44 protein-coding genes, 3 rRNA genes and 1 pseudogene (2 of these 48 running past the window's edge) are annotated in these 57,671 nt (G+C 44.6%); 18 read left to right on the top strand and 30 right to left on the bottom strand.

Features of this window, described 5'->3' with window-relative positions; translation table 11 throughout:
* The 3 genes from PNC201_RS05020 to rrf (PNC201_RS05030) form a co-directional block, all read left to right on the top strand.
* Window positions 1-2,657, top strand: a 23S ribosomal RNA gene (locus PNC201_RS05020) (it extends 228 nt beyond the left edge of the window).
* Window positions 2,658-2,897: 240 nt separating this feature from the next.
* Window positions 2,898-3,011 (top strand): 5S ribosomal RNA (rrf, locus tag PNC201_RS05025).
* Window positions 3,012-3,052: 41 nt separating this feature from the next.
* Window positions 3,053-3,166 (top strand): 5S ribosomal RNA (gene rrf, locus PNC201_RS05030).
* 332 nt (window positions 3,167-3,498) lie between these two features.
* On the opposite strand, the gene PNC201_RS05035 is transcribed toward rrf (PNC201_RS05030), so the two are convergent.
* The 8 genes and pseudogenes from PNC201_RS05035 to ettA form a co-directional block, all read right to left on the bottom strand.
* Window positions 3,499-4,956, bottom strand: a complete 1,458-nt coding sequence (locus PNC201_RS05035) for a sensor histidine kinase (protein WP_102056366.1) — start codon at window positions 4,954-4,956, stop codon at window positions 3,499-3,501.
* Window positions 4,953-5,684: a response regulator transcription factor gene (locus tag PNC201_RS05040; RefSeq protein WP_102056367.1), complete on the bottom strand. Its 732-nt coding sequence runs from the start codon at window positions 5,682-5,684 to the stop codon at window positions 4,953-4,955. The genes PNC201_RS05035 and PNC201_RS05040 overlap by 4 nt, the downstream gene beginning before the upstream one ends.
* Window positions 5,685-5,736: 52 nt before the next feature.
* A complete protein-coding gene (locus tag PNC201_RS05045; RefSeq protein ID WP_102056368.1) occupies window positions 5,737-6,444 on the bottom strand; it encodes a spondin domain-containing protein in 708 nt (235 codons plus the stop codon).
* Window positions 6,445-6,454: 10 nt separating this feature from the next.
* A complete protein-coding gene (locus tag PNC201_RS05050) occupies window positions 6,455-7,153 on the bottom strand; it encodes a spondin domain-containing protein (protein WP_102056369.1) in 699 nt (232 codons plus the stop codon).
* A 239-nt stretch (window positions 7,154-7,392) separates the two neighbouring features.
* Window positions 7,393-9,360 carry an FAD-dependent L-amino acid oxidase gene (locus tag PNC201_RS05055; protein WP_102056370.1) on the bottom strand — a complete coding sequence of 656 codons (1,968 nt, stop codon included), beginning with the start codon at window positions 9,358-9,360 and terminating at the stop codon, window positions 7,393-7,395.
* Window positions 9,361-9,724: 364 nt separating this feature from the next.
* A pseudogene (locus tag PNC201_RS05060) lies at window positions 9,725-10,769 on the bottom strand (glutathionylspermidine synthase family protein).
* 185 nt (window positions 10,770-10,954) lie between these two features.
* Complete coding sequence (locus PNC201_RS05065) at window positions 10,955-11,320, bottom strand: PilZ domain-containing protein (RefSeq protein WP_010378318.1); 366 nt, start codon at window positions 11,318-11,320, stop codon at window positions 10,955-10,957.
* A 492-nt stretch (window positions 11,321-11,812) separates the two neighbouring features.
* Window positions 11,813-13,477, bottom strand: a complete 1,665-nt coding sequence (gene ettA, locus PNC201_RS05070) for an energy-dependent translational throttle protein EttA (protein ID WP_010604458.1) — start codon at window positions 13,475-13,477, stop codon at window positions 11,813-11,815.
* A 462-nt stretch (window positions 13,478-13,939) separates the two neighbouring features.
* Between ettA and PNC201_RS05075 the strand changes: the two genes are divergently transcribed.
* Together PNC201_RS05075 and PNC201_RS05080 are read left to right on the top strand one after the other, a co-directional pair.
* On the top strand, window positions 13,940-15,880 hold the full coding sequence (locus PNC201_RS05075; protein WP_102056371.1) for a LodA/GoxA family CTQ-dependent oxidase: 1,941 nt from the start codon (window positions 13,940-13,942) through the stop codon (window positions 15,878-15,880).
* An 11-nt stretch (window positions 15,881-15,891) separates the two neighbouring features.
* Complete coding sequence (locus PNC201_RS05080; protein WP_102056372.1) at window positions 15,892-16,971, top strand: NAD(P)/FAD-dependent oxidoreductase; 1,080 nt, start codon at window positions 15,892-15,894, stop codon at window positions 16,969-16,971.
* A gap of 156 nt (window positions 16,972-17,127) precedes the next feature.
* Here the strand turns inward: PNC201_RS05080 and PNC201_RS05085 are convergent, their stop codons facing one another.
* The 5 genes from PNC201_RS05085 to PNC201_RS05105 all read right to left on the bottom strand — a co-directional run bounded on the left by PNC201_RS05085 (window position 17,128) and on the right by PNC201_RS05105 (window position 24,225).
* On the bottom strand, window positions 17,128-18,423 hold the full coding sequence (locus tag PNC201_RS05085) for a sensor histidine kinase (protein WP_233525213.1): 1,296 nt from the start codon (window positions 18,421-18,423) through the stop codon (window positions 17,128-17,130).
* 8 nt (window positions 18,424-18,431) lie between these two features.
* Window positions 18,432-19,802, bottom strand: coding sequence for a sigma-54-dependent transcriptional regulator (locus tag PNC201_RS05090; protein WP_102056374.1), 1,371 nt, complete (start codon window positions 19,800-19,802; stop codon window positions 18,432-18,434).
* A 65-nt stretch (window positions 19,803-19,867) separates the two neighbouring features.
* Entirely contained in the window at window positions 19,868-22,255 is a 2,388-nt protein-coding gene (locus PNC201_RS05095) for an FtsX-like permease family protein (RefSeq protein WP_102056375.1), read from the bottom strand.
* Window positions 22,252-22,959 (bottom strand): ABC transporter ATP-binding protein, encoded by a 708-nt coding sequence (locus PNC201_RS05100; RefSeq protein ID WP_102056376.1) that lies wholly within the window; start codon window positions 22,957-22,959, stop codon window positions 22,252-22,254. Before PNC201_RS05100 ends, PNC201_RS05095 begins: the two co-directional genes overlap by 4 nt.
* Window positions 22,960-22,977: 18 nt before the next feature.
* Window positions 22,978-24,225, bottom strand: coding sequence for an efflux RND transporter periplasmic adaptor subunit (locus PNC201_RS05105; RefSeq protein ID WP_102056377.1), 1,248 nt, complete (start codon window positions 24,223-24,225; stop codon window positions 22,978-22,980).
* A gap of 265 nt (window positions 24,226-24,490) precedes the next feature.
* Between PNC201_RS05105 and PNC201_RS05110 the strand changes: the two genes are divergently transcribed.
* Window positions 24,491-26,143: an EamA family transporter gene (locus tag PNC201_RS05110; RefSeq protein ID WP_102056378.1), complete on the top strand. Its 1,653-nt coding sequence runs from the start codon at window positions 24,491-24,493 to the stop codon at window positions 26,141-26,143.
* Window positions 26,144-26,151: 8 nt separating this feature from the next.
* Here PNC201_RS05110 and PNC201_RS05115 read toward each other — a convergent pair whose 3' ends face one another.
* The 7 genes from PNC201_RS05115 to PNC201_RS05145 all read right to left on the bottom strand — a co-directional run bounded on the left by PNC201_RS05115 (window position 26,152) and on the right by PNC201_RS05145 (window position 31,594).
* A complete protein-coding gene (locus PNC201_RS05115) occupies window positions 26,152-26,883 on the bottom strand; it encodes a hypothetical protein (protein WP_102056379.1) in 732 nt (243 codons plus the stop codon).
* Between the two features lie 22 nt (window positions 26,884-26,905).
* A complete protein-coding gene (locus PNC201_RS05120) occupies window positions 26,906-27,859 on the bottom strand; it encodes a tyrosine-type recombinase/integrase (protein ID WP_102056380.1) in 954 nt (317 codons plus the stop codon).
* Window positions 27,860-28,019: 160 nt separating this feature from the next.
* Window positions 28,020-28,538: an ester cyclase gene (locus PNC201_RS05125; protein ID WP_102056381.1), complete on the bottom strand. Its 519-nt coding sequence runs from the start codon at window positions 28,536-28,538 to the stop codon at window positions 28,020-28,022.
* A gap of 12 nt (window positions 28,539-28,550) precedes the next feature.
* On the bottom strand, window positions 28,551-29,489 hold the full coding sequence (locus PNC201_RS05130; protein ID WP_102056382.1) for a polysaccharide deacetylase family protein: 939 nt from the start codon (window positions 29,487-29,489) through the stop codon (window positions 28,551-28,553).
* Window positions 29,490-29,491: 2 nt separating this feature from the next.
* Window positions 29,492-30,043, bottom strand: coding sequence for a YbhB/YbcL family Raf kinase inhibitor-like protein (locus PNC201_RS05135; RefSeq protein WP_102056383.1), 552 nt, complete (start codon window positions 30,041-30,043; stop codon window positions 29,492-29,494).
* Window positions 30,040-31,161: an alkene reductase gene (locus tag PNC201_RS05140; protein WP_102056384.1), complete on the bottom strand. Its 1,122-nt coding sequence runs from the start codon at window positions 31,159-31,161 to the stop codon at window positions 30,040-30,042. Before PNC201_RS05140 ends, PNC201_RS05135 begins: the two co-directional genes overlap by 4 nt.
* A gap of 13 nt (window positions 31,162-31,174) precedes the next feature.
* Window positions 31,175-31,594 (bottom strand): lactoylglutathione lyase, encoded by a 420-nt coding sequence (locus PNC201_RS05145; RefSeq protein ID WP_102056385.1) that lies wholly within the window; start codon window positions 31,592-31,594, stop codon window positions 31,175-31,177.
* A 112-nt stretch (window positions 31,595-31,706) separates the two neighbouring features.
* Here PNC201_RS05145 and PNC201_RS05150 point away from each other — a divergent pair, with 112 nt between their 5' ends.
* Together PNC201_RS05150 and PNC201_RS05155 are read left to right on the top strand one after the other, a co-directional pair.
* Window positions 31,707-32,633 carry a LysR family transcriptional regulator gene (locus PNC201_RS05150; protein WP_102056386.1) on the top strand — a complete coding sequence of 309 codons (927 nt, stop codon included), beginning with the start codon at window positions 31,707-31,709 and terminating at the stop codon, window positions 32,631-32,633.
* A gap of 96 nt (window positions 32,634-32,729) precedes the next feature.
* Window positions 32,730-33,347 carry an HAD family hydrolase gene (locus PNC201_RS05155; RefSeq protein WP_102056387.1) on the top strand — a complete coding sequence of 206 codons (618 nt, stop codon included), beginning with the start codon at window positions 32,730-32,732 and terminating at the stop codon, window positions 33,345-33,347.
* A 46-nt stretch (window positions 33,348-33,393) separates the two neighbouring features.
* On the opposite strand, the gene PNC201_RS05160 is transcribed toward PNC201_RS05155, so the two are convergent.
* Window positions 33,394-33,606: a hypothetical protein gene (locus PNC201_RS05160; protein ID WP_010604115.1), complete on the bottom strand. Its 213-nt coding sequence runs from the start codon at window positions 33,604-33,606 to the stop codon at window positions 33,394-33,396.
* A 32-nt stretch (window positions 33,607-33,638) separates the two neighbouring features.
* On the bottom strand, window positions 33,639-33,821 hold the full coding sequence (locus PNC201_RS05165) for a hypothetical protein (RefSeq protein ID WP_010604114.1): 183 nt from the start codon (window positions 33,819-33,821) through the stop codon (window positions 33,639-33,641).
* A 303-nt stretch (window positions 33,822-34,124) separates the two neighbouring features.
* On the opposite strand from PNC201_RS05165, the gene ggt reads away from it, so the two are divergent.
* Window positions 34,125-35,867, top strand: a complete 1,743-nt coding sequence (gene ggt / locus PNC201_RS05170) for a gamma-glutamyltransferase (protein ID WP_102056388.1) — start codon at window positions 34,125-34,127, stop codon at window positions 35,865-35,867.
* A 226-nt stretch (window positions 35,868-36,093) separates the two neighbouring features.
* On the opposite strand, the gene PNC201_RS05175 is transcribed toward ggt, so the two are convergent.
* A complete protein-coding gene (locus tag PNC201_RS05175; protein WP_102056389.1) occupies window positions 36,094-36,567 on the bottom strand; it encodes a hypothetical protein in 474 nt (157 codons plus the stop codon).
* A gap of 6 nt (window positions 36,568-36,573) precedes the next feature.
* Window positions 36,574-37,728: a PepSY-associated TM helix domain-containing protein gene (locus tag PNC201_RS05180; protein ID WP_102056390.1), complete on the bottom strand. Its 1,155-nt coding sequence runs from the start codon at window positions 37,726-37,728 to the stop codon at window positions 36,574-36,576.
* 318 nt (window positions 37,729-38,046) lie between these two features.
* Between PNC201_RS05180 and PNC201_RS05185 the strand changes: the two genes are divergently transcribed.
* The 3 genes from PNC201_RS05185 to PNC201_RS05195 all read left to right on the top strand — a co-directional run bounded on the left by PNC201_RS05185 (window position 38,047) and on the right by PNC201_RS05195 (window position 41,424).
* Entirely contained in the window at window positions 38,047-40,182 is a 2,136-nt protein-coding gene (locus PNC201_RS05185; protein ID WP_267135091.1) for a TonB-dependent siderophore receptor, read from the top strand.
* 109 nt (window positions 40,183-40,291) lie between these two features.
* Window positions 40,292-40,873, top strand: a complete 582-nt coding sequence (locus tag PNC201_RS05190) for a hypothetical protein (protein WP_102056392.1) — start codon at window positions 40,292-40,294, stop codon at window positions 40,871-40,873.
* 14 nt (window positions 40,874-40,887) lie between these two features.
* On the top strand, window positions 40,888-41,424 hold the full coding sequence (locus tag PNC201_RS05195) for a hypothetical protein (RefSeq protein WP_102056393.1): 537 nt from the start codon (window positions 40,888-40,890) through the stop codon (window positions 41,422-41,424).
* 29 nt (window positions 41,425-41,453) lie between these two features.
* Here the strand turns inward: PNC201_RS05195 and PNC201_RS05200 are convergent, their stop codons facing one another.
* Complete coding sequence (locus PNC201_RS05200) at window positions 41,454-42,032, bottom strand: TetR/AcrR family transcriptional regulator (protein ID WP_102056394.1); 579 nt, start codon at window positions 42,030-42,032, stop codon at window positions 41,454-41,456.
* Between the two features lie 108 nt (window positions 42,033-42,140).
* Here PNC201_RS05200 and PNC201_RS05205 point away from each other — a divergent pair, with 108 nt between their 5' ends.
* Window positions 42,141-43,340, top strand: a complete 1,200-nt coding sequence (locus PNC201_RS05205) for an MFS transporter (RefSeq protein WP_102056395.1) — start codon at window positions 42,141-42,143, stop codon at window positions 43,338-43,340.
* Between the two features lie 17 nt (window positions 43,341-43,357).
* Here PNC201_RS05205 and PNC201_RS05210 read toward each other — a convergent pair whose 3' ends face one another.
* The 3 genes from PNC201_RS05210 to PNC201_RS05220 form a co-directional block, all read right to left on the bottom strand.
* A complete protein-coding gene (locus tag PNC201_RS05210) occupies window positions 43,358-44,803 on the bottom strand; it encodes a metallophosphoesterase (RefSeq protein WP_102056396.1) in 1,446 nt (481 codons plus the stop codon).
* A gap of 89 nt (window positions 44,804-44,892) precedes the next feature.
* Entirely contained in the window at window positions 44,893-46,881 is a 1,989-nt protein-coding gene (locus PNC201_RS05215) for a hypothetical protein (RefSeq protein WP_102056397.1), read from the bottom strand.
* 49 nt (window positions 46,882-46,930) lie between these two features.
* Window positions 46,931-48,532 carry a hypothetical protein gene (locus tag PNC201_RS05220; RefSeq protein WP_010604103.1) on the bottom strand — a complete coding sequence of 534 codons (1,602 nt, stop codon included), beginning with the start codon at window positions 48,530-48,532 and terminating at the stop codon, window positions 46,931-46,933.
* A 368-nt stretch (window positions 48,533-48,900) separates the two neighbouring features.
* On the opposite strand from PNC201_RS05220, the gene PNC201_RS05225 reads away from it, so the two are divergent.
* The gene (locus tag PNC201_RS05225) at window positions 48,901-49,374 is read left to right on the top strand and encodes a hypothetical protein (RefSeq protein WP_102056398.1); all 474 of its coding nucleotides are present in this window, start codon (window positions 48,901-48,903) and stop codon (window positions 49,372-49,374) included.
* A 31-nt stretch (window positions 49,375-49,405) separates the two neighbouring features.
* Here the strand turns inward: PNC201_RS05225 and PNC201_RS05230 are convergent, their stop codons facing one another.
* Complete coding sequence (locus PNC201_RS05230; protein WP_102056399.1) at window positions 49,406-51,022, bottom strand: tetratricopeptide repeat protein; 1,617 nt, start codon at window positions 51,020-51,022, stop codon at window positions 49,406-49,408.
* 227 nt (window positions 51,023-51,249) lie between these two features.
* Window positions 51,250-52,140, bottom strand: coding sequence for a DMT family transporter (locus PNC201_RS05235; RefSeq protein WP_102056400.1), 891 nt, complete (start codon window positions 52,138-52,140; stop codon window positions 51,250-51,252).
* A 177-nt stretch (window positions 52,141-52,317) separates the two neighbouring features.
* Here PNC201_RS05235 and PNC201_RS05240 point away from each other — a divergent pair, with 177 nt between their 5' ends.
* The 4 genes from PNC201_RS05240 to PNC201_RS05260 all read left to right on the top strand — a co-directional run.
* Window positions 52,318-53,265 (top strand): homoserine O-succinyltransferase, encoded by a 948-nt coding sequence (locus PNC201_RS05240; RefSeq protein WP_102056401.1) that lies wholly within the window; start codon window positions 52,318-52,320, stop codon window positions 53,263-53,265.
* Entirely contained in the window at window positions 53,255-54,334 is a 1,080-nt protein-coding gene (locus PNC201_RS05245) for a homocysteine S-methyltransferase family protein (protein WP_102056402.1), read from the top strand. The genes PNC201_RS05240 and PNC201_RS05245 overlap by 11 nt, the downstream gene beginning before the upstream one ends.
* Before the next feature lie 9 nt (window positions 54,335-54,343).
* Window positions 54,344-56,971 carry a methionine synthase gene (gene metH / locus PNC201_RS05250; RefSeq protein WP_102056403.1) on the top strand — a complete coding sequence of 876 codons (2,628 nt, stop codon included), beginning with the start codon at window positions 54,344-54,346 and terminating at the stop codon, window positions 56,969-56,971.
* A 475-nt stretch (window positions 56,972-57,446) separates the two neighbouring features.
* Window positions 57,447-57,671 carry the start of a hypothetical protein gene (locus PNC201_RS05260; RefSeq protein ID WP_102056404.1) on the top strand. It continues 660 nt past the right edge of the window, so the window shows 225 of its 885 coding nt (coding positions 1-225); its start codon is at window positions 57,447-57,449; its stop codon lies off the right edge, out of view.

Here is a 57,671-nt window from a genome sequence, read left to right on the forward strand (position 1 = left end):
ATTCCGAAAGTAGCGGCGAGCGAAATCGGAGCAGCCCTTAAGCTTTAGTGTAGTTAGTGGAACATGCTGGAAAGCATGACGAAACAGGGTGATAGTCCCGTACACAAAAACTTATCTAAAGTGAAATCGAGTAGGTCGGAGCACGTGAAACTTTGACTGAATATGGGGGGACCATCCTCCAAGGCTAAATACTCCCAACTGACCGATAGTGAACCAGTACCGTGAGGGAAAGGCGAAAAGAACCCCTGTGAGGGGAGTGAAATAGAACCTGAAACCGTGTACGTACAAGCAGTAGGAGCCTACTTGTTGGGTGACTGCGTACCTTTTGTATAATGGGTCAGCGACTTATATTCTGTAGCGAGGTTAACCATTTAGGGGAGCCGTAGCGAAAGCGAGTCTTAACTGGGCGCTTAAGTTGCAGGGTATAGACCCGAAACCCGGTGATCTAGCCATGGGCAGGTTGAAGGTTGAGTAACATCAACTGGAGGACCGAACCCACTAACGTTGAAAAGTTAGGGGATGACCTGTGGCTAGGAGTGAAAGGCTAATCAAACCGGGAGATAGCTGGTTCTCCCCGAAATCTATTTAGGTAGAGCCTCGGACGAATACTTACGGGGGTAGAGCACTGTTAAGGCTAGGGGGTCATCCCGACTTACCAACCCTTTGCAAACTCCGAATACCGTAAAGTAATATCCGGGAGACACACGGCGGGTGCTAACGTCCGTCGTGGAGAGGGAAACAACCCAGACCGTCAGCTAAGGTCCCAAAGTGTATGTTAAGTGGGAAACGATGTGGGAAGGCTAAAACAGCTAGGAGGTTGGCTTAGAAGCAGCCACCCTTTAAAGAAAGCGTAATAGCTCACTAGTCGAGTCGGCCTGCGCGGAAGATGTAACGGGGCTAAACATACCACCGAAGCTACGGCTGCGTACGTAAGTATGCGGGGTAGGGGAGCGTTCTGTAAGTGGCTGAAGGTGTGCCGGGAGGCATGCTGGACATATCAGAAGTGCGAATGCTGACATGAGTAACGACAAGAGGAGTGAAAAACTCCTCCGCCGGAAGACCAAGGGTTCCTATCCCATGTTAATCAGGGTAGGGTGAGTCGACCCCTAAGGCGAGGCTGAAGAGCGTAGTCGATGGGAAACGGGTTAATATTCCCGTACTCGGTATGAATGCGATGGGGGGACGGAGCAGGCTAGGCAAGCATGGCGTTGGTTGTCCATGTGAAAGGCTGTAGGCTGGTGACTTAGGAAAATCCGGGTTGCCAAGGCTGAGAGTCGAGACGAGCCACTAAGGTGGTGAAGTTGTTGATGCCCTACTTCCAGGAAAAGCCTCTAAGCTTCAGTTCATACTGAATCGTACCCTAAACCGACACAGGTGGTCAGGTAGAGAATACTAAGGCGCTTGAGAGAACTCGGGTGAAGGAACTAGGCAAAATTGTACCGTAACTTCGGGAGAAGGTACGCTCTTGTTTGTGAAGGACTTGCTCTGTAAGCAAACGAGAGCCGCAGTGACCAGGTGGCTGGGACTGTTTATTAAAAACACAGCACTGTGCAAAATCGTAAGATGACGTATACGGTGTGACACCTGCCCGGTGCCGGAAGGTTAATTGATGGGGTTAGCTTAGGCGAAGCTCTTGATCGAAGCCCCGGTAAACGGCGGCCGTAACTATAACGGTCCTAAGGTAGCGAAATTCCTTGTCGGGTAAGTTCCGACCTGCACGAATGGTGTAACCATGGCCACGCTGTCTCCACCCGAGACTCAGTGAAATTGAAATCGCAGTGAAGATGCTGTGTACCCGCGGCTAGACGGAAAGACCCCGTGAACCTTTACTACAGCTTGGCACTGAACATTGACCCTACATGTGTAGGATAGGTGGGAGGCTTTGAAGCAGAGACGCTAGTTTCTGTGGAGCCGACCTTGAAATACCACCCTTGTAGTGTTGATGTTCTAACTTAGGCCCCTGAATCGGGGTTGAGGACAGTGCCTGGTGGGTAGTTTGACTGGGGCGGTCTCCTCCCAAAGAGTAACGGAGGAGCACGAAGGTTTGCTAAGTACGGTCGGACATCGTACGGTTAGTGTAATGGTAGAAGCAAGCTTAACTGCGAGACAGACACGTCGAGCAGGTACGAAAGTAGGTCATAGTGATCCGGTGGTTCTGAATGGAAGGGCCATCGCTCAACGGATAAAAGGTACTCCGGGGATAACAGGCTGATACCGCCCAAGAGTTCATATCGACGGCGGTGTTTGGCACCTCGATGTCGGCTCATCACATCCTGGGGCTGAAGTCGGTCCCAAGGGTATGGCTGTTCGCCATTTAAAGTGGTACGCGAGCTGGGTTTAGAACGTCGTGAGACAGTTCGGTCCCTATCTGCCGTGGGCGTTTGAGAATTGAGAGGGGCTGCTCCTAGTACGAGAGGACCGGAGTGGACGAACCGCTGGTGTTCGGGTTGTGATGCCAATTGCATTGCCCGGTAGCTACGTTCGGAACTGATAACCGCTGAAAGCATCTAAGCGGGAAGCAGGCCTTGAGATGAGTTCTCACTTTGACTTAGAGTCAACTGAAGGGCCGTTGAAGACTACAACGTTGATAGGCGAGATGTGGAAGTGCTGTGAGGCATTAAGCTAACTCGTACTAATTACCCGTGAGGCTTAACCATACAACGCCAAAGTGGTTTACTAGAATTGTTCCAGACAATTCCTAGCATGACCTCCATCCATGGAGGCCTTAGCTAACAGAAGTTAATAGACTAAAGTAGACAAAAGAATTTAATAGCTTTTTCCAGATTTAAGAATTAAACAAGGTGACCAACCTCAGCGGTATCGCGAAATCGGTTCACCTTGCGCAAATGGAATGCTCGTGCGAGGCACGATGTCATTAAACATTTGCACCCAGTTTTCCTGGTGACTATAGCGTTTTGGACCCACCTGACCCCATGCCGAACTCAGAAGTGAAACAAAACAGCGTCGATGATAGTGTGGATTACCCATGTGAAAGTAGAACATCGCCAGGGCCAAATTTAATATAAAAATAAAAACTAAAAAACAGTATTTTCCTGATGACCATAGCGTTTTGGAACCACCTGACCCCATGCCGAACTCAGAAGTGAAACAAAACAGCGTCGATGATAGTGTGGATTACCCATGTGAAAGTAGAACATCGTCAGGGCCCAATTAAAGAAACCCATTACATTAATGTAATGGGTTTTTTGCATTTTTAGTTCAATACATCACGAGATAAACTCGCTCCCACCTCTGCATAAGCACAGTGCGACGTGGTAGGCGGTTTACCCGCCGATTTGTATGCATACACATCCAAGTCGAAAACGCTGAAGGCTTTCCCAATCTACAAAGTGATCACCTTCTCGAGATAAACTCGCTCTCACTACAGCATAAGCAAAGTGTAATATGGTAGGAGGTGGTTTATCCACCGATTTGTATATCTATACGTCTAGAATATGCTACTTTCCTTTAGGTACCTAAAGAAGGAGAATTAGCAAATCAAAGTGGCAGTGAAATTGTAAATTTACAACCTCGGTTTAGCTTGCTTGATACGCTAATATTTCCTTTTAATAATTTAACGAGCTCGTTTGTGATCGCAAGGCCTAGCCCTGCATTGTGTTTGCGGTTACTTAGGCTATTTTTGGCCTGAAAGCTAGCGTCGAATATATAGGGAAGATCAGCGGCGCTTATCCCAATGCCAGTATCATTAACACTCACTAAAGCAATATCTTGTTGCTGCTGTAATGTGAGCTGTATTTCGCCACCAGCATCAGTATGTCTGATAGCGTTATCGATGAGGTTTGATAAAATCCTGTCTAATTTCCCGATATCACTGTATACACTAACTTCGCTTGCTTTCGGGCTTATTGAGATGGTTATTCCGCGCCGTTTAGCTTGCAATGTAAATTTAGCCGCAACGTCATACATAAGTTCAAGTAGATTAAAGGGCTCAATATGAAGTTTGGTATGTCCAGCTTCTAGATGGGCGAGTTCAAAAATTTGCGCGATAAGATGATTGAGCTGATTTATATTTTTGCTGGCAATTTCGATGTGCGAAACGATATTTTTGTCACTCGTTTGTTTTTCTATCAGTTCAATGTAACCTTTAAGCGAGGCAAGTGGTGTGCGGAGATCGTGGCTTAGCTGTGAAAGTAGTTCTTTACGTTGTTCATCTTTGAGGTTAAGTGTGGTTAATTGCTGCTGAATTTTATCCAGCATAGCATTGACGCTGCGACCCAGCTGATGGATCTCATCATGTTCTTCGGGCCAATTTATTTGAGCATCACGACTAATATTAAACTGGTTTTGGCTGACATGATCTATATATTGAGTCAGTCTGGACACGGGCTTAGTGATTTTATTAAGTAGTAGCAGGACAACAACCAGCAAAAAGAACAAAGTGCCTAATAACCAACTTACACCAAGCATCACCTTGTCTGAATTTTTTAGTTGCTCAATAATGCTATCGTATTTTGATGAGCCGATGATGATATATAGATAACCCTGCAAAATATCTTGATTAAATACAGGGGCTACAGAGAAAATTTTACTGCCGTTAACGCTTCTCGGATCATCTCCAAATACAGGTAGTTGGCTATTGCTCTTTAGGAGTTTTTTTAAAGGGGTAACATCAATTTGCTGACGTTTAACCTCTCCAGGGGCGGCAGAGTAAGTTAATAACTTACCTTCAGGGGAGACGAAGTAAAACTCGAATGAGGGGCCTAAGATCATCAAGGTGTGAAATAGATTACTCAAACCGTCATAGTCGTACACTCCCTCTTTTATTAGGGGATTATCGTCAACAAGATGGGTCGCAAGTGCGAGGTGTAATTGTTGTTCTGCTTGAGACTTAGAGACTTGAGATAGCGCTTGGGTCCACCAAACGAAAATCGCTGCAATGACAACGAAAGTGACAAATAAGATCAGTGCGAGTTTTTTGTAGAGTGAGAGCTTCATACGCTTTGCCCGCAAAGAGAGGCTGAATTTAATTTGTAACCAACACCCCATACTGTTTCTATCACCGTATTATTTGAAATAGCTTCAAGCTTTGCCCTCAGACGATTAATATGGGAGTTAACGGTATGCTCGTATCCTGAGTGTTGGTAGCCCCATACTGATTCTAATAACTGGGTTCGAGAAAACACGTGATTTGGGTGTTTAGCAAAAAACTGCAGCAGCTCAAATTCGGTTGCAGTAAGGTCTAATCTAACATTAGCCAACGAAATTTCATGACAACAGGCATCGATAACTAAGTTTCCAACTGCAATTTTATCGCGTGGGAAGTCCGCATTTTCAGTCTGCATTGATTGCTTAAGTTGCCTGACATGACGTAGCTGCGCTTTCACCCTTGCTTGCAACTCTCTCGTATTAAAAGGCTTGCATATATAGTCGTCCGCACCAACTTCAAGTCCAATGATCCTATCGATATCGCTACTTTTTGAGGTGACGATGATGACACTACTCATAGGGTAAAGCGCCTTAAGCTCTCGACAAAGGGTTAGTCCATCCATATTAGGTAGCATTAAATCCAGTAAAATCACGGCAAAATCGTTCGCTTTAGCAGCCGATAATACTTGGCTGCCGTCGGCAACATGCGTTACCTCTAAAGCTAACTCCTCTAAATGCACTTGGAGCAATCTCGCTATGTCTAAGTCATCTTCAACTAGCAACACGGTTTCTAACATAAATAGCCCTTTATGAAAGCGCAAACGCCTATGGCAGACGTTTGCGCATAGGCTATTTAATTCTCTCGATAGTGACTGCAAGCAGCGGGTTATCAAATTTATGGATACTAGTGAGCGTTGAACTTTGGAGTCCATCATCACTACCAACTACACCACTGTGCATCGTCACCATGTTGTGATTATCGTTGCGCTCTGCGTTAAAGCCCTCACCGCTGTCTGCTGGGCCTGGTATGGTTCCCGCGGCTTCACTATTCAGCTCAGTGCCAGCATCGTAGGCAAGTGTTCGATACATTTGCACCTCACCTACGGGCAACGCAGAGACGTCTATAGCATTTAGACCGGAGAATCCATCATTGGTATTCACCATCATGGTTAATAGCGATAACTTAAGCTCAGAAAGGTCTGTAGTTTTGATGGAAAGGTTGGTTGTCGCACCGGGGCCTAAAGGTCCATCTGTTGAGACGGATGCTTGTGTCATCTCATCGGCTATAATATCGCTGTTATTTCCGCCCTCTGCAAGTTGCTCTAATGCTTCACTTGCTGGCATGCCGACAGTAAAGTAATGACCAGACTGATGAAGCAGCGCTGCAATTGGTGACATAGGCTGTGCGTGTGTAAGGTTCGTGATAGTGATGGCAAACTCATACTCAACTGGCTCCGGCTCAACCGGAGGCTCTGGCATCACCATATTATTGTCATTGTCTCCACATGCACTGAGTAGGAGCGCAGACATGGCAATTAATGCTAATTTCGCTTTCATAGCTCCCCCCTTATTTTACGGTTATTGTTACTTTTGCCACAGGATTTAACCAACGGTGCACGGTGTTATGCAGATCGCTATTACCGCCGACTTGCTCGTTGTCACCTACGTTGCCTCTGTGAATATGGACCATGGTGTTTTCTTCACTTGCTGTGACGCCAGCTCCTTGAGTGCCAGGAGCCGCACCTGGCGATGCTGGGATCCCTAAAATACCGGGTGCACCAGAGCCTTCGACAACTAATTCATTATTCGCTTCAGTACCTGCATCATAGGCATTAAGGTAAACTTCATAGGTGCCGGCAGCGCTTGGAATAGGCCACGCATTTAATCCTACAAATCCATCATTGGTAGGAAGTAGCATCGCCACAATTGAAAGATGCGTATTTCCTTCACTCGTTGATATCATCGCCATTGTAGAGCCTGCGGGTGCAAGTAGCCCCTCAGCTGGGTTGGCGACCATATTGGCGTTTGAGCTTTCGAGGATTTGTCCTAAAGCTGAAATGTCACCGCCTTCGGCCATGGCTTGCAATGCTTCAGAAGCTTGCTCGCCGAGTTTAAAAAGAGCGGTATCTTGATTATGAGCAGCCACCAGTAAAGGCGTATAGTAAATACCGTGAGTGAGGTTAGTGATTTTTACTTCAAGGTCTTGTGCCAGCGCAGCGCTTGATAAACACGTTGCGACTAATGTTGCCAGGATTTTTGCTTTCATGATGTACTCTTCTTATTAGGATTAACAGTCTCCTTATCATGGCCGCAAGATATTGAGATAGGCTCACGGAGTTATCACGTTTTTATCACAAAAGCGTAGAATACTTATCACAGGGCTCAGAGCAGCTTGGATTAACTTGAAATACGCCTGAACGGTTCTTGTTGATCGAAAACTATCAATTAGTTCTGCAAGGTGGGGATAATGAGGAGTAAAAAACTCCTCGTTACTAGAGAAGCGGGTTAGGGCTTATCGAAATAACTGAGGTTGACGCCAAGCACACTATTGGCATCAGCAAGCGTTACTTTGTCTTTAGTGTTTGGCGAAAAGTTAGGATCGATATATTCCATAATCATTTCATTAGCAATTTTTCGATAGGCGATTTGTATTGCTTCTGAAGAGCTACAGCCTTGGTCTGTTTCAAAGACTTTGCTTAGTGGCGCTAAGCCAAACCCTTTTTGTAGCACTAAATCTGTCGAACGTAATGCACCTTCTACCCAGCCCTGATAATCAGAGTAAGCTTCACCGCAGGTAAATAGATTTGGCAACGGCTCTACTAAACCTTCGATGACGTCTTTATCATTCGCTCCAATCGCCCATTGATGTACACCAAAACCAAATTGAAGATTTTCAGGGACATTGAAATTCACATTCCCTTCCCAAATTCGAGCGCTTGTGAGGGTGGGCTGTGGAACATAATGTGTATTAAAAATGTCTTTAAAGAATTGTGTCGCTTGTCGTACAACCGCTTCCGAGGCTGGAAATATATCACTGGGAATAGATTCAACGAGTTCCGACTCACGAGGGTGATGATAAAGCTCACCTTTATTTTGCAGTGCACTCCAAAAATTAATATTTAAATAATCACAGTAAATAGTCAATGCGGCTGGGCGACTGTATTTAGCTGCTTCTATCCCTTCGAGTTTGTGTTGGGTTTCAGAGTTAGGCTCGGCATGACGCTCGTTATACATAAGCGCGGCTGCGAGTTCATCATCTAAAGCATAAAAGGGATAAACAGAACCTGTTGGTAAATCGGCAAAGTTAGGTCCAAAACTGACAGCTGGGCGGCCTGTCATGCCGGTTCCCCACCATGCAGTGTCGTAATATAAATTAATCTTCAGGAGCGGTTGGTTGCTTGTGCTTAGCAATGTATCCCATAACGCATCGCGCCGCTGCTTTGGTAGCTGTTTGAATACATCTGACGCTATGAACAACTTTTCAAGCGCGAGCCTTGGCAGCCCTAAAATAAGCTTTTCGGCTTTAAATGTTCCTTCGCTTATCTGTCCGTCTTGCTCGGTTTTGGTGTACTTAAGTACATAAAGATTGTCTGCTTTATCAAAGGCGATGCTATCGATGCTCGTTTGCAGGTAAATCTTCTCTTTACCTATTTTATCCACCAGCGCGTTTGGCAGGGTGCTAAAGCCGTCTTTAAAGGTTCTAAATTCGACATCTGCAGGAAAGTCTTCCAAAAGCTGATAGGCAACCCCCGCATTCATTTTCGATAAGAAGGTGCCATTAAAGCCCAAAACACGATACAGCATGGTGATACATTCTTGGCTATAACCCATATCAGTGAGTAAATCCCACAAAGACCAATTATATAGCGGTTCACCTTGCCATTGACATTGCAGACGGAAATCCTGCCAAAACTCTGGACCGCGAACCTCTGGCCTTGAATCGAACTGTGGATTCACTTGCAAGATACGATTAAAAACAACATTAATAATGTCTTTGGGATTAACACCTTGTTCGTTTGGGTCGAGGTTATAAAGTGCCGACCAAATATGATAGTCGTCTTGTTCAGCATCGTTTACCGAAAAGCTGGTACCGCGAAAGTAGAGCCGGTTATTGCCGCCGCTATTCATGGGGAACGGGACTATCTGATCTTCTAGGCCTAACTTTAGAAAGAGGGCCATTAGGTCATCCATACCCTCAAATAGAAACCGCATACCACCTTGTTCTTCTTTGACTGTAATGGTGCTGTCAGGCTTTGCTCCTGCGCGGTTATCTCTGAAATGGATAAGATCTGAGTCCAATCTTCCACCTGTGCGGTTGCTGCGCTCAAAAATGGCGAAGTCATCAACGTCTGTTTCGCACTGTAATCGCCAAGCGCTATACAAACCAGACATGCCAGCCCCTATCACTGCGACTTTGACCGCTTCTGGAATGGGTTTTTGACTAATGTCTGTACCTATTTTGTAGTGAGTCATGTGAGTTCCTTAGTCGACGATGTCTCACACTTTTGAGGCTGACTGCTTTTATACCAATTGGTATTACTTCCTAGCTCGCTAAGTGATCTATAACGTATCTATGCACTCCAACCTGTTGAGTGCACTTCCCAAAAATTTGTTGCAACAAGCCAAGTATTGTTTTCTCAACTTGATGCAAAACCCAGTTACTACTTTAGTACACTGGTTAAGTTTGTGTTAATTTTTGCGGCGGGTTTTGCCAAGTGTTTGTCTAAAAAGCACGAATGGCATGAATTTAATAAGCTTTTATTCTCGGCTGAACACTAATTTGAGAGATGGAACACATTTGTTCCATACCGACTAAGTTATTTAATGTTCAATGAGTTTAGCCAACAATGATATGGGGTAAGAAACGGCTAAGATATTGGATGATCAGGCTTTTATCTTCACGAACACTAATTCCAATCGCTTTATCGCCGACAATCCATGAGCCGATGAGCGTACTGAAGCCTGCAAATTTGGGTAAAGGTGAGTAAGCTTGATAAATATAACCTTCTTCGCGATATCTATCAGCAGATTGTGCAAACAGCTGTTGATCTTTTCGGATTTCAATATTCGCGCCTTCGCGAGAAAATAACGGCTTCTTCACATAGCCGGACTCACTACTTGCAATTTTATGCTTGTCCTGTTCAAAGTATGCCGGTAACAGATTTGAGTGATTTGGAAAGGTTTGCCATAGCAAAGGTAAGATTACTTTATTAGATAAAATCGCTTTCCTTGGAGGCTCTAGCCATTGCACTTTTGCTTCCGATAATTGTTCGCTATATTCATCTTGAAACATAAATTCCCATGGGTATAGCTTAAACATCCATTGGATTTTTGAATCATCAAGGTCGACAAAGTGTTGGTTATCAAATCCGATATCTTCGATAAAAACTTGCTTCGTTTTGAGTCCAGCTTCCATCGCGCAACTGCGCATATATTGAATGGTGCCCAAGTCGTCAAAGCTTTCTTTGCAGCAAGAAAAGTGTAGGGGAGCACCACGGTAGCATTTATGCAGTTGATAACAGTGCCCATCAGCGCTTCTTGAAGGTCATTTAATTGATCCGCATTACGTGGTAACTTACCGGCTTTTACCTGTTCTTCAAGCCACTACCAGTAATCCGTTTCGAATAAGCTGGTGGGCGTGTCGAAATTGGCCTCCAGCAATTGGCCTCCAGCAGCTTGGCTGGTGACTTTCCATCGTAACTAAAATCAAAGCGACCATAGAGCGCTTGGTCTCGATGACGCCATGAGCGAGTCACTAATTCCCATTGAGACTCAGGATTAGCAAACGGTTGCAGAAGAGACTCGTCATTACACACTAAATCGACAAGGTGTAAGCGCATTTGGTGGAGTTCGTCACTTGGATCTTCCAAGTCTTGCTCAATTTGCTTTAACGTAAATTGATAATATGCACTTTCGTCTCAATACTTTTCACCATACATAGTATGAAGCTCAAAGCCGTGGGCTTTTGCTTGTTCACGCCAGTGTGGGTGTTCATCAACAGAAATTCTTAACATAAGTGTAAAATCGATCCGTCTAATATCAATTAGCTTAATTAAGCGAATTGGTATTAATCATCATCGTAGGTGAGCTGCTCTAGCTCGCGATGAAGTATATCATCATCTCCCAGGTTAAGTTCAATAAGGCGCTTTAAATGCGTCACACTATCGAGATCGATTTGGCGGCAATGTACACCTAGATGACCTTCTTCAACGTGACGAACCTCTACCTCCATTGTAATTTGAATATCACTACCAGGTAGATAAAAGTTTAAACTTGCAGGGTCGTTTTTAAGTGGCACATAGCCATCGGGCAGGGTGAGTAACGCGCCATTGAGCGACAAATCCAAGATTTCGCAGCTAAAATCACCGCTTGAGGCCATAAACTGTGCCTCGTTTGAAAAAATAACTCTGGAAAAACGTCGACGTTCTTTCATTACTGATCCTAATAGTCCGTATAGGTAAAGAATAGCTTATATCATTGTGCTCGCTACTAACAATGACAATAAATTACGCCGCTTGGATGGGATTGCTACTGCAATTTGATTTGCGACTTGCCTCCACAGTGCGGCATGAATAAAGCTAAGCAAGTATTAAAAAATAAAAAAGGCTCCTAACGAAGAGCCTTAGATTATCTATCGTCGATAGACTAGGGCCTGTTGACCTTTGCTGTTTGATTTTTGTTCTTCTGAGTGTGTTTTGGTCGCGACGCTCGACTTGCCGCCTAGTAATCTAGGCAAAAGTTGAGCAACAATGAACAAAGCGCACTCAGGTCAACCCAAAGGGCAGCGCTTGATTGGCATTTCTACTGCGTTATCGCCAGACTTACGTAGAATGACTACGCTACGCTGGCTCTGCCTTGTATAAATACCAATCAAACTGCTGCAAAAACAAACTTGAAAGATCAACAGGCCCTAATGTTTTAATTATTAGCCAATCTTCTTATATTTGATACGTTTAGGCTCTGCCGCCTCAGCACCAAAGGTCTTCTTCAACCATTCTTCGTATTCAGTGTAGTTGCCATCAAAGAAGTTGATTTGGCCTTCATCACGGTAGTCTAGAATGTGGGTCGCGATACGGTCTAGGAACCAACGGTCGTGCGAGATACACATAACGCAGCCCGGGAATTCTAAAATCGCATTTTCTAGGGCTCGTAACGTTTCAACGTCTAGATCGTTGGTTGGTTCATCCAGCAACAGTACGTTACCGCCTGCTTTTAGTAGTTTTGCTAAGTGCAGACGATTGCGCTCACCACCAGACAGCTCTTTTACAAACTTTTGTTGGTCATTGCCCTTAAAGTTAAAGCGGCCAACATAGGCGCGGCTTGGTACTTCAAAGTTACCAATTTTAAGAATGTCTTGGCCGTTAGAGATCTCTTGGAATACGGTGTTATTACCGTCCATGTCATCACGGAACTGTTCAACAGTGGCGATTTCAACCGTTTCACCAATAGTGATGTTACCACTATCTGGCTGCTCTTGACCGCTTAGCATTCTAAACAGCGTTGACTTACCCGCGCCGTTTGCACCGATGATCCCAACAATTGCACCTTTAGGTACGTTGAAGTTCAAATCGTCAATCAACAATCTGTCACCGAAGCTCTTACGTAAGTTGCTCACTTCAATCACTTGGTCGCCTAAGCGAGGACCAGGTGGAATGAATAGCTCGTTGGTTTCGTTACGCTTTTGATAGTCGTTTTGCTGAAGCTCGGTAAACTGCGCCATACGTGCTTTAGACTTAGCTTGACGACCTTTTGGATTTGAGCGTACCCATTCAAGTTCTTTTTCAATCGACTTCTGGCGTGCTTTCTCTGATTTTTCTTCTTGCTTCAAACGTGCATCTTTTTGCTCAAGCCATGAAGAATAGTTACCTTCCCACGGAATACCATGGCCACGGTCAAGCTCTAAAATCCAGCCTGCTACATTATCTAGGAAGTAGCGGTCGTGGGTGATCGCTACCACTGTGCCCTCGTAGTCATGAAGGAAGCGCTCCAACCACGCAACCGACTCGGCATCTAAGTGGTTAGTCGGTTCGTCAAGAAGCAGCATATCTGGCTTTTCAAGTAACAGGCGGCAGATAGCAACACGGCGTCTTTCACCACCTGATAGGTGCTCAATTTTCGCATCCCATTCTGGTAAACGAAGCGCATCGGCAGCGCGCTCAAGCGCATTATCTAGGTTGTGACCGTCATGTGCTTGGATGATAGCTTCTAATTCGCCTTGCTCTTTAGCTAGCGCATCAAAGTCAGCGTCTTCCATCGCGTACTCTGCGTACACTTCGTCTAATCGATTCAGGGCGCGTTTTACTTCGCCAACTGCTTCTTCAATCGTTTCACGAACGGTTTTGCTTTCGTCTAGTACAGGTTCCTGCGGTAGGTAACCGATCTTAGTACCAGGTTGCGGACGTGCCTCGCCCTCGAATTCGTTATCCACACCCGCCATAATGCGAAGTAAGGTCGATTTACCTGCACCATTAAGGCCTAAAACACCAATTTTAGCGCCCGGGAAAAAGCATAAAGAAATATCTTTCAGAATAGTGCGCTTAGGTGGCACAACTTTGCTCACCCGCGACATGGTATAAATATATTGAGCCATGAGTTTCCAATCTCTTTTTTAAGTTAGATGTATTTTAGAGAAAGCCTTCCTGTGCTGCAATGTTGTGGACTACATGATATAAAAAATATAAGTTCCTTCGCTAATTAACTTGAGTTGTGGATAGTTAATACCTTTCTAGCAGTCAGCTCCAGTGCAAATGGTGTTTAATTACTAACCAATAGCTATATTGGTTAGCAAATTCGCCTTGCTTATAGGAAGTTGGCACCATAGCGAGAGCAGGATGCGGAAGCGGTGTTTTCCCTAAAATTCTCTGGTTAGACAAGGAGGTAAATTAAGTTGTACTTTAACAACAATGAGTTAGAACATTCCCTGTCCAAATCTTAGATTAAGCAAAATATTTTCGTGTTTAAGTTGTAATTCGATGTAATGGTTTAAGTCAGAAATAGCTTCTACACTGCAGTAATGCTTCATGAATTGAACCACTGTAAAAAGGATTACAACATGTCACATCACTGCAATCAAAACCCCATTGTTTCAGCTGCCATATACCCACCCATAGGTGTAATGCGGGTTGGTAACAGCCCTGAAGAATTTTTTATTGGCCCTGAGGTCGATACCGCCATTCCAAGAGATATGAATTACTATCGCGATAGCACGGGAGCGTTGAAGCGCCAAGCCGCGCGTTTTCGTATTTATGGATTGGACGCCGAGGGCAACATCGTTAAAGAACTCACTTGCGACGATGGCGCTTCTATCATTTGGCATGCTCGCTTGGCTAATCAAAAAGCATCTTGGTATGAGTTTCAATTAGCGTTGGATATTCCAGAGGCGATGGAGGCCGAGCCGAGTTTACTGCGCAACCTCAATGTAAACGACCGTAACAGCTTGCTCATTGATGGTGGTGCGCAGCAGATCAGTGGTATTGCTTCTGGGTGTGGTTGTAGTCGCTTTGAAGGATGCTTTGCTGGTAAAAAAGTGTACTTAGGCGAAATGCGTACCGATGACAAGGGCCGCTTACTTATGCTTGGTGGACACGGGGTGTCAGAAAATCCTCAAGGCCACGAGGCGATCACGTTCGGTAATAATGAAGGCTGGTACGACGATACTTCGGACGGCCCTGTAACTGCTGAGGTGAAATATCAAGGCAAAGCACTTGATGTGAAACCTGCATGGGTTATTTGTGCGCCACCAGATTACGCACCAATGCAAAAATCTCCGCGAACCATGTGGGATTTAATGCGCCAGGTTGCAGTTGATGCCAAGATACTACCAGCACCTGAAGGTAACCCCTCCTTTAGTAAAGACATTCTGCCAATTTTCCAAAGGTTAACCGATTTACAATGGGTTAATGCGGGATTTGCCGCAGGGTTTGGCTGGAATAGCCCCTTTGATTTTACTTCAGAGACTTGGATCTGCCGTTTAAATGACAACTCACGCACATGGCAAGAAGCAAGACGTAATCTCTTTAATAACTTTAGACAGATAGAAAAAGTCACCACAGCGGATGAAAAACATAGTTGGGATCCTAAATTTGCTGCTACCGCACCGCAGCTGTGGCCTTGGTTGTACGGCGATGCGATGAGTGTAGATGCCGATGACTCGCCAAGGCAGTTTGTCACGCTGACAGAAATTCAGTTGAATATGTTACAGCAGTGGTCGAATGGCGAATTTGATTCTGATTACGACCCTTGTTATCGCCCCCCAACCAGCATTGATGAAATTCCGGTTGCTGAGCAACCAGAGATGTTAACTAAAGCGGCGATGGAGTTCTGTTTAGCGGATGCTTTCCATCCTGGATGTGAAATGACTTGGCCAATGCGTACAGCGGGCATGTATAGCGAGGCTTTCCGTCTTAAGCATTCAGAAGATACTGCACCGACCCACGGCACCAATTATGGCGTGGAAATGACATCAGAAATCGCGCTGCATTCGAGTGGCCCGTTAAAAACGGGGCAGGTTGCTGGTGGCATTACGCGTTGGATGGCCATTCCTTGGCAAACAGACACCGCGAGTTGTCGCGATGGCTACAATGAAGCTTACGACCCTTATTTACCGACCTTTTGGCCTGCACGAGTGCCAAATAATATGCTTAGCGAGCAAAATTATCACAGGGTAGTTGATGAAACTAGGCCATTTGCAGAGCGACAAGCAGCATTTAATGACCGGGAGCTGTGGCTAAACGATTTGCCGATAGGCCCTTCAACTAACTATATTGAGCAGATCAACAGTATGATCACTGGGTTTGGTCAATTGGCGGTGGTATTACCGAAGACAGAAAAAGGCGTAACAGGTTTTCCAACCACCATGCAAGTAGGGTTAACACCAGTCAAAGCTGATCACAAAGCAGAAAAACTGCTGACAGCAAGTCGTAATGAAAGCATGCGAGATTGTCGTCCTGATTTGTCACAAACCGACAAAGCACACCGCCGGAATCGCAAATAATAAGGGCTAATATGGCTGAAAGGAAATCGGATATTGTAATTGTAGGTGCAGGCATTGCAGGATGCATTGCTGCACTTGCCTTGCATCCTCACTACCAGGTGATAGTAGTCGATAAGCTCGCCGCAGCTAAAGACAAAGTGGGCGAGTGTTTACCGCCAGCGGCGTCTAGAATTCTCAAAAAGCTTAATTTGTTGCACTTACTACAAAGCCCGGAACATCTCACTTGTCACGGTATGATTTCGTTTTGGGGTAGTGAATCGCCTACCATAGTGGATAACGTTAAAAACCCCGATGGTTTGGGATGGCACATTCATCGGCAGCATTTTGAACAGCAGCTTCGTGATCAATTAGTGCTTCGTGGTATCCCTTTGTTATCTTCTACAAAGCTTACTGATGTGGTGCAAACACAATCAAGTTGGCAAGTTAGGGTTGAAGGCTGCGACACTGACATGTCTATCACGACAACACTGCTTATTGATGCCACCGGTCGCGCCTGTCATCTGGCGAGGCGACTCGGTGCAAAACTACAACAGTTTGATAAGCAAATGGCACTGTGGCTTACCGCAGAGGTTGCCACGACGAAACAGTTTGCGGTGATAAGCGATGAAGAAAATGGCTGGTGGTATAGTGCGCCGAGCGCGGCATGCTCTTCACTCGATCCTAATATGCAGCCTCGGGTGTTTTCTTGGCAGGCTTGCGCTGATGCGATCAAAAAGTGCAACATCACCAACGCTCGAGATTTTTTAGCCAAAGTAAAGCAGGTGAGGGGATTTAACACCTTAGTGGACTTGGTGAATATAGAAACAGCATACCTGCGCCCAATGGTAAGTGCAAATTCGGCCCGTTTGGATAGTTGCGCAGCAAAAGGCTGGTATGCGGTGGGTGATGCGAGCATGAGCTTTGATCCGCTCTCTTCGCAAGGTATGTTGCATGCCATGACCAGCAGCATGCAACTTGCGGATATGCTGCTGTTGCACGGTACGGATTACAAACATGGCGCAAAATTATATCAGTCGCAAATGGATAGAGTGTGGATGCGCTACCTTGAGCATCGGCAGCACTTTTACGAGGGCTCAAAGTTAATCGGTTAACACGTATTATTACTTGTTTGGATTAAAGAAGTGTTTGGATCGAAAGAATGCGACAACATCTATAGTGGTGAAACCAATACCATTGCTGCTGGCCGTCAGTTGATTGCGATGCTTAAAATGTCCGAATAAATGTTGCCTAGAAGTGGCGGTGAACACTCACTTATTCGCTGCCACCAGTGGAAGCTGAATATGAGCAATTGCGCCTTGTGCATCCTTACGATTGGTTAAGCTCAGTTTTCCGTTATGCTGTTCAACGATATTTTTAGCTAAGATGAGCCCAATCCCTTTACCCGTTGATTTGGTGGTATAAAAAGGTACAAACAGGTTGTCAGCGTTCTTTATGCCATGCCCTTCATCGAGTACTTCAATACCTGCGAATTTATGATTGTGATACGCTTTGACGTAAACAGCATTGCGCTCACCTCCAGCTTCCAAGGCATTTTTAATCAGGTTTACAAGTGCTTGCTCAAGTAAGCTTTGATCAATTTGCAGCGTAAAGTCCTGTTCAATGGTTAATCTCACGCGATTGTCGAAAAGCCCTACGAGCGGTGTTAGTAAGTCATTTATGGATATCGCTTCTATATGAAGTTGATGCTGTTTTGCAACGCTTGCATAGCGATTAACAAATGACATCAGGCCATCGCTGCGCTGCACAATCACGCCAAGCGCTTGTTCAAAATCGGCTTGATTTTCTTGCGTGGTGGGAATTTCTATCAAGGTTTGAGCAAGTGACTTAATCGGCGAGAGAGAATTATGAATTTCGTGGCTGAGCACTCTGATCATTTTTTGCCAAGCGTCGCGCTGAGCTTGACTGACAACCGCTTGCACATCGGTTAAGATCACTAAGTGCGCCTGCATGCCTGCAATGGTAAGCTCGCTATAGCGAAGTTGCCACTCATCACCTAAGGTGGGGTGGTTAAAGTGCCAATGACCACGATGATATTCAAGGCTAAACTTATGCGCTTTTAATAAACGCTGGCTTTGCCATGGTTTGCCAATCCAATTTGAGAAGGCTTCATTGGCATGCACCAGTGCAGTGTCGTTATCGAAAATCGCGATGGGGCTGGGCAGTTGCTCAATGAGTCTAAATAGTAATATGGCTTGGTGGTCTCGCTCTGATTTGAATGATTGCAGCTGTTCACACAATTGCTGTGTTTCCTGCTGCAAACTGTGAAGAATTCCCGAGCTGTCAGAGGTGTACAAGCGCTGTCCATACTCTTCGTTTTTAATCGCCTCTATGGTGGTTGAGAGGTGATAAAAAGGTTGTATCAGGCGCTGTTTAAAATGATACAGCAGCAGTGCGAGCGGACAAAGGACAAGGATAAAATAGGTGATAACACTGAGTGTTGAGACCTCAAGGATGACCATAAAAAAAGCGCTGAGCACGGTGAACAGCAACCAAATAACCAGACAAAAAATCTCGATAGTCTGTTCAAAGTTAGGCTTTTTCATAGGCAAGCTCATCGCGTTTTAATATCGAACTTATCAAGGCGACGATATAGGGCACTTTTACTGATCCCAAGTAAAACCGCAGCATCTTCCACATTATCATGGCATTGGCACAGCGCCATTTTAATCAATTTTTGCTCGGCTTGATCTAGCGTCATCATTTCAGGCTCACTCTGCTCTGTGGTTACCACAGATTTTAAAGAAAGCGCGCTTTCTTCAATTTCAGTGCCATCACACAGTAAAATCGCACGTTCCATCATATGGCTAAGTTCACGGATATTACCCGGGAATGCGTAACTTTGTAGTCTTGTTTTCGCTGCATGAGACAAAGGTTTTACGTCTAATTCATAGGCCGTTGCGTGCTTTTGAATAAAAAAGTCGGCCAGCGGAATTATCTCTGTGCGACGCAAGCGCAGTGGTGGGATCTCAAACTCCATTGTATTTAGTCTGAAATACAGGTCACTACGAAATTGACTTGCTTGTTGTTGCGACTCTAAATCTGCATTAGTTGCGCTAATGATTCTACAGCTTGCATGCTGCGTTTTGCTCGAGCCAACAGCTTCATATTCCCCTGTTTCTAATACTCGTAGTAGCTTCGCTTGTTGAGGCTCTGTGAGTGTGCCTACCTCATCCAAAAACAAAGTCCCTTGCTCAGCCATTGAGAAACGACCTTGTCTATCCTGTTTAGCGTCAGTAAACGCACCTTTCACATGGCCAAACATTTCGCTTTCAAACAGTGACTCTGGAATGGCCGCCATATTGGTGCTCACAAAGTTGCCTGTGATGTTACTTTGCTGGTGGATGTAGCTGGCAATTTGTGATTTTCCCGTACCATTTTCCCCTCTAAGCAATATATTCGCTTTGGTTTTGGCAATGCGATCAAGTTGGCTTTTTAGCGCTTGCATCGTAGGGCTTAACCAGAGTAACGCATCAGCATGGTCTACATTTGGCGCTATTTTAGCTGTGGTTAGTAGGGGGGAAGCCGATTGTTGTTTTGCAGTGATTTGCTTTAGCCCTAAATGCTTTTTCACCATCATTACTACAGCGTGGTTGTCCCAAGGCTTGGCAAAAAAGTCTTTGGCGCCGCGCTGCATGGCTTCGACGGCGAGTTCGACGCTAGACCAAGCGGTCATCGCAATAAAGGTTGCGCTACTTTGGCTTGCATACTGACTCAAAAAAGCGAGACCTTCATCGCCGGATGTCGTATCGAGCTCATAGTTCATGTCTAGCAGTACAATATCAATGTCGTGCGCATTGAGCTGCTTAGCGGCACAATCAAGACTACTACTTTGGAAAATGGTAAAACCGTGGTTTTTTAGTAAAAACTGTAAGCTAAGGCGGATATCGGCCTTGTCATCAACGATTAAAATTGAACCTTGCATAGTGTGTTGTAGGCAAAGAGCGTTTACACGCCACGCTTTGCCTACGCATTCCTGTTGTTATTAACTTATTCGTTTCTTAGCGCTTTAATGGGATCTTGCCTTATCACCCTTTGCACAGGTAAATAGCTTGCGATGAGCGCAATCAGCAGCATGATAGGGATTGTCACGATAACAGCGAACCAGCTCACGGAAATAGCAGTTGTGCTTATCTTTGTCAGTATCCCATATCCGATTGCAACGGTTAATGCACTCACTCCAAGGCCAATCATTACCGGTGTTAGACTCTGCTTGAGCACTTGTGCTATCAGTTTGTGTGTATGTGCGCCCAACGACAAGTGAATGCCAAGTTCATAGCGACGCATTTGTACACTGTAGTTGAGCACGCCGTAGATCCCGGCGCCAGCTAGGCTTAAGGTAAGGGCTAATAGGGCGACAGTCAACATTGCTTGCAGCCAAGTTTGTCTTAACCTCTGGGTTAGCATGTCATCTACAGGCTCAAAAAAAGCAAAGTTTAGACTCGGATGAATAACCTTGAGAGCATGAGTTAATTGGACTTTTGACAGTGCAGAATTCCCTTTGATAATAAAGGATGTGCTACCTTCGGTGACAGGCAAGTAATAGCGCTCTAAGGTATAGCCTCGGTTGCCTGTAGGCACGTAAATATCACTTACAACCCCAACCACTTTTCTTGGCACCTCTCTGTCAGCATAGAGGGTTTGACCGATTGGATTTTCATCTTTGTACAAACGCTTAGCGAGTGAGGCTGAGAGAATTATTTCGTTGTTGTCTGAGCCTGAGGCCATGATCGGTGTAAACCGGCTTCCTTGCTCAAGTGGTAGTGAAAGCGCAGTGAAACCGTCTTCGTCGTAAAAGGACAAACTGACGATACCGATCAGCGCAATATTTTGGTCATACAAATAATTTTGCCATCCCATTTGCAAAGGCGAAGCATAACTTGCCGATATCGATGTGATGCTCGCTTGATTGGCTAAAAGCTGTTTGATTTGTTTGCCAAGTTCAAAGTTATCGATTCCTGTGGCACTGCCATCGATACGGACATAGTACAAATGCTCAGTATCAAACCCTGTGGGATGAGTCATTTGCGCGTATGCGGGAACTAATTTGTTGGCCGCTAGAAAGAGTAAAATACTGGCAAAGCATACTTGTAATGCCACCAACACTTGACGAGTACGCTTGGAAATTTGCGCGCCAGTGCCTTTACCGCTGCTGTGTAGCGCATCTGTCAGGGCATGATAGTTTACTTGTTTGCTGGTAAACCAGGCGATGAGTAGCGCTATTATCAGACTCAGTGCACAAGCAACCACTATGGTCGGCCAGTCCAGAGTTAAGCCCTGCATGCGACTAAATAAATAGCTCAAGTCGTTTGCTAACCAAACATTCAACCACTCGGCAAGCAATAATCCGAGTATAGTAGCTGCCCCCACTAACAGGACGCTTTCGCAAAACATACTGACAAAAATGTGAGTAGGCTTTGCCCCCAGTGCCGCTTGAATTGCCATGGTGCGCTGTTTTTGCGCAGCCCTTGAGAGAAATAAATTAACCACATTGGTCAGGGCAATGAGCACCAAAACCGCAGCTGAGAACAACAAGGTAATGGCGAGCTCATCACTTCGTGCAACTATTTTGTCGCGCAGTGGTGTAAACTGAGCGCCAATTCGCGTGTTAGGCGCTACGTTTTCACGGGATTGGTAAAGCGTGTTAATCTGTTCGCCCAGCGCATGATTCATCTGCTCAATGTTTACACCCGCTTTCAGTCGAGCGATACCGTTAAACTGGCTACTGATGTTATTCCAGTGCGAGCTGGTGGTGACAGGCTCCGGAAAGCTACTAAAGCCGCTAACGGGAAAGCCACCAAAGATCTCAGGCACTTCAAACGCTTCTCCCGTTACTCCGATAATTTGATAGCGTTCACGATCTATGGAGGTGTAGCTACCAACGATATCTGGATCGGCATTAAAGTGCGTTATCCAAGACTGGTAACTCAGGACTAAAACTTTTTGTTCATCGCTGACGCCTTCGTCTTGCTTTAGCGCGCGACCAAGATGCAGTGGCGTGCCTAACAACTCAAAGAATTCGGGAGTCACTCGAATAATGTCTACCGTGGGCATATCCTTAATGTCCATAAAACGAGATGATACCAAGTGCATCATCGTCATTTTGTCGATAAATTGCTTATCTTGATATAGTCGAAACTGGGTGGAGAGCAGTTGGAATCCATATTGGGTTTCTCCATTAATGGTTTCGCTTTGATCGGTCACCCACAGCTTATCTGCATCAGGGTAGGGGAGCGGTTGCGTGATCAATCTATGGTTGATATTAATCACTACCGTTAGCGCTGCTAAGGTTAATGCTAGGGTGACAAGTACGGTAAGACTAAATCCCGGAAGCTTCCTCAGATTTGACAGTGCGAGCTTAAATTCCTCTTTTATCATCCCACCATCTCCAAATTCATTTCATCCACCATCACCCCATCTAACAAGAACAGTTTACGTTTTGCCATGTCTGCATACCTAGGGTCGTGGGTAACCATACACATGGTTGTGCCTTGGGCGTTTAGGTCGCTCAGCATTTTCATTACCGCATCGCCATTTTTTGAGTCCAAGTTTCCTGTAGGTTCGTCAATAAGCAGAATATCTGGCTGATTGGCGAGCGCACGGGCGATGGCGATACGTTGCTGCTGTCCGCCTGACAGTTGATTGGGCTTATGCTCTGCTCTGTGGGTCATTTGTACTAATTCCAAGCAAGTCATTACCCGTTCTTTTAACGCAGTACTTGAAAGTGCGGTGCTACTGTACTTGATAGGTAAGGCGATATTGTCAAAGACGTTCAATTCATCGATGAGGTTAAATGACTGAAACACAAAGCCAATATGTTTATTTCTTAGTGTGGCTCTTTGGTTGACGTCAAGGTTACTGACATCGTTACCCGCAATTGTGTAGGTGCCGGTGCTTGGGCTGTCTAATAAACCAAGAATATTTAGGAGTGTTGATTTGCCGCAGCCCGATGGGCCTGAAATTGACAGATATTCGCCCTGAGTTACATTGAGGTTTACACCACGCAGTGCCAGTGTTTCCATTCCGCCGAGGACAAACTTTTTAGTGATGTTTTTAAGTTCAATAACGTGTTTATTATTCATTGTTCTTCCTTTGGTTTGTTATTTGCTCAAAGTCACTATGGGTGTGTCGGCATAAGATGCCATATCTGACAAAATAAACTGCTGATTTGTCGAAGCGCCACTGAGCAGCTGAATGTGCTGTGACGTTTCTGCGCCATAGTGTACTTGAATTGCATGGGCTTGTTGTTTTTCTTTATCAACAAGATATAAGGTTGCTTGACTATAAGGCTTTGCACCGACGGGTTTGTCGATGAACAGCGCGGAACTCAATTTATCGATAGAGACTTTCCCCTCAATGTTTAGCTCGGGACGAGCACTCGTGGGCAGGCTTTTAGGCAGTGTCACCTCAACTTCAATATTGCCATTTTGTACCATTGGATTAATGCGCGACACTTGGCCTTCAATTAAGTCGTTACGGGTATTGATGCTCACATGCTGAGCCAGCTTTATTTGCTGGGCATAGGCTTGTGGGATCTGTAATTGCGCATATAAATCAGTGGTGCTGCCAACTAACACCAATTGAGTGCCAAGAGAGACACTTTGTCCAAGTTCCACATGAAGTTGCTGCAATACTCCTTTGATCCCAGCCCGTACAGTGAGCTTATTCACCCTATCTTGCACCAATAAAAATGCTTCATTACTGGCATCAATATTTGACTGCGCAAGCTGCAGGTTGGCTTTGTGTAAGGTCTGCAATTGTGATATTCGCTGTTGTTCAATATTAATGCGACGTTTCAGCTGGCGATGGGTAAGTACCGCGCGTTGGTAGTCGAGTTTAGAAACAACCCCATCTTCAACCAATTCTCCTTGAGCGGTAACCTCCAGCTCGGCACTTTCTAACTCAGATCTCAGAATTTCCAAATCTGCCTGATGAGACAGCAGTTCTCGTTGTTGATTGATATCGAGCTGTAGATATTGGTCTTGCGATTGCGCCAAACTGCGTTTGGCATCTTTTAAAGATTGGGCCAAATTTGCATCTTGTAATCTCATGATGATGCTGTCGGGGTTAACTTGTGCACCTGGGCGCAACACAATTTCTTCAACCGTGGCATTGCTCGCGGCACTTATCAAACGCGGCGTTTTCGATTTAAGCTGACCATATCCAGATACACTGACCTCTAAATCCCCTTGCTGGACCTCCGCAATCCATGTTTTTGCCATAGGCAAAGATGCCTGCGCTGAGGGCTGTATTAGCAGCCATATAATAACTACGGCGAAAATGGTTCCGCCAACAGCCCACAACCAGTTAACCTTGTTGCGCTTTTTATGTTCGACTTGTATATCCATGTTGATATCTCTGGTGGAATGAAGGTTGTTATTACTCAGTAGATAACAAGTCGCATGCCAAAACTTAATTTACTGAAATTATTAGGTTTTTTGTTTTGTCTGTTTGCATGGAAGGAGTGCTTTTTGCGGTTTCGAAAATAAAAATTGTGGTTTTGGGATGAGTTAGTACAGCATTTTTGTTGAATTTATGTAATTTTTTGTTGCAGTTTGGTTCGTGGTCTGGTTTTATCTAGGTTAGAGTAAAGTGTAAGGATAACTAGGAATTATGGCAACAAGAATCCTTATTTTAGCGGCAAATCCCAAAGATACTGATAGCTTAAGATTGGGAGAAGAAGTCGATAAAATAAAAGAAGGCCTGCGAAGATCAAGGTGCTGGAAAGATTATCAAGTTGAACATTATCATGCACCAACACCGACATCTATTAGGAGGGCTTTGCTAGATTTTGAGCCTGATATAGTGCACTTTTGTGGGCACGGAGCGGGTGATATTGGCCTTGCTTTTGAAAAAGAAGATGGAAACTCCCACCTAATTTCAGGCGAAGCGCTATCTGGGTTGTTTAAATTATTCTCCGATAACGTGAAGTGTGTAATATTAAACGCCTGTTACTCAGAAGCTCAAGCAAACTCCATCGTTGAACACATAGAGTCCGTTATAGGGATGAAAAAAGAAATAGGTGATGAAGCTGCCATAGAGTTTGCTGTAGCTATTTACGATGCCTTGGGAGCGGGTAAAAACATTGAATTTGCTTTTGAGCTTGGCTGCGTCGCGTTGCAAATGGCAAACATTCCTGAACACTTGACTCCGATTTTAAAAAAAAAAGATGGTAGATCAGCCGGTAACTCTGTTGTAAAAGCTGAAGTTATTGAGCGGAAAAAAGCCGGTTGTACTCTGAAAAATAATATAGAAAAGAACAAAGAAAGTAGGGCATTCTCGCCCTCTCAGATAAGTGATAACTATATGCTATCTGGGTTTCTTATTACCCTACTTGCCTCGTTTTTTTGGGGATTGGGTAATACTATAACAAGGTGGTCAATGGCCAAATTACCAAATGCTTCATATGAAATCACTTTCGTGAAGTATATTTCTGCATCTTGCTTTCTGTTTGCAGTAGGCTTTGCAATTAGAAAAATATCTTCTAATAAAGGCGAGATATTTCCCTCTCTTAAAAGTATTAATTTAAATTACTTTTTATTAGCAGCTCTTGCCAAAGGCCTGAGCATGTATTTTTGGCTTCTAGCTGTTACTCAATCTAACGCTAGCCTAGTCGCAGCACTTGAAAATATGCACGTAGTTTGGACTGCATTAATACTATTTTTATTAATGAAAAATGCCCCAGTAAAAAAATGGATAACAAGTAGCTTAGTCATTACGTTAGGGGTTGTCATGATCTCTGGTCAAATAAACAATGAATCTGAGATAAATTATTTAGCAATATTATTTGGAGCTTTATCCGGCCTTGGGTTTTCTATCTTTGGCATCCTATGGACAGAGAAGCATACTCAATCAGAAGAACTATGGGAGCGAACAATAGGAATGGGGTTTCTTTTACTCATTGCTAGTCTGATTGTATTTCCTATTCATATGTTATTAAGCTATTTTTTGCTTGAAAAATCGTTTGATTTTTTTAATGGTATCGCAGGGCTAGATATCAGTGTGCAAGCAATAAATGGCTTGATTGGTATTGGAGTAACTTATTTTTTAATAAATGAATCTCTTTCATACATTAAAAAGGCCAATGTATTATCGAGTCTTTTCCTCGGGTTAGGACTCTCTTTCGCCGTTCCAATTACCATGGTTAGTGAATGTTTCCTACTGAATGTCGAAGTAAAGACTTATCAGTGGATAGGGCTGTTGCTATTCTTAATTGGTTACTCTTACATAAGATCCGATTTATTTAGGATTAATAAAAAGACCTAGTTTTAGAGTTAATTTTTACTTAATAATGTATTTGCCAAGCTATCGAATAATATTACTATCTCTTTTCCGAAAAGCTCAATACCTTCATTAAATCCCAACTCGTTCAGATTTAATGAATGGCAATAGCTTCTTAGCAAAATGGCGTGGTCTTGATGTGCTGGTTCTATCTCATTTGCATGAGAAGAAAAAAATTCCAAGTCTAGCTCTAAATCATTTTCGATTGAAAACTTTTTTATGAATTTATAGAAATGAGAAAACCAACAGTTAGCATAGATTTCATCAGCAAATAAAGCACCTAATGCAACAGCTTTGTCATCTCCACCAATTAAGTTCACAATGCCAAAATTAAAAAAGTTATTACAATCTTGGCCCCAGTTGCATTTCTCTTGAGGAGACATATTCATTGAGTCAATGAGGCTGAAAATCATTTTTATATGAGTTACGCCTTTTTGATGTAAATCGACTAATTCAATATCAGCTCCAAACTCCGACGCCATATGAGGATCTAAAAAGCTGCATAAGAACTTATCATGTCCACAAAAAACTTTTCTCATATTCGCCAGCGCAGATATAAAGTAAATGTTGTAACCTAACTGCATAGCTAACAGCTTTTTGATGAACCTTGTAGAAGGGGTATGACTCTTCATCAGCTCGAATAAATGATGTTGCTCTAATTCTTTTTGTTTCTCAGAGATCTTTTCGTTTATTAACGAGTACTGATGATCATTAGCTCTATTCATTGATAATTCCTAGTTATCCTTACTAACTAGCAATTCGTTTCCTTACATTGGCTTTAGTGATCTTCTTTTGCAGAGCGCTGTCGGTAACATGGGTATAAATTTCCGTGGTTGAGATACTACTGTGTCCGAGTAATCGTTGAACGAAGCGAATGTCGAGGCCAGATTCAAGTAGTTCACATGCTGCACTGTGCCTAAGCATGTGTGGAGTGACTTTGAGTTGGGTGTATGCTTGTTGACTAAGTTTTTTGATTAGTTTGCGTAAAAATTGCGTTGATGCAGGCTCCCCGCGGCTATTAATCAGTAAATGATCGCAATGTGGTGCGCAAATAGCGCGGCTTTCAATATAGTTCTTGAGTAATTTGGCTATTTCTTGGTCTGTGAGATACACAAACCTTTCTCTGGCTCCCTTACCTAAGATTTTAATCTTCTTTTCGTTGATATAGATGTCAGTTAAACAAATTCCAGCAAGCTCAGATACTCGGATCCCTGTGCTAATCATAAGTTCTAACGCGATGAGTGAAGTAAATTCATTTAGCATGCGCTTTTGACTGACGCTATATGTGTTTGATGATTCTACCCATAAGTTTTTACAGTTTTTTCTGGCTTGTTTGAGCAAGCGTTTCAAGTCTGAGTGTGGTACGTTTCTTGGCAATCTTTTAGGTAGCTTGATGTCTAGCTGAAATTTATGAAAAGGATTAAGCTCGATGAATTCCTCTCGCTCAAGCCACTGGAACATAGCCCTTACACACGCCATTTTGCGCTTTATTGATGTGTTTGATAGCTCTGCATCAACCAGAAATTGATGGAACTGTGATAAGTCTACTTTGCTAATATCTTTAATGCTTTTATTTTCATCAAGTGCCTGCATAAACTGCTTTAGGTCAATTTGATATGCTTTCAAGGTGTGATCTGAGAGTTTACGTTTATCTTTACACAGGGAAATGAACTGTTGAGAAAGTTGGTTTATTGATTGCACTGCGATAAATCTACTTTTGCTAATACCTAATTTAGTGACCGTATTAGAACAGATTGTTGATAAAAACTGTATATAATCAATTGATTTAAAGGAATGTAGAATACAAGCGTGTTGTTAAATAGGCTCCAAATTGGAGCCTCGGTATTATGACAATAATTGTTTATTCGTTAATCTGCATTTGTTCAAAGAGCGTATGGTAGTCTTCTAGATGCCAATTTTTAGTGATTTTCTCGCCATCAACGTAGTAAACATCGACGGCTCGAAAATCAATCGCTTGACCTGCTCCTTGGTGCACACCAAACTGGCCGCTGAAGTGTCCAAAGAAACGTAATCGTACCGTAACAAATGAACCACTGACTAATAAGTGCTCGACTTCTGCTTTCAGGTCTGGCACTGCGCGACGAAATCCTGATGAGGCTTCTAGCACGCCTTTCAAGCCTTGTTTTCTACCTCTTGGTAATGTCATATCAGTAAATGTGTTACTCAGTGCCTGTCTCGCAAACTTAGTGTCTCCACTGTCCCAAAAAGCAGCGTATTGCAAGGCGGCATTCGCGGCCGTTTGACATTGTCCTGAGTCACAAATTTGCGTAACTTTCGCCACGGGTAACTCTTCGTTAGATGCTGCTAATGCTGTAGTCACACTGACACTTAGCGCTAAAATTAAAGCATGCTTAATCATTACCTTGCACCTCTAAAACACGCGTTCTGGGTTGGTTGGTACGTCTTGCTGTTTTAGGGTCCATTTCGCTATGTCTATTTTGCGCATAAACTTAACCTTTGGGTGCGATTTAGCGTAGTGAATAAAGTCGTCAAGTGCTTTTACGCGTGCAGGGCTGCCTGCGAGTCTGTCGTGTGCACTAATAGACATCATGCGGCGCTGGGATTTTCCTTCTTCATAAAGCACATCAAACTCGTCCTTTAACTCTTGCAAATAGGCTTTTGCTGTCATTGCGGAGCTGCCGCCATAGCGCACGATATCGTTGTTTCTAAAGGTGTAGGGGACAACAACGAAAGGCTTGCCATTGACCGGTGTTAACGAAGGCTCATCCCGAGATAAGTCATCAATATGATAGACAAAACCAAGGGACTGCAAAATAGTTAGAGTTTGCTGTGAATGGCGCATCCAAAATGCGTTAAAGCCTTTTGGCCTTTGCCCGGTGATCTTTTCAAGCACATCTGCACTGTGAATATAAGATGCACGTTCTTCTTCGGGTGTCATCGAGTATTGTGGTGTCCAGTTTTGTCCATGACCTGAAATTTCATGCCCTTTTTCTGCCACCATTTTGGCAAGTTTAGGATTAAGCTCTGCAGCTTTTCCTACCATGTGGGACGTCACTTTGATGTTGTGCTTATCCCAAAGCTTAAGCAATCGTGGGATCCCTTCATTCATGCCATACTGATACCAAGTAGGAGCGACGGTGTCGGGGTAGCCCGCTTCTTGCTGAGGAAATGGCCCAGGATCGCTTGGGTCTTGCGCGGTTGCTTCAAACTGCATGGAGATAGAGATCACCAATTGAGCATCATCAGGCCAGTAATGGCCAGACTCTATTTCAGCGCCGTGGGCTGTGCCTGCAAGCAGGGCAGTTGCTGTTAGTAGCGCTCGAATACTTGTGGTCAACGTGGTACGCATGGTTATTCTCCTGCGGCTCTTGGGCCGGCATACACAGAAAGTGTTGCCTGCGCTAAGCTATGCTGGTGGATAAAAAATCCAGTAAGTGGTGCCGTTGCACCAGCTGGCACGGGGAGTGTATCTACATCTAGTGCATGCACGGTAAAGGTGTATTTATGTTTGCGGCCAATAGGCGGGCACGGGCCAAAGTACCCAGGCTTTCCTAAATCCGTATTACCTTCAATGGCTTGGCTTGGTAAAGTTTCTGCAAGCCGAGTCGTGTCTTTGGGCAAGTTATACACTTGCCAGTGCCAAAATCCGCTGCCGGTTGGCGCGTCTTGATCGTAAAACGTCACCGCAAAGCTCTTGGTTTGTTTAGGTGCATTTGACCAAACTAAGGTTGGCCGTGTGCTGTTTCCCTCGCAGCCAAATTGATCCCAGTATTGAAATGGTCGAATAGATTTTTCGGCAACAAGATCTGGGCTTTCTAGTGTAAACTCAGGTGCTGAAATTGCATTGGTTGCACCGAGTAATGCCATAGAGGCTAGGGATAAATGCAGTAATAATGGCTTCATATTGCACCTTTTGCTCTTAATTGTTGGAAATCTGCATAGTCGGTGTAGCCTTGCTCGCTACCACCAAACAAAGGCGCATCAGGGTTGATTGGACTCAAAGGCAATTGATGAGTTAGGCGGTATACGAGATCTGGGTTGGAGATAAACTTGCGACCAAAAGCCACAAAGTCGACTAGGCCTTGTTCAATAAGGGCTTCGGCTTGCTCTGGCTCGTAATTTCCCGCCACAATAATGGCGCCGTGGAATTTTCTTCTTAGTGCTTGCCTAAAACTCTCCGTCACGACCGGCGCATCATCCCAGTCCGCTTCTGCTAAGTGCACATAGGCAATGCCTAAGCGGTTAAAGTGCTCCGCGGCGAGCAAAATAGTATCAATGGCTTCTTCGTCTTGCATGCCACGTTGGGTAATAAAAGGCGCTAACCGGATCCCTACTTTTTCAGGCCCAATTGCTTGGCTAATCGCAGTGATAACTTCAACCGCAAAGCGAATTCGGTTTTCCTTCGAGCCACCATATTGATCATGGCGTTGATTAGAGCTGCGGCGTAAAAACTGGTCGATTAAGTAGCCATTACCAGCGTGGATCTCGACGCCATTAAACCCCGCCATCATGGCATTCTCAGCCGCATGGACATAATCTTCGACTATGCTCTGTATTTCTTGGGTTGCCAGTGCACGTGGTGTTGGGCAATCGACCATTTCACCCACTCCTTTTTCGTTGACCACCCACACTTGTGCGTCGGGCGCCAGTGCTGAGGGGGCGACGGGTTGGCCATCTTCATGAAAAGTGGAGTGAGACATACGACCAACATGCCAAAGCTGACAGAAAATACGGCCACCTTTTTGCTGGACTGCATGGGTGATTTCTTTCCATCCAGCAACCTGCGAAGCAGTATAAATTCCGGGAGTAAATGAATATCCTTTGCCCTGACAAGAGATTTGTGTGGCTTCACTAATGATAAGCCCTGCCGAAGCGCGTTGGGCGTAGTACTTTGCCATCAACTGGTTTGGAATATCTCCCGGTTGTGTTGTTCGAGAGCGGGTCATTGGTGCCATCAAAATGCGGTTTGGTAAGATTAAATTACCGAGTTTTTTCTGCGTAAATAACAATGGATCAGACATAGTATTCTCCTAATTATTGGACAAGTGAGTTGATGTGGCGTGGGAACAGCACTTCAATTTTTAGAGATTCAGGTGCAAAGATAAAAACCTGATGCTCATTGCTAATAGGGACATCTCGTTCCACGTAACGAACGCCAAAATGCTCTAGTCGGGCGATTAACCCGGGGTAATCGTCACCACGAAATGCAATATGATCTATGTTGCTAGTACTCATTCTTGTGTTTTGCACAGAACCAAGGTATTCAGCCTGTGCTTGGGTATGTGGTGATTGTTCAACCAGATGAATGAAAGGTTGCTGTTGGTCGCCATAAAACCACTTTCCTGGAAATGGAAAAGGTGGACGTAAGCCTTCTTTAAGCCTAAGCACTTGCTCAAAAAAGGTTGCCATTTTTGCCATGTCATGTGCTCTAAACAAAAAGTGATCTAACTGCATGGTGTGTTACCTCCATTGGTGTTAGCGATTTATGTGTTGAGAACAGTCTATTTGTTTATTAATATTTGATAATTGGCTTTTATATAAAATTACTTTTCATAAAAGGTGAATAATGAAAAGCAAAGCAGACGATATGGCGCTTTTTGTTCAAGTGGTGCGCTCTGATGGCCTGGCTGCGGCAGGGCGAGTATTAGGGCTTTCTCCAGCGAGCATGACCGCACGGATCAATGCACTTGAAGCGCACTATAAAACCCGTTTACTTACTCGAAACACCAGAAGTATCAAACTGACAGAAGCGGGAGAGCGGTTTTATCAGGGCTGTGTGCGAGTCATTGAGGAGGTCGCGGCGGCGGAGGCACTACTGCAAGATGCCGATCCCGATTTGAGAGGCACACTCAAAATTGCAGCAAGCTCAGACTTTGGCCGTCAGTACGTGGTTCCCGCCGTTGCGGAGTTTGCCACGCAGCATCCACAGGTGGTGGTTAACTTGAGCTTAGGGGAGGGCTTGGTCAAATTAGTTGAGTCTGGCACTGATATCGCCATTCGTTATGGTAATTTAAATGATAGCAGTTTGATATCTCGGCCTTTGTTAAACAACCGCAGAATGCTGGTGGCTGCCCCAAACTATCTCGAACGGTATGGTACACCAGATTGCTATCAAGCATTACAGCGTCATCGCTGCTTAGTACTGGAAAGAGCAGGACAGGCGCTAAACGATTGGTATTTTATCGACAGAGACACGCAAGCAACCATCATTGAAACCGTGCCTACCTGTTTAGTGAGTTCAGATGGAGAAGTATTGCGAAACTGGGCTATTCAAGGGCTTGGGATCACCATTAAGTCATGGCTGGATGTTCACAAAGATATTAAAGCGGGGCGATTGGTAGAGTTGTTGCCAACTCAAACATTGGGATTTAGTCCAACGGACTCAGATAAAGTCGCGCTGCAAGCTATTTATCCATCTAGGCAGTTTCAACCTCGCCAAGTCAAAGCGTTTCTCACCTTTTTTAGCGAGTATTTACAACAAATACATGATTGATTTTATTTCAATGAAGTCTAACGAATTAGCCGTGCGTAAGTGGTAAAGATATGCATAATAAACGCTCATATTTAAACTAACTAAAGAGGTTCAAGGATGGCAATTGGCAATATTAAACACGTAATTTTTGACGTCGGTAACGTATTTGTGAGGTGGTCACCAGAGGAGATAGTTCGGCTTACCTTTGGCAACCAATGCGACGTTGAGAGTCTAGCTAAGCAGCTGTTCCACAGTGAGATTTGGTTTGCGATTAATCGAGGCGAACTGACAGAAGCAGACACCAAGGACGCTTTTATACGAACCTGTCACTTAACCTCTGAGCAAGCTGACGAACTGTTCTTTTATATCAAAGAATCGCTGATCCCACTTTATGGCACGCTTTCACTGATGCAGCGCCTAAAGGCGGCTGGATATAGTGCTTATGCCCTGACCGATAATGTGCACGAGATTGTGAGCCACCTAAAAGCGCGTCATACTTTCTGGCAACACTTTGACGGAGAAATTATTTCTGCTGAGCTTGGATGCATGAAGCCCGGCAAAGCTATTTTTACTCACTTACTGGAGCGCTACCAACTAGCGGCAGATGACTGTGTTTTTCTTGATGATGTCTTAGCGAATGTTGAAGGTGCAAAGCAGGTCGGATTACATGGCATTCAGTTCTTTAATGCGGCTCAAGCTGAACGCGAGTTACGTGAGCTAGGATTAGTGTTTTAAGTAGGTCGAGACTCCAAAATAGGCCCAAGTACGGGCCTAAAAAGAATTAATCGCACATATACTGTCTATTTGTGAAAGCACAGTCGTGATCACCGTAACAAGAGATAGCACCTGTACGACAATCGTGGCGGTTAGTCGGTACACAGTCCAAATCAGTCAAACGGTTTACACCACCACCAATTTGGGGGGTTGCTTGTGGTGCAATAGCTTGAGCATTGTTTAAGTTTTTAAGCGGCTTTTTATTCAGTTTAATTTTCATTTTTCATTTCCTTTGGGTGGTAAGAAAGCGTATTAACAGCGAAGAGAGCCACAGTTATAGCAAGAACCAAATGCTTTCGTGTTGCATAACTCGGTTATTTCTCTGTCACAACCCGCGGTTAAATAACCTCCCGCGATGTTTGGTGTTTGGGCTTTTTCCAAGCCTGCAGTATGGTTCAGTTGTTTTATCTTTCTTTTTGTTAGAGTTAATTTCATCTTATTTTCCTTATTGTGAAAGCTTGAATTGTCGTACAAAAAACAAACTACATTATTGACTGTACCCAACGTAAATTATTTGTCAAATATGTTTTTTAAAGGTTAAATTTGTGTTTTTCTCAATTGCCTTATTTCAACCCTGTGTAACTTCAATGCTCGATGACAAGCTGCTTTTTAGCCTTGAGTGCAGTAACTATGGTGTAACGTAAATTTGCACTGTCAGTCGCCCAACGCATCGATATTGTTTGGTCTTTTTAATCATGCAACACTGCAACATGAGAATAATTAAAAAACGGGATGAAGATGCGTAAATTAACAGCCTTGGTGTGGACTTGCTCTGTTTCCTTATGTACGGGTGTTGCGTTTGGTAACACGGCGCAAGCTGACGAGTCACCAATATTTAGTTCTAAAGCCACGGCACAGCCAATATGGGCTGAACACGGCATGGTATCTAGCCAAGAGGCACTTGCTAGTCAGGTTGGTGTAGAGATTTTAAAGCAAGGTGGCAATGCCGTTGATGCGGCTGTTGCAGTAGGTTTTAGTCTTGCCGTGACTTTGCCAAGGGCCGGAAATATCGGCGGTGGTGGCTTTATGCTAGTGCATCTGGCAAAAGAGAATAAAACCATTGCGATTGATTATCGCGAAATGGCGCCGAGCCGTGCGCACAAAGACATCTTTATTGATGAAAACGGCGAGGTAAACCCAAAGCTAAGCCTTCAGCACGGCCTTGCCGTGGGGGTTCCCGGAACTGTTATGGGGATGGAGTTAGGACTCGAAAAATACGGCACCATGACACTTAGCCAAGTTATTCAGCCTGCAATAAAATTGGCGCGTGATGGCATTAAAGTGACCTCTGATTTAGCTAATTCGCTTTCTCATAATTACATTAAAGAACGAATGCTCGATGTACCGGCGTCTAAGGCCGTGTTTTATAAAAAAGATGGTAGCAGCTATAAGCCAAATGAATGGCTGGTGCAGGCTGACTTGGCTCACTCTTTGGAACTTGTTGCCGAAAAAGGCAGTGCAGGCTTTTATCAGGGCGAGACAGCAAAGAAAATTGTTGCTGCGGTAGAAGCAGCAGGTGGCATTATGTCGCTGGATGATTTAAAAGGCTACAAAGCGGTAGAGCGTGAACCAGTAAAAGGTACATATCGCGGCTACGACATCGTTTCTATGCCGCCTCCTTCATCTGGTGGTGTGCATATCATAGAGATGCTCAACATGCTGGAGCAATACCCTATTGGTGAGCTTGGGCATAATAGCGCTGCTACCGTCCATTTAATGGCTGAGGTCATGAAGCGTGCGTATGCTGACCGCAGCGAATATTTGGGCGACCCTGACTTCTACGACGTACCCGTTAAAGCATTGGTGGATAAGCAATATGCAAAGCAGCGTAGTAAACAAATTAATGCAGACAAAGCGACGCCAAGCCGCGAGATTAAGCCCGGTAAATTATTACCTTATGAGAGTAACCAAACCACGCATTATTCTGTGGTAGATAAGTGGGGCAATGCGGTGAGTAACACTTACACGCTCAATTTTAGCTATGGCTCAGGTATTGTCGCGGCTGGCACTGGCATTCTACTTAACAACGAAATGGATGATTTCTCGGCAAAGCCCGGCACACCAAACGGTTTTGGCTTGGTTGGTGGAGAAGCTAACGCCGTTGAAGGCAAGAAGCGCCCGCTGAGCTCAATGACACCCACGATTGTAATGAAAGAGGGTAAACCCTTTTTGGTAACGGGTAGCCCTGGTGGCTCACGTATTATCACCACCACGCTGCAAATCATTATGAATGTTATTGATCATGGCTTAAACATTGCTGAAGCAACCATGGCTCCGCGTATTCACCACCAATGGTTACCAGATGAAATTCGTATTGAACGTAGCTTAAATGTGGATACTCGACGTCTACTAGAAAACAAAGGACACACACTTTCAGAGCAGAATGCGATGGGCTCAACCCAGTCAATCATGCTTACCGATAAAGGTCTATTTGGCTCCTCAGATCCAAGGCGTGCAGATAGCGCTGCGGTGGGGTACTAATACCAATTGAATTAATTCTCTAATAAATTTGAAGGGTGAAATAGCATATTAGCTTCGTTAAAAATTTCTCATTTAGAACAACTAAATAGCAAAATTTTTGCCTTGCTACTAAAGCTATTTCCCCGCTTCAAGATAGATCATTTACTTAATACAACTGGTATAATATCCTGATTTCCATTGAGTCTTAAGTGTAATTCAAATCGAGTAGGGGCGAGATGCCCCTTTTCTATGCGCTTTCTTTGATTAAATACTCTGGCAGTGGCCAATTCATGACGATGACTTCGCCTTGCCAAGTTTCAATCGTCAGCCAAACCTTGTCGTCTTTTGATAATGTTTTCTTTGCTAAAGCATGTACGTGTTGACCGTGTTTTGTGCCGTGAAGGATCCCGAGCTCATGCTTCATAAGCTGTGCAAGTGGCATCGCGTTGGGGCCGATATTGAGATAGCCTTGGCGCACAGATTCAACGTCACCTTTATTGAACAGTAGTAAGAAGTCTTTGACGTATAAGTTATCGTGGATGTATGGCGGCTTGTCGTCAAAAGGCATTGGTGTAATGCTGTACTTTCCAAGTGTTTGCTCCGCCAATGGAGCGGGAAATTCTGGATGTAATGATTGATAATAAAACCAAGCTGGCAATACCAGCAATAGAGCATTTAACCAATATTTATTGTGTTGTATAAAGCGTTTGACTGCATTCATGGCGATTTACCCTTGTTGTGCTTTTAGTTGTCTTGCATTGCTTCGTTCTTGGCTACGCGCGCGTTTGGTCCGAAGCTGATACATGATAAATCCGGTAACTGACATCCCGGATAAAATACAGCCAAAAATAAACCAGATGACTTTTGTCCAGATCCCTCCAATGGTGCCGTAGTGCAGTGGATCTGTGATGTGCATAACCGTTTGTAAGCCTGTCATTGAATCAGGGTTTGCATGATGAACGACTGTATCATTCCAAGTGTTGTAGGCAATATTAATGCTGTAATCGTCATAGAGTACGTAGTCGTTTGCGCCACTGATTTTAAGCGTATCGCGGTTATGCTCAGGTAGCATGATGTAACTTGGGCGAAAGTCAGTGTACTGTTGTTGGATTTCAGCGAGCGCTAGATCAACACTGGTCTCTACTGCATTCGCGTTTATTGTCGAGTTGGGTATATCCGCAGCATTTAATGTTTCATGATGTTCTAGTTCAACACCAGCATGCCACAGCACCGCTTGCGTTAAATACCACAGTCCGGTGAGGCTCATTACGGTCATAAACCAAAGCGACCATACTCCACTGAGTTTATGGATGTCAGCGGCAAGGGTACGACCTCCTTGTGATTTACGCAGCTTAAACTGAAAAAACGCTAACCAAAACTTTTTGTATACCACCAGGCCTGTGATCAACGCGCCCAATAGGATCAGTGACATAAACGCCACTAAATAGTAACCAACACTGTAGCCATTTTGCCATGGAAATAGCAGCCAGCCATGTAGTGAACGCATAAAGTTAATAAACGTATTGCCGTCATTTATTTCCTGAACAGCCCCTGTGTACTGGTTTACATATGCAAGCGCATAGGGCTTGTCGACGTCGGTAAACATCACCACATAGGTCAAATAGGGCTCTCTCACATTGAGCCCCATGACATCTGCACTTGGGTACTCATCTTTAAACGTGCGTAACACTGAGCCCGCTGACATCTCACTTACCTGACTGGGGTTATATGCCCGAGAATCAGGGTTGGTAAGCCATGTAAGTTCATGGCTGAAAACGGAAATGGTACCTGTGATACAAATAAAGCAAAACAGTAGCCATATTGGCAGTGAAAACCAACCATGCAACTGAAACCAAAACTTGTTGCTTATTTTCTTTGCCATTGTGTGTTCCTAGTTCTTTGAATGACGGCGACAAATGAAAGCTGAGGGAGTATTTGCGCAAAAATGTAAATAAAGTATATCTTTTTAAAAGTGTAAATGGCAATTATATTCATTTGGATGTGCGTTAAATAGCATGTTTTATTCGTTTAGCGGTTTATCTTTCTTGTTTCTTTTATAGGAAAGTTGTTTTAAATTAGTTAGTTACTTATTTTGGGAACGTTCCTTAAATCGGGTTCGAAACTGGTTGTAATTTACCTTAATGTTATTGCTAATGGTTATCATCTGCATTATGATCGTTTCGATTTTTACAATATTAGGATGAACCCAGTGAACACTCTGCCTCTCAAAACGCTCTCATTTGCTGTTATGGCAGCGCTCGGCACGTCAGCATTACAGGTGCAAGCAGCACAGCAAGATAAAGAAGAAATTGAAAAAATAGTTGTGACGGGAAAATACACCGTCAATGAAGTGATAGACACCGCAACTGGCTTAGGGTTATCACTTCTTGAGACGCCGCAATCTGTTAGTGTTATTACCGCTGCACGGATCAAAGAGCAAAAACTCGATACATTAACCGATACTGTGTTAAATGCGATTGGGGTGTCAGCGAAAGAAGTTGATAATGTTCGTAATACGTTGCAGTCACGTGGCTTTGACATTACCAACTATCAAATTGATGGCGTTCCTTTGTCATGGAGTTTGGCAGGTGATTCAGGTGAAACCATCGCGGATGTTGCGATATACGAGCGCGTGGAGTTTGTGCGTGGTGCAACCGGGTTATTAACCGGTGCGGGCGATCCTTCAGCTTCTATTAACCTAGTACGCAAACATGCAAATAGCACCGACCTCACAGGTTTTGCCAGTGTCTCTTTGGGAAGCTGGAACAATAAAGAAGTGATGGTGGACGTTGCCAATGGATTAACTAACGATGGCAGTGTGCGTGGACGAGTGGTCGCGAAGTATGAAGAAGGTGACTCGTATCTAGATCTCTTCTCTGACGAAAGTACCGTGCTTTATGGGGTACTAGAAGCGGATTTAAGCACGCATTCGACGATCCGCGTTGGTGCAAGCTATCAGCGTAACGACCCTACCAGTCCAACTTGGGGGGCATTACCTACTTTCTTTACCGATGGAAGTAAGACAGACTGGGAAGTCGAAAAAACCACAGCTGCAAATTGGACTGAGTGGCAAACTACTGGCACCAATGCTTTTGTGAACTTTAGCCACAACTTTGCAAATGGTTGGGAACTGGTCGCCAATTACAACAAGCTGAAATACGAGCAAGATACAGAGCTGCTGTATTTATTCGGCACGTTGGATAAAACAACAGGTGAGGGCTTAGCGTCTTGGCCCTATAAAAGTACAGGTGAAAGTAACCAAGACAGCTTTGATATCCAGCTTAAAGGTTTTTATCAACTCGCCGGTCGTGAGCATGATTTCGTAACTGGCGCGCTTTACAGTGAGCAGAGTGCCGATACACTCACTTTCGCTACGCTCGATAATGCCTTTTTGCCAGTTGGCAATTTTTACGAGTGGGATGGTAATTTTCCTGAGCCGACGTGGGGCACAGAAACCTCAGTTGCTCAAGATATGGATACCGAGCAAAAAGGGTTTTACGCCGCAACAAGGCTAAATCTTAGCGATGAACTTAAAGTAATAGCGGGTGGTCGGTTGTCGAGCTGGCAGCGCGAAGGCGAAAGCTATGGCGTCATCACTGATTTTGGCGACAATGGCGTATTTATACCTTACGCTGGTGCCTTGTACGACTTGTCGACAACGCAGCGAGTGTATGCAAGTTACACTGAAATATTCCAGCCGCAAAATGCCCAAGACCGTAATGGTGATTTCCTTGATCCAATCAAAGGAAAATCATACGAAGTGGGGCTAAAAAGTACCTATCTAGACGACACGCTGCAAACAACATTGGCGATTTTCCAAATCGAACAAGATAACCTAGCTCAAGATGATGTTGGATACATAGTTCCTGGTTCGGTAAATACAGTCGCGCAATATGCTGCTGAAGGCACAACCAGTAAAGGTTTCGAATTTGAAGTGGTGGGTCAGTTAACTGACGGTTTTGATGTGCATTTGGGTTATTCACAATTCAAAGCAGAAGATGCCAACGGCGTTGAAGTAAATACGGATAACCCAAGAAAGCAATTTAAGTTGTATACGACTTACCAATTTGTGAATGCTTTACCTGAGTTGACGATTGGTGGTGGCGTGAACTGGCAGGATGACACTTATTCAGTAACGGGCAACGATAGGCTAGAGCAAGATGCCTATGCATTGGTTAGCTTGATGGCAAACTACGCACTGGCAGACAATATGGCGCTACAACTCAACGTAGAAAACCTCTTCGATGAAAAGTACTACAGCCAAATTGGCTTCTTTGATCAGTATCGCTATGGTGCGCCGAGAAATTACAGCTTAAGTTTTAGCTATGATTTTTAGTAAATTGTAAACTAACTAGGCGTGGCTGATAGGCCACGCTGTTGTTCATTGTCTATTTATTGCAAGAACTGTAGGCTTGGGGGTAGTACAGTCAAAAAGGAATTTTACAATGAATTTATCCCCTGCTTTTTTGGTCGCTGGCTTTATAGTAAATATGAGTACAGCGTCCGCCACTCCGGACTATCAAAATGTGCTTAACCAGCTACCGCTGCCACCTAATGAACTTACCACTTTACTGCATGACCTAGCGCTACATAGCCTTGAGCAGCAAGCTATGGCTGAATTAATTAAGGGCTATAACCGATTACACAACAAACGGATAGAATGTGCCAACGTTGCGACTGTGTTGAAAAGGTCGCAATTGGACTCACTCAAAATGGATGTAGAGTACTACACCACTGTGCTTTTTTATGTTGATGGTTTGAACAAAAATCAGTGTGAATCTGCGGAGTTTGGCGCTTTTACAAGGACAGTCGCTATCAATTATGTGATGCATAAGAGCCCGAGGGAGCTTAAGCTGGTGAAAGCAATGAACGTGCTATCTTCTGGGCGTTACGCAAATTTTATTGAGTTTGAGGCTGAGTTCAACGCTTTACCTGAGACCGTTAAAATGGCCGCGCTAAGAGCGGATTTTCTTCGAGATAACTTTAATTTGTTTCAAAGCTTGGAGCAAGTTCACGGACACGAGTGATAAAAGGAATATTTGTGAAACCCTTGCTATTAGTTTTGATATTGTTTGCGTTTGCGCCGCAAACTAACGCTGAAACAATGTCAGTAGATCTTACGCCGACTATTGAGTATCCAGTTGAACAACTTGAACCTGTTCAAAAGACGCTGCTTAGTGAGCTATTAAATAGCGTAACACAACTGGGTGATAGAAAAGCGGCATGCGAAAATGTGCGTGTTATTACACCAAAACAATTACACAGTCTTAATATTACCCCGCAGCAGCGAGGTATCGTTTTATCTTATTTTTATATTCACCAAAAAAGGGAATGTGAAGCCGAAGAATATGGCGAATTCGCCAGACTTGTTGCCGCGAATTTAGCGGTGCAAAAGCAGTCAGGAGTCTTAAGGTTCGTGAATGCGCTAAACACGGTAAGCTCCAGCGTTTATTTCGATTATGTTGAAACGGAGTTGGAGTTTAACCAGCTACCAGAAAGTGTTCGCAATAGAACCTACCAAGCCGAGTTTTTACAGCATCCGTTTAGTCTTATGCATACGCTAGAACAGTTCGAATGATTCGGCGTGATGTTCTTATTAAGTAAAATCTAAGCTGGCATAATACGGTTTAATAATTCGTATGCGGTACGTTTTGCATCATCTACGGCTTGATCGGGTACTTGATGATTTGCAATCCAAAGTGCGAGACTCGTTAATCCACCATTGATAAATTGAGCGCTGGTTTTATGCGCTTGAGAACTCTGTTGCGGTGCGATTGCACTTAGTAACTGTGTGATTGATGCCACACACCCTGAAGCTGCTTTTTCGAGTTGTTCAGGCTCTAATACCGACTGCGCATCACGTAATATGATACGCTGTATCTCGGGCTCCGTAGCCATATCCAAGTAAGTTTCTGCACGTTTCAAAAGCGCTTGCTGAGGTGAGGTTTCACTACGTTCAATATCACGGAGCCGGAGATCCATTTCACTATCTAATTGCTGTACTACCGCGTAAAACAACCCTTTTTTGTTGCCAAAGTGATGATACAGCGCTCCTCGAGTGAGTCCTACATCCGCTGTTAGCTCTTCTAATGCAGTCCCTGCAAATCCTTTACTTGCAAAAAGCACTCTGGCTTGGGCCAATAGCTCGCTGCGGGTTTTCTCCATCATGCTGCTTCTTGTTGTCATTTTGCGATCCTTATTGAAAAGCTACGCAATTTATAATTGACATACAGTGTGTATGTCAATTATTTTTACATACACACTGTATGTGAAAATAATCTCAAGGAGAGATCAATGAATAATCCTTACTCCGAAATTTTTAAGATAAAAGGAACTAAGCATTTTAGCTGTGCTGGTTTTATTGCTCGTATGCCGCTCTCTATGATGGCGATTGGGTTAATCACCATGCTTTCGCAACTCTATGACTCATATTGGATTGCAGGTTCCATTGCTGCGCTATTTACCTTTACCATGGCATTTGCTGCGCCGCAGTTGTCGCGACTGATTGATAGGGTAGGGCAACGCAAGGTTGTGATCCCTGCGGCCTTGTTTAGTGCAGTATCTGCGCTGGCATTGTTGCTATTAAGTCACTTGCAAGCGCCACTTTGGAGCCTCTATGTTTTAGCCATGTGTGCGGGCATTATGCCAAGTGTTCCGGCTTTAGTTCGGGCTAGGTGGAGTGCGATACAATCAGATCAAGGCTTACTTAATACGGCATATTCTTTTGAGTCGGTACTGGATGAAATTACCTTTGTGATAGGACCTCCACTTGCGATTGCATTGAGCAGCTTGCTCTTTCCTCAAGCCGGTCCGTTGCTAGCGGTTATTTTGTTTGTGATAGGCAGTATTTGGTTAGTGTCGCAAAAGGACACTGAGCCAAAAATAGAACAAAGTGAAAATCAGACCCGAACTTCCGCACTGGCTAACTCCACGGTTAAGTTGCTTAGTTTGGTGTTATTGGCGCTCGGTGTAATAGTTGGTGCTATCGATGTATTAAGTATCGCTTTTGCTCAGCTGCAAGGGATGCCAATTGCGGCCAGCTTAGTATTGTCGATGTACGCGCTTGGTTCTTGTATCGCTGGGTTTGGATTTGGGGCCGTTAAGTGGCGTGTGTCTATGCCAGTACTGCTTGTACGTTTTGCGATATTTACATTGATCGCGAGCGTACTATTACTCAGTGTTAACCACGTTTATGGCTTGGCGGTAGTGATGTTTATTTCGGGACTCGCGTTTGCTCCAACCATGATCATTGCCATGGGTCTGGTTGAGCAAAGCGTACCAAAACGCTTACTCACTGAAGCCTTAACTTGGCTAATTACCGGGCTCGGTGTGGGGATTGCAGGTGGGGCTGCGTTGACCGGGTGGGTCGTTGAACACTTTACCGTGGATCTTGGATTTGGGGTTGCAGTGGTCGCTGCTGCTACCGTGGTGCTACTCGCTTGGTATCAAAAACAGGGCGGTACCAGGCGAGTAACTCAAGTTGTCAGTGATTAGGATGTATAAAGTCGCGCTTACTTCGCGCGACATACCGCTTGTTTATCTATAGTTTCGCTGCTGCAGGTTAGAAAAGCGGCACCACTTTCATCCAAAAACTCTCCTTGCCACGCGCCATCTTTGCCAAGCTTAATGGATAAAAAGCCGAACTTACCTTGTTCGTTAACGATTGCGTTTTGGCTATCAAGTGCATAATCAAATTCGCTAAAGGCATTGGTATCACTGAGGCTGACGCCGCTATTGCCGACAACGATTTGCGCAGGACGTGCGGTACTGGCAGCAAAGGTGGAAGACTGATAAATATGCATATGTCCAGCGAGTGATAAAGTGACGTGTTCAGGCAACTTACCTTGTCTGGTGTTCTTCAGCGCGGTTTGCAACATCACGTTTAGCGTGTCTTTGGTTGTCGGGTCTTCAACGCCCCAGATGGGTCTGTGGCTCATAATCCACATGGGTTTGGCTTTGAGTAGTTCGCTTCTGACATTAAGTCGTTGATATTGCTGTTGGTAGACTTTTGTTAGGCCATTGTCTGCACTGGCATCACAGGCATTGGCGCTATCCATTACCCAAACACTGAGCGGTTTTAAGTTGATGGTATAGGAGTTTTGCACAATGATATGGGCACTTGCAGATTGCGGCGGTTGATTATAATCCCCTTGAGATGGACATTGCTGTTGCTCAACGGCATCAGGAAGATTGGCTCCCGGGCCAAAAAAGTAAAACCAGCCAATTCCTGCGCGGCTACAAAGTTCATGATTGCCTCGTGCAAAAATCCATGGTGCGGTTGCTGAAAGATCCGTTGTTGCGGCAAAAAAGTCGGCTTGCCAGTTGCTCCATGTATCTGGTCTTGGGCTATTTATCGCGTTTTGACTGTAGTAGGTATCGTTGAGACCGCAGCTAGTACCACCATATCCACCATCGCCTGCGTCATAAGCATAGGTATCACCGGAAATCGCACCTCCGGTACCTCGATAGTTGAAATCCCCCATATGGAGCAACAATTGTGGTTGTTGCTTTGCCCCTTGCTCTGCGAGGGTTTTAAACGGCTCGGCAGCAGTGTTGTTTTCGCAAACTGATGACTTACAGCCAGTGTCGCCAAAAACCGCAATTTTATTCGGATCGAATGTCACGGGCGCTAACGAGAATTGACTATCACTGACGGTATAAGCCGTGTTTGGGGAGATTTTCGCTTCGCATACAGAGACTGGAAAATGTGTTTGGTTCGGACGCATTGCTCGCAACTGCATCGGCATAGATTTTTTACCAAAGAGCAAGCTTGGGCATTGGTTGGCGTCGCTGAGCACGCCGTCAACAACGACGCGCGCGTAGATATTTGGGGCTTCTGTAGTGGAAGGCGCGAACATTGAGTAAGCGCCTAATACTTTGGTATTCGCTTGTTGGACTGCAAACGTGCTGCTACAAGCAATTAAATTGAGCGTCGCAATAGCGATGATGATGCGCATGACTTCATTCCTTTTTGAACAGTTGAATGAAGTTTAATGCATTGTTAACAATTTGCGAGTTTCGAATACGAATATCTTGCTTCTGCTGGTTATTGGTGGCTACAGCGGTAGAAGCCGGTGACTGTGTCTTGGCTAAAGCGTGTGCCGTTAACATAGGTGTCTTGGTTGATTTTACCAAACTGCGCTAGGTTAAATTGCAATCGTGCAAGCATTTCAGCACTCGAGGCCTGTTCAAAGGTTTCTGTTACCGGTGGATCGCCAACAAAGTTGGTATACCAAGGAAACCAAGAATTATCCTGCCCACTGACTGTTTGGTTCGGATAATAATTCCCTCCTTGCCAACGGTCGAAGGTAAGGTCTTCGAGGCTAAATAGGCCAAAACCTGGCTGTGTCATACAAGCATCAGCCGCCTGATACTCAGGGTAACCTGAGCTGGCAGCAAAATGATTACAAACATTATGTGGCAAATTACTGCTATTCGCTGCTTGATATTCCACCTTTCTAAACATCACAGGATGTGCGGGGCTTCCTGATGGGTAGACGATATTTGCCGCGACAGGTGAACCCCAGCGATAATGGTACATGGCCACAGCCAATCCTAAATCTTCCTTACTGGTGGCAACATTATCTGGATGAGTCCACACTCCACCCGGATCGGTTGGCGTTGCCCCATTTTTAAAAATAATCCCATATTGATTGTTTTCTAATTGATTCATTAGATTTGGCGTTGTGTTGTCAACCACCGTCGTTGGGATCATTGTGCTTGCGGCATTGGGAGTATAGGTGAGTGTTGGGTTATTTAACGCCTTCCAGCATAGCAGGCCATAACCATAGCCGTTGGCTATCATCGGGCAGCCAGACATTGCTGATGCCGATTGGTTGCTTTCATATGTATGTGTTGTTGAACGTGCCGAAACTTCGCCGGAGCTAACCAATATTCCCCACGCATTGCGAGTAATGCGAATATCAGCAAACTCGGTGTCAGGAATAAATACCGTTGTGGCCGAAATAACCTGTAGCCCTAAATCTAGTTCTAGTAGAGAGGTGGCAACGAGGGCGTCTTCATGAAGCTTTGGATACTGCGTCATAATCGTTTGCTGCGATGGTTTAATCACAGCGTCTCTTGGTGATAACCCTAATAAATATAAGCGATCATTATCAAGATAGCTTGCCAGTAAGCGTGATAGCTCAAGTTGCGCGATTGGACGCTTGGCTTGTATATTTGAGTTGTTATCCGTGAGGGTGAGGTCGGTATTTTGAAGCAGCAACCAGTGCTTATCACTTAGACCCACAACCTGAGTTTGATTAAGTATGTGACGAGATACGCTATCAGCTTGGCGAGTAACAATTAAACTATCGTCATTCAACGAATAGCTAGACTGTGTGGTGTCATTGTGGTGATGACGCAGCGCCGGTGGCTGATATTGTCCGATTAAGGTGGTAAGTTCAATGCGAATTGCGTCGCGAGTACTTTGAATAAGCCAATTTCCGGTTTCATCTCGAACAAAAATAGCCGGACTATATTGACCAGATTTATCCACGCTAAATGCTTGCCAAGTGGTATTACAGGCTTTGGCGCAGGAGGAGAAACTTCGAGTAAGGGATGACTTATCTTTTGCCAGAGATTCGTCATAGTTATCATTAAATACAAAGGGTAACTCAGCTTTACCCGACGCGAGTTGTAACGTGAGCAGTAAGCGCCGTTGATTGCCGCTGGCATAGAGTCTGTTTTCTTTTAGATAACCGAGCTGGAGTTGAGAGTAACTCTCTAACTTTTTCATGTTTCCAGCTTCACCTTGATAGCTGGGCTCATACGTCTCGCTATTGAATGGTGCGGTTTGCTCTAATTGGGGAAATTGCAACGTTTGTTTGCAGGCATCTTCTGCGCATGTTTGTAAGGTGATCCTTTGGTTCTGATACTGAAAAGAATACCAAGGTGAAAGGGCTTGATAACCTTGTTGTCCTGCGTGAAATAATAGCGGTAGGGTTGATGTATCGTAGTGCTCTGACTCTGCTGAGGCGTTAACACTCAAAGACAAAGCCCAGCAGGTAAGCGTGGTGGCGATGAACTTATTCATAATCTTTCCTTATTGGAGTAGGGCAGCGCATGGCCACCCTTAGCAAAGCCTAGTGAATGATGCCTTGGCGTTGGCCTGCATTAACGGGTTTGTTGAGCTGCACAGAGAGCCAGTTTTCAACGTCACTACGTAACGACGCGTCGCTATCTGGACCGGATTGTGACGAATAGAACCATAACCCTGTTGGTGCTGGGGCATTGACATTGCTGCCGCAGGTAAAGTGATTTGCTGCATACATCACCGCGCCTGAGCTACCATATTCGTAATGACTGTCCGAATAACCACCGTAGCCTCTGGCTTGCACCCGACCTTTCGAATCAAGGGTAAAGTGATACACCTCATTGGGTTGCAACAAGAAAGGGCTGACGTCGGACGAATCAAAGCGCGCGCGCATTGTGGTGGTAACACTGGCTTGATTACCCGAACGCGTGATCATGCCTGCCAAGTTGGTGATAAGCGCATCGGCCAATTGACCGTCCAGCAAGCTGCCAGGGTTGCCATTGACGATGGCTGAAGTAATGCCAAGTGCCGCTTTGACGACTCCAATGGTGGAGTTTAAATTCCATGTGGTGTTGTATCCCATGGCTGCGCCACCGGCTTTATTGAACAAGATGACTTCAGGTGCAGCTCCTGGCAAATCGACCGCAAATTTTGCGCCGTCAGTTGCATGTGAATTGGTACCTTTTGACCAGATTTTTTTAGCTTGCCCGGTTACATGGTAGCGAGCTGAATAAGTGCCTCTGACTTCTAAATTTCCCGAACAGGCATTGCTTTGATTACATGCAAATCCCCCGGTGTCTGCACACAACATTTTGACGTGGAACTCTGTCGAGTTATGGGCTGAGGTGTTATCGAAACTGAGCGCTTTATTTTTTGACCAACGTTTCCCCTTAGCTGAGTGAAAGGCGCCGTAGGCTGAGGTATTGACATAAGCATGGTGCTTAGAAAAACCACTACCATCGCTGGTGGATGTGCTCCAAGGCGTTTGGGTTGATGGGTAGTTAGTGACTACTTGGCCTGTGCTGGTTGAAGGGGTCACCATCTGACATGAGCATTGTGACTTAGGCCCGAAGATGGGTTTTTTAGTCAGCAATTCTTTTAATTCGGCAAGAGTATCTGACGGTAGCGTCCTATCGTATTCAAGTACCGAGAGCCCTTTACGTTTAGGAGCTGCGTACTCCTTGTGCCAAGTGCTGTAAAGCTGCGATGCATTTCGCTCTAAATGTTGGCTGAGCGTTGGCACTTTTTGCTGTTGTGTCCATTTTTCGAATACCGTCGGTTTAAATTGAATAAGATATCGAGTAAAGAAAAAGTTATCTTCAGGCGTTTGCTCGGTAAAAGCATTTTCCCATGCTGATAACACGTTTTGATCTAAAGCTTTTGCTTGGCTTAGCATCTCTCCATCTCGATAGTCGCGGATCAAGCTATCGACATAGCGGTCTAATTCATATTCTTCGTCGTTGTCGGAGATATATTCAAGCAAGGAAACACGGTCTTGAGACCAGTTTGAAATGGCTTGCCACACTTCTGGGCTTACTTGAGAGGGGGCCATTTCTCCATATTCTTCTGCGGCTTGTAGTGAAATACTACCCAGTAACAACGTGCTGGTAACTAGGCTGACTAACTTTGGGGTGAAATTTCTCTGTTTCATTTTTCTATTCCTTCATCGTTGTGCTGAGTCAACATGCCTCATGCATTGTTAACTTGCCTTGTGATGTTGGAAACTTTTTCAGCGATTGAATAGGAGGTTGTAGGGCCAGTTAGGGTCAACTTGGGTAAAACCTTTGATATTAAACGGACGCATTGGGTTAGGTAAGTTTTGATATCAAGCTGTGATAAATAAAAACTTAAATATCAAAGGTCTGCTTATATTTTTACCCGAATTTACCCAATTGCCCCGTAACTTTTGCTGCAATCAATATTCGCTTGAGGCAGGATTTTGCTATCGCCGTTATTGGAGTCTCAGCGTGAGTACATTCGCAATCGAGTAACGGTGTCATAACCAATAAGGAGACAGTTATGAGACGAGTAATAGTAGTATTGGGAGCAACTTTGATTGCGAGCTTTGTACAAGCCCATAGCCCAGAAATGATAGCGCAGCTCGAAGTTGCTGATGGGGCGAAATGTCCAAAGCGGCAAACGATTTTGCTAGGTAAAATGACATTAACTGCTGGCACCTTTAAATATTTACATAGTGAAGGAAGTAACGTTTGTACCAGTCCTAAGCAGAGTATTCCTGGTCGTATTACACCACAACTAGATTGTGGCCAGTTTGATGATTGGCGACTTGCTTATGATATGGGTAATAAAATGTGTCAATCTCTACATCATAATATGAAAGGCTTTAGTAATAGCCTAAAACCTGATATGACAGTGTATCCACGCTTTGAAGGACCTTTTGAATTCAAAGGAGACCGTCATCACCAAGAGTATGATGCCGGTATGGGCGTGACTTTAGCATGCTATTTATGTGAGACCGCGACGGATAACTAGAGAAGGGGCAAAAGCCCCTTTGTTGTAGATATCAAGTAGCGTTGGAGCACGCTATGATTTGCTCCAGTTGTGCAACTTTTTGAGAAAGGGGCGCAGTATCGAAATTAGCGTCTTGGCATTGAGTGAGTACATATTGTGCCGTGGTAACAATATTTCGAATACGCGGCTTTTTGGGCAGCGTTTTGATATTAAGATAGCGTTCAAGAGTGCGCACTCGTAAGCGACCATCATCGATATTCACTTTCCACACTTTGCTTTCTTCCGCTAATTCGACACGAGTTTTGCCACTACTTTGCTCCCAAAGCGTCAAAGTGAGTGTCATTACCTCAACCATTAATTGTCTAGCGGCCTGTTCATCAATGCTCGTATGTTTACTGTGCACGCCATGAGTATCGGCGCGGGCGGTATTGCGAATAAAGCAGTAAGTAACCAAAACACCTGCTAAAAATGTGATAAACCCGACGAGTACATGAGACAACATGCTTGTCTCTGTTTGGCGCTTAGGCGCGGTCAAGACGTTAGCGCTTTGAAGGCGAAATTGATAAAGGTTTTCACTCTGTACACGACTACTTTTAAGCATGTCATTATAACGCTGTGCGGTCTCTACTGCTTCTTTATAAGCGTGTGTTTGTAGCTGGGACTGCAATAAGGCAATGTAAAATAATTCGGTAAGCTGACTATTTTGCTGATTATGTGCTTCAAGTCCCTGTTTAAGTAACGTTTGTGCAGTTAGGTTATCGCCCTCAAGCTGCTTGAGTTTGGCTTCAATAAGCAGTGCTCGCTGATCCACTTTACCGTGTTGAATTAGTTGCCGAGTACGTTTAAATGAAGCAAGTTGCTGTTGTGCCTGAGCGATATGATTTTGAGCAATGGCAATTTCGGCCAATAATAAATAGGCTCGAGACAATTGGGTATAGGCGCCACTTTGTGTCAAAGGTTGAAGTAAATCTTCAATGATTTCAGTTGCTTTGTTGTAGTCGCGCTTTTTGTAGAAGACTTCCGCTATGCTTAGCAAGGTGTGGTTCGCTTTGACCTGGTCGCCGGCTTGTTGGTGGAGCGCATGGGCTTGACGAAATGAGAGAATGGCATCATCCAACTGATTAATATCCCTCGACACATTCCCTAAATTATTAAGTGTGATCGCTTGTCTCTGCAGGTCATTTGTTGCTTTCGCTATTTGGTAGCTTTCTAAAAATAAAGTAAGGGCGGTATCTAGATCTCCGAGTGCCTGATAAGCATTAGCTAAATCGTTTGCCGATTTACCCAGGAGTTCGTTTTGTTGCAACTTAGCCGCAAGCGTTTGCGCTTCGTGGAAGCTCTCCAGCGCTTGAATATAATTGCGCTGGCGGTAACGATTAATACCACTTTGTCTTAACACCTGAAAGCGCTGAAGTGTGGTTAACTTCCATGCCATCAACTCATCCAGTATTTGATTGCTGAGCTTTATGTCACCCGCTCGACGATACAAGCTCACAAGCTCAAGATGTGCATCAAAAGCTTGAGCACCGTTGGGTTCAAGCGTTTCAAGATGTTGCTTACAAGACAAAATTTGGCTTGTGAGGTTAGCATTATTAGCACTTGGGCATTCTGAACCATGCGCCGGTAACACAACGAGCAGTAATGCGAAAAACAAAGCAAGCAAAGGCATAAATATTAGTCTAGATACATTGTTTTTACATATTAATATAGTGATAACAAAAAGTCGTGTCTGCCTTTAATAAATCTTAGGTAGACTACTTTTTGAGATTTCACAACTGGTTAGCACCAAATGTTTAAATTTATCAGTATGACCAGATTGCACTTGATACGGTCAGGCGGTTGCATACAACTCATTAGATAGAGGCCAATATGCACACATATTAAGTGTGATATTGGCTATCCTTTTAGCAATAAAAATACCCCAGCCAAAGCAATTAGGCCTCCAAACATCATAGATTTAGTAATCGCTTCTCTGCGCAGTAGTCCAATCGTCATCACCATGAGCGGTGCCGTTGCAAAGATGGTTTGTGCGATAGCGGGATCGGTATGATTAACGGAAATCAACTGTAGCCACAGTCCAATAAAGGTGCCAAAAAACACTGCAATGAATAACCAGTTTTTACCGTCGATTTGTTTAAGTGTGAGTGCTTTAAACAGGCTTTGTGATTTCAAATAAACAACAATAAAGGCCACAAATAGGGTGCCGGATCCCAAGCGGATAAGTGCCGCCCACAAACTACTAATACTTTCGTTATTTAGCGCACCTTTGGAAAGCACCATACCCGCAGCTTGGCAAATGGCAGCCGTGAGTGCAAAGCAGACTCCCAAGAGATAATGTTTTTTGTCTAATACTGGCTGGCTTCTACTTGGCTTAATCGCCAGCATCACGCCAACGGTTGTCACTGCAATGCCGAGCCAAGCGGATGCGCTGAGATAAACACCAAGGAGCACAATGTTTAAGATCCCCGCGATGGCAGGTGCAAGACTTTCAATAACCAAAGTGCGAGCAGGACCTATATTTCTAAGTGCGGCAAAGTAGGCACTGTCACCAATCGCTATGCCCAGTACCCCACTTGCTATCAGCCAGCCCCAGCTCGAGGGTAAGGTCGGGTACATTGCATCACCTGCGATGAGCAAACACAAGATCATCAAAGCTGAAGCGATGACGCCTTTGCTGACGTTCAACTCAAATGGACTAAGGTGATGGCTAAATCGTTTGTACAGTATGGTTGAGCCAGCCCATACCCCAGCCGCTGCAATCGCTGCTGCTTCGCCAATACCAATCATAAATCTCAAGTTTCTTGTGTTTATTAATATGGTGGCAAGTATACATAAATTGAAATAATCAGTGAGAGGTAAGGAATCAAATTATTACCACTAATGTTTAGACGTCCATACATCTAGAGGTTGAAATTTTCTAGTTTTTGTCCATAATAATGCCATTCGATTAGTCTGGAGCAGCGCATGCCAATCACCGTCACCGACGAACTCCCAGCCATTGCCCAATTGCGTCATGAAAATGTGTTCGTGATGCCACAAAGTCGTGCATCAACTCAAGAGATCCGCCCAATGCGGCTCGCGATATTAAACTTGATGCCGAATAAGGTGGAGACTGAGGTGCAATTTATCCGATTACTGGCAAATACCCCTTTGCAGGTGAATGTTGATTTGTTGCGACTAGACACCCACCGCAGCTCTGAAAACTCAGAACAACATCTAGATATGTTTTATCGCTATTTTTCGGATGTGAAAGATCAAAACTATGATGCTTTGATCGTCACTGGCGCGCCGCTGGCGCATCTTGAATATGACGATGTGGTGTATTGGCAGGAATTGCAAGCATTTTTTGATTGGGCTGAGCACCATGTTACTTCAACCCTGTTTTCCTGTTGGGCCGCACATGCTGGCTTGTATCACCATTATGGGTTAAAGCGAGCGCTCAAAAATGACAAACTTTGCGGCGTATTCAAACACCACTGTTACTTTGACCACGGGGCGCTCACTCGTGGTTTTGATGATGAGTTTTTGGTGCCACACTCACGCTACGGCCACATCGACATCGATAAAATTAATGCGTGTAAAGACCTAGTGGTATTAGCAGGCTCTGAAAAAGTGGGCGCTTACTTAATTAAAAATCACTCAGGCAGCCAAGTCTATATTACCGGTCACCCTGAATACGACGCCGATACGCTACAAAAAGAATACCATCGTGACTGTGAAAAAATGGCCAACGCACCGCAGCCTGAGAACTATTTTCCTGAGAATGACACCAGCAAACGTCCATCTAAGACATGGCAAAGCCATGCATTCTTGTTATTCTCAAATTGGTTAAACTACTATGTTTACCAAACCACACCTTATGATATTAACTTAGTTAGCCAAGATGTAAGGACTAACAATTATGCCGAATAATGTAGCCGTAAACGGTGAGCAAATAGCAGAGCAGCTTAAGCAAGCAATGCAGCAACGTATTCTGATCTTAGATGGTGCAATGGGAACCATGATCCAAAAGCACAAATTAGAAGAACAAGACTATGGTGGTGAGCGCTTTAAAGATTGGCATGTCCTTATCAAAGGCAACAACGATCTGCTAAGTTTGACGCAGCCTGAGATAATCAAACAGATCCATCGTGATTATCTAGCTGCTGGCGCAGATATCATTGAAACCAATACTTTTAACGCCACCACCATCTCGATGGAAGATTATGACATGGCAAGCCTAAGTCGCGAGATTAATCTTGAATCGGCGAAGCTTGCACGTGCGGTATGTGATGAATTTACCGCCAAAGATCCCAGCAAGCCTCGCTATGTGGCAGGTGTACTTGGCCCAACGTCAAAAACCTGTTCGATTTCTCCAGATGTAAACGACCCTGGTTTTCGCAATATCACTTTTGACAAGTTGGTTGCAGCCTATGTCGAATCAACGCTTGCCCTTATTGAAGGCGGTGCGCACCTTATTTTGATTGAAACGATTTTTGATACGCTCAACGCCAAAGCCGCGTCTTACGGTGTAGAAGAAGCGTTCGAGCAAGCGGGCGTCACTCTGCCTGTTATGATCTCGGGCACAATTACCGACGCTTCCGGTCGCACGCTTTCAGGGCAAACCACCGAGGCGTTTTATAACTCCATTCGTCATATTAAGCCAATCTCTATTGGCCTCAACTGCGCGCTAGGCCCAGATTTATTAAGACAGTATGTAGAAGAGCTGTCACGGGTTTGTGAGACCTTTACCTCTGTACATCCAAACGCAGGGCTTCCTAACGAGTTTGGTGAATACGACCTAGAAGCCGATGACATGGCAAAAGAGATTATCGATTGGGGCAATGAAGGATTTATCAATATTGTTGGCGGCTGCTGTGGCACCACGCCCGAACATATTCGCGCCTTCGCGAGAGGCCTTGAGCAAACCCAGCCGCGTAGCTTGCCTAACATCGAAGTGCGGATGCGTTTGGCAGGTCTTGAAGCCTGTAACTTAAATTAGGAATTCACCATGACACAAACAGCAGTATTTACCAATGTCGGTGAACGTACCAATGTAACGGGATCGGCAAAATTTAAGCGCTTAATTTTAGAAGAAGATTACGAAACCGCGCTGGATGTTGCCAGAGAGCAGGTTGAAAGCGGCGCGCAAGTGATCGATATCAACATGGATGAAGCCATGTTGGACTCAAAAGCTGCGATGGTGAAGTTTCTTAATCTGATAGCGTCAGAGCCGGATATTTCTAAAGTCCCCATCATGGTCGACTCGTCTAAATGGGAAGTCATTGAAGCGGGTCTGAAATGTATTCAAGGTAAAGCCATTGTAAACTCAATCTCCTTAAAAGAGGGTGAGGCACCATTTATCCACCAAGCCAAAATCATCAAGCGCTTTGGTGCTGCTGTGGTGGTGATGGCATTTGATGAAGTTGGTCAAGCGGAAACCGCAGAACGAAAGTTTGAGATCTGTCAGCGCTCTTACAAAATCTTGGTTGACGAGCTTGGGTTTCCACCTGAAGACATTATTTTTGACCCTAATATTTTCGCGGTCGCTACGGGTATCGAAGAACACGATAACTACGCCGTAGAATTTATCGAGGGCACGCGCAGAATTAAGCAAAACCTGCCACACTGTAAAGTGTCAGGGGGTGTATCTAACGTATCCTTCTCATTCCGTGGTAACAACCCGGTGCGTGAAGCGATCCACTCTGTGTTTCTTTACCATGCGATTAAAGCAGGCATGGATATGGGGATCGTCAATGCCGGTCAGTTAGCCGTGTATGACGATATTCCAAAAGAGCTCCGTGATGCCGTTGAGGATGTGATCCTCAATACCGACGCCGGTGCTGGCGAACGATTGGTTGAGATCGCGCCTAAATACTCGGGCATGGCGCAAGCCGAAAAACAGGAAGATTTAGAGTGGCGTTCTTGGCCAGTTGAAAAACGCTTGGAGCACGCCTTAGTTAAAGGGATCACCGAGTTTATCGACGAGGATACCGAGGCCTGTCGCCAACAGTTTGATAAGCCAATTCAAGTGATTGAAGGGCCACTGATGGATGGCATGAACGTGGTTGGCGACTTGTTTGGCGCGGGCAAAATGTTCCTGCCTCAAGTGGTGAAATCTGCTCGAGTGATGAAGCGCGCGGTTGCCTATCTTGACCCTTACATTGAGGCCGAAAAAGAAGAAGGCTCTAGTAACGGTAAAGTGATCATGGCCACGGTTAAGGGCGATGTACACGACATTGGCAAAAACATTGTGGGCGTGGTACTGCAATGTAACAACTACGAAGTCGTGGACTTGGGTGTGATGGTGCCAGCAGAGAAAATTCTGCAAACGGCCATTGACGAAAACGCTGATGTCATTGGTCTGTCTGGCCTTATTACGCCATCCCTTGATGAAATGGTGCATGTTGCGAAAGAAATGACGCGTCGCGGCTTTGATATTCCTCTACTCATTGGTGGTGCAACCACATCGAAAGCGCATACGGCGGTTAAAATTGAACCTCAGTACGATAAAGGTGTGATCTACGTCAATAACGCCAGTCGTGCGGTTGGTGTGGTATCTAGCCTGCTAAGTAAAACCCAAAAGCCAGAGTTTTTAGCAAAAACAGCGGACGAATACGTCAAAGTACGGGAGCAGCAGGCGCGCAAAAAGCCACGTTCAAAACCGGTTACTTTGGCGCGTGCGCGCGATAATGCGGTAAAACTTGATTGGCAAAGCTACACGCCACCGGTGCCAAATAAGTTGGGGATCACCGAGTTTAAAGACGTGAGCATTAAAACGCTACGTGATTATATTGACTGGACGCCATTTTTTATGACCTGGTCATTGGCCGGTAAATATCCACGTATTCTACGAGACGAAGTGGTTGGTGAAGAGGCGCAAAAACTGTTTCATGATGCCAATGCCATGTTAGATCAGTTAGAACAAGCGGGCACTTTACAGCCACTGGGTGTGATTGGATTGTTCCCTGCTAACCGCGTGGGTGATGATATTGAAATTTATACCGATGAGTCGCGCAGCGAAGTCTTGGTTACGTCATGTCAGCTGCGTCAGCAAACCGAAAAAACCGATTTCCCTAACTATTGTTTGTCGGATTATATTGCACCTAAAGGCACACCTGATTATTTCGGTGCATTTGCCGTCACTGGTGGTCTTGAAGAAGATGACTTAGCAGATGCATTTGATGCCAAGCAAGATGACTACAACAAGATCATGATTAAAGCGGTCGCAGATCGCTTAGCCGAGGCATTTGCTGAATATTTACATGAGCAAGTGCGTAAAGTGTACTGGGGATTTGCAGCGGATGAAGCGCTAAGTAACGAAGAACTTATCCGTGAAAACTATCAAGGGATCCGTCCTGCGCCAGGGTATCCAGCGTGCCCTGAACACACCGAGAAACAAAAAATTTGGCAGTTGTTAGATGTCGAAAACCGTATCGGTATGAAGCTGACTAGCTCATACGCCATGTGGCCGGGAGCAGCGGTGTCGGGTTGGTATTTCTCACATCCAGATTCTAAGTACTTTGCCGTTGCCAGTATTCAAAGAGATCAAGTAGAAGACTATGCTGCGCGTCAAGCGATGTCGCTAGAAGAAGCGGAGCGTTGGCTTGGTCCTAACTTAGGATATGAAACGGCATAATAGCTGAATTGAAGCCTAGCTTAACTTAATTCAAGACTAGGGCCTGTTGACCTTTGCTGTTTGATTTTTGTTCTTCTGAGTATGTTTTGGTCGCGACGCTCGACTTGCCGCCTAGTAATCTAGGCAAAAGTTGAGCAACAATGAACAAAGCGTACTCAGGTGAACCCAAAGGGCAGCGCTTGATTGGCATTTCTACTTTGTTATCGCCTGACTCACATAGAGCAACTATGCTACGCAGGCTCTGCCTTGTATAAATACCAATCAAACTGCTGCAAAAACAAACTTGAAAGATAAACAGGCCCTAAGTTAAGCTGGGCTTTTCATTGCTTTCACTTTGTGAGTTTTAACGTTTATTGGCGAGCTGATAAATTTCAAATCCAAATTCATTAGAATATGTTGTTTAGTAGTTAACAGAGCACGCTAAATTCAAGTATACTGAGTTGAATAACTGTTAATAATAAGGCTTTACTCAACAATGAAGATGAAGTGGCTGTTTTCACTCCTTTTTATTTCCAATCTCTGTTGGGGGAGCAATCAGCTGGTTGTTGACATTATCAGTAGCGAAAATTTCAGTCAGCGTTATGAGCACTTTCTTGCTGGTCGTGACGTTTTAGACGTTGATTCTTTTTTTCCAACCACCAAAGGTTCGCATATTGAAATCATCGAAATGGTGTTACTACAGCAGGCCTTGTTTCTTGGT

The organism is Pseudoalteromonas sp. NC201, assembly GCF_002850255.1.
In the GTDB taxonomy this organism is placed as follows: domain Bacteria; phylum Pseudomonadota; class Gammaproteobacteria; order Enterobacterales; family Alteromonadaceae; genus Pseudoalteromonas.

Excerpts from the sequence above, each read along its gene's own strand:
- PNC201_RS05035 (WP_102056366.1), bottom strand. The coding sequence starts at position 4,956 with ATGAAGCTCTCACTCTACAAAAAACTCGCACTGATCTTATTTGTCACT.
- PNC201_RS05040 (WP_102056367.1), bottom strand. The coding sequence starts at position 5,684 with ATGTTAGAAACCGTGTTGCTAGTTGAAGATGACTTAGACATAGCGAGA.
- PNC201_RS05045 (WP_102056368.1), bottom strand. The coding sequence starts at position 6,444 with ATGAAAGCGAAATTAGCATTAATTGCCATGTCTGCGCTCCTACTCAGT.
- PNC201_RS05050 (WP_102056369.1), bottom strand. The coding sequence starts at position 7,153 with ATGAAAGCAAAAATCCTGGCAACATTAGTCGCAACGTGTTTATCAAGC.
- PNC201_RS05055 (WP_102056370.1), bottom strand. The coding sequence starts at position 9,360 with ATGACTCACTACAAAATAGGTACAGACATTAGTCAAAAACCCATTCCA.
- PNC201_RS05065 (WP_010378318.1), bottom strand. The coding sequence starts at position 11,320 with ATGAAAGAACGTCGACGTTTTTCCAGAGTTATTTTTTCAAACGAGGCA.
- ettA (WP_010604458.1), bottom strand. The coding sequence starts at position 13,477 with ATGGCTCAATATATTTATACCATGTCGCGGGTGAGCAAAGTTGTGCCA.
- PNC201_RS05075 (WP_102056371.1), top strand. The coding sequence starts at position 13,940 with ATGTCACATCACTGCAATCAAAACCCCATTGTTTCAGCTGCCATATAC.
- PNC201_RS05080 (WP_102056372.1), top strand. The coding sequence starts at position 15,892 with ATGGCTGAAAGGAAATCGGATATTGTAATTGTAGGTGCAGGCATTGCA.
- PNC201_RS05085 (WP_233525213.1), bottom strand. The coding sequence starts at position 18,423 with ATGAAAAAGCCTAACTTTGAACAGACTATCGAGATTTTTTGTCTGGTT.
- PNC201_RS05090 (WP_102056374.1), bottom strand. The coding sequence starts at position 19,802 with ATGCAAGGTTCAATTTTAATCGTTGATGACAAGGCCGATATCCGCCTT.
- PNC201_RS05095 (WP_102056375.1), bottom strand. The coding sequence starts at position 22,255 with ATGATAAAAGAGGAATTTAAGCTCGCACTGTCAAATCTGAGGAAGCTT.
- PNC201_RS05100 (WP_102056376.1), bottom strand. The coding sequence starts at position 22,959 with ATGAATAATAAACACGTTATTGAACTTAAAAACATCACTAAAAAGTTT.
- PNC201_RS05105 (WP_102056377.1), bottom strand. The coding sequence starts at position 24,225 with ATGGATATACAAGTCGAACATAAAAAGCGCAACAAGGTTAACTGGTTG.
- PNC201_RS05110 (WP_102056378.1), top strand. The coding sequence starts at position 24,491 with ATGGCAACAAGAATCCTTATTTTAGCGGCAAATCCCAAAGATACTGAT.
- PNC201_RS05115 (WP_102056379.1), bottom strand. The coding sequence starts at position 26,883 with ATGAATAGAGCTAATGATCATCAGTACTCGTTAATAAACGAAAAGATC.
- PNC201_RS05125 (WP_102056381.1), bottom strand. The coding sequence starts at position 28,538 with ATGATTAAGCATGCTTTAATTTTAGCGCTAAGTGTCAGTGTGACTACA.
- PNC201_RS05130 (WP_102056382.1), bottom strand. The coding sequence starts at position 29,489 with ATGCGTACCACGTTGACCACAAGTATTCGAGCGCTACTAACAGCAACT.
- PNC201_RS05135 (WP_102056383.1), bottom strand. The coding sequence starts at position 30,043 with ATGAAGCCATTATTACTGCATTTATCCCTAGCCTCTATGGCATTACTC.
- PNC201_RS05140 (WP_102056384.1), bottom strand. The coding sequence starts at position 31,161 with ATGTCTGATCCATTGTTATTTACGCAGAAAAAACTCGGTAATTTAATC.
- PNC201_RS05145 (WP_102056385.1), bottom strand. The coding sequence starts at position 31,594 with ATGCAGTTAGATCACTTTTTGTTTAGAGCACATGACATGGCAAAAATG.
- PNC201_RS05150 (WP_102056386.1), top strand. The coding sequence starts at position 31,707 with ATGAAAAGCAAAGCAGACGATATGGCGCTTTTTGTTCAAGTGGTGCGC.
- PNC201_RS05155 (WP_102056387.1), top strand. The coding sequence starts at position 32,730 with ATGGCAATTGGCAATATTAAACACGTAATTTTTGACGTCGGTAACGTA.
- PNC201_RS05160 (WP_010604115.1), bottom strand. The coding sequence starts at position 33,606 with ATGAAAATTAAACTGAATAAAAAGCCGCTTAAAAACTTAAACAATGCT.
- PNC201_RS05165 (WP_010604114.1), bottom strand. The coding sequence starts at position 33,821 with ATGAAATTAACTCTAACAAAAAGAAAGATAAAACAACTGAACCATACT.
- ggt (WP_102056388.1), top strand. The coding sequence starts at position 34,125 with ATGCGTAAATTAACAGCCTTGGTGTGGACTTGCTCTGTTTCCTTATGT.
- PNC201_RS05175 (WP_102056389.1), bottom strand. The coding sequence starts at position 36,567 with ATGAATGCAGTCAAACGCTTTATACAACACAATAAATATTGGTTAAAT.
- PNC201_RS05180 (WP_102056390.1), bottom strand. The coding sequence starts at position 37,728 with ATGGCAAAGAAAATAAGCAACAAGTTTTGGTTTCAGTTGCATGGTTGG.
- PNC201_RS05185 (WP_267135091.1), top strand. The coding sequence starts at position 38,047 with ATGAACCCAGTGAACACTCTGCCTCTCAAAACGCTCTCATTTGCTGTT.
- PNC201_RS05190 (WP_102056392.1), top strand. The coding sequence starts at position 40,292 with ATGAATTTATCCCCTGCTTTTTTGGTCGCTGGCTTTATAGTAAATATG.
- PNC201_RS05200 (WP_102056394.1), bottom strand. The coding sequence starts at position 42,032 with ATGACAACAAGAAGCAGCATGATGGAGAAAACCCGCAGCGAGCTATTG.
- PNC201_RS05205 (WP_102056395.1), top strand. The coding sequence starts at position 42,141 with ATGAATAATCCTTACTCCGAAATTTTTAAGATAAAAGGAACTAAGCAT.
- PNC201_RS05210 (WP_102056396.1), bottom strand. The coding sequence starts at position 44,803 with ATGCGCATCATCATCGCTATTGCGACGCTCAATTTAATTGCTTGTAGC.
- PNC201_RS05215 (WP_102056397.1), bottom strand. The coding sequence starts at position 46,881 with ATGAATAAGTTCATCGCCACCACGCTTACCTGCTGGGCTTTGTCTTTG.
- PNC201_RS05220 (WP_010604103.1), bottom strand. The coding sequence starts at position 48,532 with ATGAAACAGAGAAATTTCACCCCAAAGTTAGTCAGCCTAGTTACCAGC.
- PNC201_RS05225 (WP_102056398.1), top strand. The coding sequence starts at position 48,901 with ATGAGACGAGTAATAGTAGTATTGGGAGCAACTTTGATTGCGAGCTTT.
- PNC201_RS05230 (WP_102056399.1), bottom strand. The coding sequence starts at position 51,022 with ATGCCTTTGCTTGCTTTGTTTTTCGCATTACTGCTCGTTGTGTTACCG.
- PNC201_RS05235 (WP_102056400.1), bottom strand. The coding sequence starts at position 52,140 with ATGATTGGTATTGGCGAAGCAGCAGCGATTGCAGCGGCTGGGGTATGG.
- PNC201_RS05240 (WP_102056401.1), top strand. The coding sequence starts at position 52,318 with ATGCCAATCACCGTCACCGACGAACTCCCAGCCATTGCCCAATTGCGT.
- PNC201_RS05245 (WP_102056402.1), top strand. The coding sequence starts at position 53,255 with ATGCCGAATAATGTAGCCGTAAACGGTGAGCAAATAGCAGAGCAGCTT.
- metH (WP_102056403.1), top strand. The coding sequence starts at position 54,344 with ATGACACAAACAGCAGTATTTACCAATGTCGGTGAACGTACCAATGTA.